Below are 54220 nucleotides of genomic sequence, written 5' to 3'. Positions count from 1 at the left end.
GGGCAGCTGGAGCTCGCCAAGGTCGCCGCGGATCTCGGCGCCGAACTCTTCGTCGTCGACGACGGCTGGTTCACCGGACGTCCCGACGACACCGGCGGCCTCGGCGACTGGGACCCGGACCCGGCCGAGTTCCCCGGCGGGTTCGACCGGTTCGTCGAGGACGTGCGGGCGCTGGGCATGGACTTCGGCCTGTGGGTCGAGCCCGAGGGCATCAGCCCCCGTTCGAAGCTGTACGCGGAGCACCCCGAGTGGGTCTACCGCGTCGACGGCCGGCCCGCGACGCTCGTGCGCAACCAACTGCTGCTCGACCTCGGCCGCGAGGACGTCCAGGAGTTCGTCATCGGCACCCTGGACCGGCTGCTGGGCTCCCACGCCATCAGCTACCTCAAGTGGGACATGAACCGGCCGCCCACCGAGCGCGGCCGCCCCGGCCACCCGGCGGGAGCCGATCCGGAGCTCCAGGACCTCGACGCCGCCCACATCGCCGGCTACCTGCGGGTCCTGGACCACCTGCGCACCGCCCACCCGCACGTCACCGTCGAGGGCTGCGCGGGCGGCGGCGGACGCGTCGAGCACGCCACCATCGCCCGCACCGACGTGGTGTGGCTCAGCGACAACACCGCGCCCATGGACCGGCTGCGCATCCAGTACGGATACCTCCACGCGCACGCCCCGCACACCATGAGCTCCTGGGTCACCGACGCCCCCGGCGTCTTCGACCCGCGGCCCCGCTCGCTCGCCTTCCGGTTCGTCAACTCCGCGGCCGGCGTGCTCGGCATCGGCGCCGACATCCGGCACTGGACGCCCGGGCAGCGCGCCGAGGCAGCGCGGTGGATCGCCCGCTACAAGGAGGTCCGCGACGTCGTCCACCACGGCGAGGTCCGCCTGCTGGGCAGCCCCGCCGACCCGACCTGCGGCATCCAGTACGAGGAAGCGTCCGGCGAGCGCGTGGTCGTGACGGCGTGGAACACCGGGCCGCTCGACGGCGCGCCCCTGGTGCCCGGCCGGGCCGCCCGGCTGCGCCTGCGCGGGCTCGCCCCGGAGGCCGTCTACACCGACACCGCCACCGGCACCCGTTACAGCGGAGCCCATCTGGCGCACTCCGGCCTGCCGTTCGCGTGGACGGCGCACCACGACGCGGAGCTCGTCGTACTGTCCCGGCAGTGACGACACGGCGAGAATCTGCACACCAGCGATGAAACAGGAGACGACCAGCCCCATGAACCAAGCGGCCCGCTTCACCAACCGCGTCGCCGTCGTCACCGGCGCCGCTCAGGGCATCGGCGCCGCCGCGGCGGCGCGCCTGGCCGCCGAGGGCGCTGCCGTTGTCCTCGTCGACATCGCCGCCGACCGCGGTGAGGAGACCGCGGCGCGGCTGCGCAAGGACGGCGCGCGCGCCGCCTTCGTCGCCGCCGACGTCGCGAGCGAGGACGACTGGCGGCGGGTCACCGACGCCGCCCACGGCTTCGGGCCCGTGGGCGTCCTGGTCAGCAACGCGTACACGGTGCAGGTCGCCCCCGCCCACGAGACGAGCCTCGCCTCCTGGGAGCGTCAGTTGTCCGTCAACCTCACCGGCGCCTTCCTCGGCTTCAAGGCGATGCTGCCCGACCTGCGCGAGCAGCGCGGCGCCGTGGTGCTCACCTCCTCCGTCCACGCCCACCGGGGCATCCCCGGGCACCCGGCCTACGCGGCCAGCAAGGGCGCGCTGCTGTCGCTGTGCGGCCAGCTCGCCGTCGAGTACGGACCGGAGGTCCGCGTCAACGCCGTGGTCCCCGGGCCGATCCTGACCGCCGCCTGGGACCGGGTGCCGCAGGCCGAACGTGATCAGAGCGTCGCCGAGACAGCGGCCGGCCGCTTCGGCACGCCCGAGGAGGTCGCCGCCGCCGTCGCCTTCCTCGCCGCCGACGAGTCCTCGTACATCACCGGAACGAGCCTGCTCGTCGACGGCGGCTGGAGCGTCGTCAAGTCCTCCGCCTGACGGAGACGACCGAGACGACGGTCCCGCCCTGAACGACTTGCAAGAAAGGCATACACATGACGCCATACGCGCGCCGCGGAGTGCACGGCCAGACCGTGGAGACCCTCGCACGCCGAGTGCTCAGCGGCGAGATCCCCGAGGGAGCGACGCTCGACATGGCGGCCCTGCAGAGCGAACTGGACGTCAGCCTGACGGCCCTGCGTGAATCGCTGAAGGTGCTCGCGGCCAAGGGCATGGTCGACGCACGGCAGAAGCGCGGCACCTTCGTGCGACCGCGTGCCGACTGGAACCTGCTCGACGCCGACGTCCTGCGCTGGCAGTTCTCCGAGAGCAACGGCAACGGCGCCGACCTCGCGCTGCTGCGCAACCTCGGCGAGGTCCGCGGCATCATCGAACCCGCCGCCGTGCGGCTGGCCGCGGCCCGCCGCACCGACGAGGACCTCCGGGAACTGGAGGCGGCACTGACCGCCATGGGCGAGGGGGGCGGCGCGAGCCACGCCGTCGAGGCCGACCTCGCCTTCCACCGCGCGCTGCTGGTGGCCACGCACAACGAACTGCTCGAACGCATGGAGATGGTCATCGAGTCCGGCCTCGCCCAGCGCGACCAGATCGTGCACAGCGCCCCCCACAGCGAGGACCCCGTGCCGAGCCACCGCGCCGTCCTGGACGCCGTGCGCGACCGGGACGCGGACGCGGCGGAGCACGCCATGCGCGCTCTGCTCGACCAGGCGATGCGCGACCTCGACAAGGTCAGCGGCCCGCACGGCTCCGAGCATCCCCCCACCGAAGAGAAGGACGACCCGGCAAAGTGAAGATCGCGCGCATCGAGACGTTCCTCGTGCCGCCCCGCTGGCTGTTCTGCCGCATCGAGACCGACGACGGCGTCGTCGGCTGGGGCGAACCCGTAGTGGAAGGCCGCGCCGAGGTGGTGCGGGCCGCCGTCGAGGTGCTGGCCGAACAGCTCATCGGCAAGGACCCGTCGCGCATCCAGGACCACTGGCAGGTGCTGACCAAGGGCGGCTTCTACCGCGGCGGGCCCGTGCTCTCCAGCGCCGTCGCCGGCATCGACCAGGCCCTGTGGGACATCGCGGGCCGCACCCTCGGCGTGCCCGTGCACACCCTGCTCGGCGGGCCGGTGCGCGACACCGTCCGCGTCTACGCCTGGGTCGGCGGCGACGAACCGGCCCGGCTGAAGGACGAGATCACCGCCCAGGTCGAGGCCGGTTTCACCGCCGTCAAGATGAACGCCGCGGGCGCCACCCCGCCGCTCACCAGCCCCGCCGAGACGGCGGCCGTCGTCGAGCGCGTCGCCGTCGCCCGCGAGGTGCTGGGCGCGCACCGCGACGTCGCCGTCGACTTCCACGGCCGGTTCAGCGCGGCCAACGCCCGGCGCGTGCTGCACGAGATAGCCCCGCTGCACCCGCTCTTCGTGGAGGAGCCCGTGCTGCCGGACCAGGCGCACCTGCTCCCCGGCCTGGTCGCCGCCTCCTCCGTCCCGCTCGCCACCGGCGAACGGCTCTACGGCCGCGCCGACTTCCTCACCGTGCTCAACGCGGGCGTCGCCGTGGCGCAGCCGGATCTCTCCCACGCGGGCGGCATCTCCGAGGTCACCCGGATCGCCGCCCTCGCGGAGACCTTCGGCGCGCACCTCGCGCCGCACTGCCCGCTCGGGCCCATCGCGCTCGCGGCGAGCCTCCAGGTCGCCTTCGCCACGCCCAACTTCCTCATCCAGGAGCAGAGCCGGGGCATCCACTACAACAAGGACGCCGACCTGCTGTCGTACATGGTCGACACCGAGCCGTTCCGCTTCGTGGACGGTCAGGCCCGTCGCACCGAGGCGCCCGGTCTCGGCATCGACGTCGACGAGGAGGCCGTGCGCGCCGCCGACCGCGCCGGGCACGCCTGGCGCAATCCCGTCTGGCGGCACGCCGACGGCTCCTTCGCCGAATGGTGACCGAGACCCGGCCGGTGCCGCTCACCGTCGCCACCGACCCGGCGCACGGCGGCCGGTGGACCTCGCTCGCCGGCGGCGGGCGCGAATGGCTCTGGCACCGCGACGAGCCCCGCCGCGCGGGCGTCGCCCCCGGCGACGCCTTCGCCGACGCCGGGGGCCTCGAGGAGTGCGTGCCCACCGTGCGCGGGCTCCCCGACCACGGGGACGCCTGGTCGCGGCCGTGGCGGGCGGAGGGCGACGGGTACGCCGTGGAGTGCCCCGGCTTCCGGCTGACCCGGCGCGTCACCGCCGAGGCGGGCGCCGTCGTCGCCGCCTACACGCTCCGCGCCGAACCCGGCTACCGCTTCGTGTGGGCCGCCCACGCCCTGCTGGACCTGTCGCCCGCCGCCAGGCTCAGCGTCGACGGGGTCGACGGGGCCGTCGCCGCCCGGCTCTACCCGGACGAGGGCGCGACCCAAGTCCCCGGCACCTGGCCCTCGGTGGGCGGCGTCCCGCTCGACGCGCTCGGGCCCGACGACGGTACCGCCGTCGGCGCCGTCGTCGACACCGCGCGGGTGACGGTGACCGACGGGCCCGACACGCTGCACATGGCGGTCGAGGCGGAGGGACAACCGGTCGCCGTCGCACTGTGGCGCAACCTCGGCGGTTTCCCGGCCGGCGCGCCGTACCGCTCGACCGGTGTCGAGCCGATGCTCGGCCGGGGCTTCGACCGCGCGGACGGGGACGAGGGCGACACCGCCGTCGTGCCCGCCTCCGGCGAGGTCTCGTGGCGGCTGACCGTCACCGCGACCCGCCGCACCTGAACCACCCACCAGCAGAAGGGATGTCGGATGGACCTGCTCGCCGCGCTGCGTGCCCACCGGCTGCTCGCCATCGTCCGGGGCAACGACCCGGACGCCGCACTCAAGACCGTTCTCACCCTCGCCGAAGAGGGCGTCACCCTCATCGAGGTCTCCCTCTCCGGACACGGCGCGCTCGACGTGATCGCACAGGCCCGCGCCGCGCTCGGGCCCGAGGCCACCCTCGGCGCGGGCACCGTGCTCAGCGCCGACGACGCGCACGCCGCCCACCGGGCCGGCGCCGCCTTCCTGGTCACCCCCGCCGTCGGCGAGGGCGTCGCCACCGGCCGCGAACTCGGACTGCCCGTCCTGGCGGGTGTGATGACCCCGACCGACATCCTGCAGGCGCTGCGGCTGGGCGCCCAGGCGCTCAAGCTGTTCCCCGCCGGCAGCGCGGGCGGCCCCGGCTACCTGCGGGACCTCCGCGGACCCTTCCCCGACCTGCCCTTCGTGCCGGTCGGCGGCGTGGACGCGCCGGCCGCCGCCGCGTACCTGGCCGGCGGCGCCGTCGCGGTCGGCGTCGGCTCGCCGCTGGTGGCGGACGCGGCCGCCGGCGGCAGCCTCGCCGCGCTGCGGGAGCGGGCCCGGGAGTTCCTGGACGTCGTCCGCGAGGAGCCCGCGCCGTGACGGCCGCCGGCACCGCTTACGAAGTCGTCGGCGGCGAACGGCTCGAACTGGGCGAGGGCATCCGCTGGAGCGACGGCCGGGCCGTACTCACCGACATCCTGACGGGCCGTCTGCTGACCGCTCCCGCCTTCGGCACCGTCGCCCAACTGGCCGTCCCCCTGGGCGCGGTGGCTCCCGTCGAGGGACGCCCCGGCCACTGGATCGCGGCGGCCGGCACGGGCATCTGCCGCATCGACCCCGCCGGGCGGACCCGCTGGCTCGCCCGCCCCGAGGACGGCGCGCCCGAGCCCATGCGCATGAACGACGGCGTCGCCGACCCGTACGGCCGCTTCTGGGCGGGCAGCATGGCCTACGCGGCGACCAAGGACGCGGGCTCCCTGTACCGCGTGGACCGCGACGGCACGGTCACCCGCGCCCTGAGCGGCGTCACGATCCCGAACGGGCCCGCCTTCACCGCCGACGGCCGCACGATGTACCTCGCCGACAGCGCCCGCGGCGTCGTCCGCCGCTACCCCGTGGACGTGGCCACCGGTGAACTCGGCGCGCCGGAGACCTTCGTGACCCTGGACTCCGGCAGCCCGGACGGCATGACCGTCGACACCGAGGGCGCCCTGTGGACCGCGGTCTGGGGAACCGGCCAGGTCCGCCGATACCTCCCGGACGGGGCTCTCGACCGCGTCCTGGAGCTCCCCGCCGTCCAGCCCGCCGGCCTCTGCCTCGGCGGCTCCGACGGCCGGACCCTCCATGTCACCAGCGCCACCATCGGGCTCGCCGTTCCGGGCCCGCTCGACGGCGCCGTCTTCGCCGTCCGCGTCGACGTCCCCGGAGCCCCCGCCGCGCCCTACCGCCCGGCCGGTCCCGAACCGGAGAACGCGCCGTGAACACCGCTGTGCCGGCGCTCGGTCCGGGCCCCGTGGTCTGCGTCGGGGAGACCATGGCCGCGCTCGTGCCGGACCCCCTCGGGCCGCTGGAGAGCGCGGACCGGCTCGGGGTGGCGGTCGCGGGCGCCGAGTCGAACGTCGCCCTCTACCTCGCCGACCACGACGTGCCGGCGCGCTGGGTGTCCGCCGTCGGCGACGACCCCTTCGGCCGCCGCGTCCGCGAGCGGATCGCCGCGGGCGGGGTGGACGTCAGCGGCGTGCGCGTCGACCCGGACCGCCCCACCGGGCTGCTGTTCAAGGACCCGGGGGAGCACGCCACCCGCGTGCACTACCGCCGCCGCGACTCGGCGGCGTCGGCGCTCACCGAGGCCCTGCTCGACGACCCGGCCCTGCACGGCGCCGCGTTGCTCCACCTCAGCGGGATCACGCCGGCGCTGTCGAACAGTTGCCGCGCCCTCGTCGAGCGCGCGCTCCGCCCCGAACGGCCGTACCCCGTCAGCTTCGACGTGAACTACCGCCCCGCCCTGTGGAGCGACCGCGCCACCGCCGCGGACGTGCTGCGCACCCTCGCCGACCGCGCCGACATCGTGCTCGTCGGGCTGGACGAGGCGCAGGCGCTGTGGGGGGACGCCGTCACCGACGCGCGCTCGGTCCGCGCGCTGCTGGCCGGGCCGCGGGTCCTCGTCGTGAAGGACGGCGCGCGCGCCGCCACCGCGTTCGTCGGCCCCGACGCGCACACGGTGCCCGCGCTGACCGTCCGGGTGGCCGAACCCGTGGGCGCCGGGGACGCGTTCGCCGCCGGCTTCCTCGCCGGCCTCCACCGCGGCCTCCCCGTCGCCCCCGCACTCCGCCTCGGCCACCTCACGGCTGCCTCGGCCCTGCGCGTCCCCGCCGACCACGGCCCCCTGCCGCCGCCCGGCGTCCTCGCGGCGTTGCTGGGCGCGGACGAGGCGACCTGGCGCGCGGCTTCCGTGGGGTTCGACGAGCCCGCCGCACAGGGGGAGTCGGTGCCCTGACCCGGTCCTTGCCGGGCCGAGGGTGATGGTGAACGGCCCGATGCCCTGCCCTGGCCGCCCCGGCCACCCCGGGGCGCGCCTGAACATCGTCGGCGCCGGTGCCCGCAGAGGAATTGGGGCGGCGTGTCGGTCTCCGGGGGCGGGGGACGAAAGGCGCGGTCGTGCGCTTGTCTCCGCGGCCATGCTGCGGCCGCCGCAGCCCGTTGCTCGTCGCCGGACATCTGTGGGGGTGCGTACGAGCCCTCCGGGCCGCGCCGGCCCGGCTCTCCGGGTGACCGCTGATGGTCAAGGAGCCGGGCACGGAGTCCGACCAGCGCGCGCCGGCCGGTCCGCCGCCTGTCCTCGGCTTCGGGAGGCCGGGGACACGTAGGGCCCTCTCATCACGGCCGGGGGGACCGCGTGCCCTGCGACTGCACGGTCCGCGGTGATGCGCACCGCAGGGGCGCCGACGGCTTCGGCGCGGCGGGTGCGACACGCTCGCGTCGTCGCCGAAGCCCTGGCCCTACGGGTCAGTCGTCACCCAGCGCCCGCTTGAGTTCGGCCTTGTTCATGTGCGAGCGGCCGTCGATGTTGCGCCGCCGCGCCTCCGCGTACAGCTGATCGTAGGTGGGGCCCTGCGGGCCGTGGCCCGAGCGCAGGCCGCCGCGTCGCCCCGAGGAGATGTCGTCCAGGGAACTGCGACTGGCGGTGCGGGACTCGCCCGCGCGGGCGCGTTCCTTGTTGACGGTGCGGGCGGCGATCTCCTCCGCGCGCTTCTCGCTCTCGCCGCGCTCCTTGGCGCTCTCCTTGATGTGCTCGTACTGGCGCTCGCGCTTGGGACTGGAACCTGCCGGCATGACCGTCACCTCACCTTTCGTCTCGTGTCCGCCCTCAGGGCCGGGAGCCGACGCCCGTCGCGACTTCGTGGAGCCGCCCCACGGCCCCGCTCGGCGCCAGTACCGCGGTCGACGCGCCACTGCCCTCGCGCAGACCTTCCAGGAACTCCTCGACCGCGTCGGTCGCGCTGTGCAGCGGCCGCCAGTCGAGTTCCCGCCGGGCCCGGCCGGTGTCGAGCAGCGGCAGCCGCAGCACCGCGTCGAAGAGCCCGGGGGAGGACGGCACGAGGTGCAGCCGCCAGGCGCCCGCCAGGGCGGCACGCACCGCGGGGCGCGGCATCCGTACCACCTGGGCGCCGAATATCGAGGCCAGTTCGCCCGCGTCCAGCGGTGGTTCCGCGGCCAGGTTGAAGGCGCCGCGCACCGGGCGCAGGACCGCCTTGCGGTAGGCCTCGGCGGCGTCGTCGGTGTGCAGGGCCTGGAAGCGCAGACCCCGCATGTCGGGCACGACCGGCACGAGCCGCGGCCGGACCAGCCGCCCGGGCAGGAACGGACCTGCGAAGAGGCGGCGTTGCTGCGCGGCGGCCTCCTTCTTGAAGATGAAGGCGGGCCGCATGCGCACCACCCGTACCCCAGGATGGTCCGGCTCGTACCCGTCGAGGTACCGCTCGATGTACGCCTTCTCGCGGCAGTACGCGGCCCCCGGCCAGCCGTGCGTGGGCCAGGACTCGTCGACGGGACGGTCCTTCGGCCCGGGGGAGTACGCGGCCACCGACGAGGCGTGCACCAACGCGGGGACGCCTGCCGCCGCCACGGCGTCGAAGACCCGGATGCTGCCGAGGACGTTGGTGCGCCAGGTGATCGCCGGGTCGTGGCTGGGCTGCAGCAGCCAGGCGAGGTGGACGACGGCGTCGGCGCCCCGGAAGAGGTCCGCCAGCCGCGTGTCGTCGTCCGCGATGTCGGCACCGACCCACGTGGTTCTCGCGGGCCGCCAGTCCGAGGGCACTCGGCGGGCGATCCCGGTGATCCGGGCGACCGCCGGGTCCTCGCCGAGCGCCCGCACCAGGCTGGTGCCGACGTTGCCCGTCGCGCCCACGACCACGACGTGCAGCCCGTCGCGGGGCCCGTGTGCCGGAGTGCTGGTCACGGCGCTCGCCTCCTCGCTGCTCCTTGACGCTCCTCGGTTCGCGCTCTTGGGGCGGCTACCCGTGTGCGCCGGGTTCAGACGGCCCGGCCGGCCGCGGCGGACGCCATGCGCCGTACCGCCTCCGTGATCACCTCGGGGCTGGTCGCCAGGTTGAGCCGGACGTGGCCGTCGCCGCCCGTGCCGAAGTCGGGGCCGGGGCTGAAGGCGACGCGGCCGCGCTCCAGGAACACCTCCGACGGGTTCGCGCCCAGGCCCAGCGCCCGGCAGTCCAGCCAGGCCAGATACGTCCCCGGAGCGGGGCGGTAGCCGACGGCGGGCAGGTGCTCGGCCAGCAGGGACCGCAGCAGCCGGCGGTTGTGGTCCAGGTCCGCCAGGACCGCGTCCAGCCAGTCGCCGCCCTCCCGCAGCGCCGCGGTGTGCGCGATGACGCCCAGGTGGCTCGGGCCGTGGCCGACCTCCTCCGGCATCCGCGCCAGGTCCTCGGCCGCGGCGGGCCCGGCGAGCGCCAGCGCCGCCTTCAGCCCGGCCAGGTTCCACGCCTTCGACGCGGACATCAGCGACAGCCCGCTCTCCGCCCCCGGCACGCTCAGGTACGGCACGAAGGCGGTGCCCCGGTCCACCACGGGGGCGTGGATCTCGTCGGCCACGACCCGCACCCCGTGGGCGCCCGCGAGTGCCGCCACGGCGGCCAGCTCCCCGGCGGTGTGTACCGTGCCGGCCGGGTTGTGCGGGCTGCACAGCAGGTACGCGGCCCGGCCGCCGCCCGTGGCGCAGCGGGCGAAGGCCGTCTCCAGGGCGGCGAGGTCCAGCCGCAGGTCCGGGCCGAGCGGTGCCTCCACCACCCGCCGGTCCATGTGGGTCACGAACTGGTAGAACGGCGGGTACACCGGGCAGTTGACGATCACCGGGTCGCCGGGCGCGGTCACCAGTTTCAGCATCTCGACCACGCCGAGCATCACGTCGGGCACGATCGCCGCGCGCTCGCTCGTGACACCGTCCCAGCCCCAGCGTTCACGGGCGAAGCCCGCCAGCGCCTCGGTGTACCCGGTCCCCGCCGGATAGCCGGTGTCCCCGAGCGCGATCGCGTCGGTGAGCGCCCGCGCCACCGACTCGGCGAGCGGGACGTCCATCTCGGCCACCCACAGCGGCAGGACGTCGGCCGGATAGGACCGCCACTTCATGCTCGTACGGCGCCGGAGTTGGTCGAGGGTGAGCCGGCGCAGCGGGCCGGGCGCGGGCGCGGGCGCGGATGCAGATGCAGATGCGGATGAGGCTGACGTCGTGGCCATGACATCAACATAGGGCGGAACCGCGTCCGCGCGGCCCCTCCTGACGCTCACGTGCGGCCGTAACGGACGCTGTGCTCCGCGAACTCCAGCGCCATGTCGCTGGTGACCGTGGGGCGAGTGGTACGGATGGTGCGCAGGTAGTCGTCCGTGGTGGCCCGCGTCCTGTTCCCGGTGTCCAAGGTGCGTTCGAACGTGGTCTGCGCGACGGCACGCGCCGCCTGTTTGATGTCGGCGGGCGTGAAGCCCTCGCTGGCGTCGGCGAGTGCCGTGGTGTCGGCGTCGGCCCCCGCCTTGGCGAGATAGCTCCCCCACAGCGCGCGGCGGGCCTCGTGGTCGGGCGGGCCGACCGGCAGCACGTAGTCGAAGCGGCCGTGCCGCAGGAACGCCGGATCGAGGGCTGCCACCGTGTTGGTGGCGCAGATCAGCAGCCGGCCGTCGCGGTCGCGGAACCGCACGATGGACTTGAGGAGTTCGTTCACCACGCCCACGGAGGCGGGGTCGGCGAGATTGCGGCGGCCCGCCACCTCCTCCACCTCGTCGATGAAGACCAGCACATGGTCGAGCTGCGCGATCTCCTCGAAGCGCCGGCCGAGCCCCGTCGCGATGCCGCCCTCCAAGGCCAGCCGGGACGGGAACAACTCCACGAAGGGCCAGCCCAGCCGGCCGGCCACGGCCTGGGCGAAGGTGCTCTTGCCCGTGCCCGGCGGCCCGAACAGCACCACGGCCTGCGGCGGTTCCACCCCGTGCTCGTCGGCGAGCTCCGCATTGGCCAGCGGGAGCACGATCCGGCGCTCGATCAGGGCCTTTTCCCGGCCCATCCCGGCGAGCCTCTCCCACAGCCCGGTGGGCGGGACGAGCGCCCCGAGCGAGGCCAGTACCGCCGGGTCCTGGGCCGTCACCACCTCGGTCTTCTCGAAGTACGTCAGGCCCTGGCGCCGCGTGAACCCGGAATTGCACAGCGCGGCGGTGCCCGTCTCCTCCTCGGGCAGCACGGCGGCCAGCGTCCGCGCCCCGGCCGCCTGCAGCCGGTGCTCCACCGCGGACAGCAGCGCGGTGCCCAGGCCCAGGTTGCGCCACGACGGATGCAGGCTGATCCGCAGCACCCACGCCCGGTCCCCGTCGACACGGCCGATCGCGGCCCCGATGAGGTGGCCGCCGGCGACCGCCACCACACTGGGGTGCTGCGCCTGCAGGGCCGCGACCGCCTCGGAGAGGCGGAAGACGGCGGGCTGGTCGGTCGTGCCGCTCTCGGCGTCCAGGCGCACCACGGCCTCGAGATCGTCCGGGGTGAAATCACGTACGTGCCACACGGCCATGGCGAGCCTCCACGCGCGACGTCCTGCCGTCCCCCCATCATCGGCCGCGCGGCACGCGGGCGCGCCCCGGGCCCCGCCTCCTCCCGGCGTTGTTGCCGAACCGGCAAGGAATCTTGCCCGTCCGCATCCGCCGGGCGCATCGTCGGCACCGAGCGGCGCCCGCGACGGCGCCGCGACACCGCAGACCGAAGGGACCCGATCCACCGATGACCGACGACATCGCCTCGCAGGAGGACTACTGGGACGACCGCTACGCCTCGACCGAGCGCGTGTGGAGCGGCAACCCCAATGACGTCCTGGTCCGCGAGACCTCCGACCTGAAGCCGGGCACCGCCCTCGACCTGGGCTGCGGTGAGGGCGGCGACGCGATCTGGCTGGCCCGGCGCGGCTGGCGCGTCACCGCCGTGGACATCTCCGGGGTCGCGCTGCGGCGCGCGGCGGGGCACGCGGCCGACGCCGGCGTCGGCGAGCTGATCACCTGGGAGCGCCACGACCTCGGCGAGTCCTTCCCCGAGGGCGCCTTCGACCTGGTCTCGGCCCACTTCCTGCACACCATCGGCCACATGCCCCGCGAGCGCATCCTGCGCTCCGCGGCGGCCGCCGTCGCCCCCGGCGGCATCCTGCTCGTCACCGGTCACGGCGGCTTCCCGTCCTGGGAGCACAACCACCACCCGGAGGTGCACTTCCCGACCCCGGACGAGGTCGTGCGCGACCTCGAACTCGCCGAGGGGGAGTGGGAGGTGCTGCTGAGCGAGGAGCACGAGCGCGTGCAGGACGACCCGGAGGGCCGTCCCACGGCGCGCCAGGACAACGTCGTCAAGGTGCGGCGCCTGCTCGGCGCCGGCTGACGGCCGCTGGGCGACCGGTCACGCGGCCGGTCAGGTGGCCGGTCACGCGGTCGCGGACCGGCCGCCGTCGAGCAGGGACAGGTCGTCGGCGTCGAGGACGATCGCGGCGGCGGCCATGTTCTCCTCCAGGTGGGAGAGGGAGGCCGTGCCGGGGATCTGGACGATCGAGGGGGAACGGGCCAGGCCCCAGGCCACGGCGATCTGGAACGGCGTCGCACCCTGCCGTTCCGCCACCTTGGCGAGTGCGTCGCCGTCGAGCGGGGAGTAGCCACCGCCGAGCGCGAAGAACGGCATGTAGGCGATGTCCACGGTCGCGCAGAAGTCGACCAGGGCGCTGTCCCGCTGGTCCGCGACGCCGAACTGGTTCTGCACCGCCGCGACCGGCGCGATGGCGCGCGCCTCGTCCAGCTGACCGCGCGTCACATTGCTGACGCCCAGGTGCCGGATGAGACCTTCCTGCCGCAAGTCCGCCAGCACGGCGAAGCGTTCACCGAGGGAGTCGGCCGTGTCGGTGCCGCGGCGGCCGACCCGCAGATACACCAGGTCCAGGACGTCGACGCCGAGCTCCCTCAGGTTCTCCTCGACCAGGCCGCGCAACTGCCCCGGCTCCGCCTCCCCGTACATCTGGCCCTTCGCGTCGCGCAGCGGGCCCACCTTGGTGGCGATCGTGACGCCGGCGGGATACGGGTGAAGGGCTTCGCGCAGGATCGCGTTGGCCCGGTTGCCGCCGGAGAAGTAGAAGGCGGCGGTGTCGATGTGGTGCCCGCCGAGCTCGACGGCCCGGCGCGCGACCGCCACCGACGTGGCCCGGTCGGCGGCGGGCCCGTTCCACCGGCCGGGCAGCTGCATCGCGCCGAAGCCCAGGCGCGGGACGGTGGTCGTCCCGTCGAGGGCGTGGGTTGAGGCGGGGGAGGGGGGATCGTTCGGTGCGGTCGTCATGGATGAAGCATGACTCACGGCGCGATGTCGAGTCGCTCGATCAGGCCGTCCCTGAGCGCGAAACGGTAGCGCAGGTCGACCACGCCGCCCGGGAAGTCGCCCTCCAGGTGGTTGGTCACGATGTAGTGCTCCGCGTCGGCGCGCTCGGCGGCGATCTGTTCGGTCGTGTACGTGTACTCGCTCGCCGCCCGGTCCAGCCACCGCTCGATCGCGGCGCGGCCCTCGTACGTCCGGCCGTCGTCGGTCACGGTGGCGTCGGGGGTGAAGGCGCTGATCGCCGTCGCGGTGTCGCGGACGAGGTGGGCCTGAAGGTAGCGGGTGACGGTGCCGGGCAGGTCGGCGGGGGTGATGGGCTGCGCGGTCATGGCGTCTTCCTCAGGGAGTGGGGAGGGGGAGTGGGGTGTGCGTGAGTGGCTGCTGAATCAGAAGCAAGTCACTTTGATGTTAGCAGCAACCCGGCCTCGGCCGGACACCTCCGCTGTGCGGCGCCGACGCCACCGGCGACGACGAATCGAGCCGAAAGGCAAAGCCCGCCTTTCATCGAAGGCAAATCATCCAAAAATTCGGAATTCCCGGCGGTGGACCTGCCGTGCGGATTCCGCTCCGGGGAATGCGGCCCGGCGGCCTGAGCGGCCGTCGAGGGGGTTGGGAGGCGTGGATCGGGCACCTTGACCCGCAACAGCCCAGGAATGAGAGTGAAGGGGACCGCGATAAAGGAGTCGCATTCCACGGGTTGACCGGTGCGGGAGAGGTGGTGCGGCATGACTCGTGATGGCGCGGGGACGGCGAACGGCTCCGTTCACGTGATTCAGAAGTCGGCTCGCATCCTGGACTGCTTCTCCGTGGCCACTCCCCGCCTCCAGGCGTCGGAGATCGTCCGCCGGACCGGAATGCCGGCCTCGACGGTCGCCCGCATCCTGCGCACGCTGGTGCGGGAGGACCTGCTGCAGCGCCAGGGGACCGTCTACAGCATCGGGCTCCGGTCGGTCGTCTGGTCCTCGGCCGCGATGGCCGCCTCCGCTCTCATCGCCGCGGCCCGGCCGCTGGTGGCGGCGCTGCGCGATCAGCACGGCGAGTGCAGCGCTCTCGAGGTCCGGCAGGGCGGCCGCCGCGTCACGGTGCTGTGGGAGCAGTCGAAGCACTCGATCGTCGACTGGGGCTATGTGGGCCAGGTGAACCCCCTGCAGGGCAGTGCCGCGGGCAAGGTGTTCATGGCGTACGAGCCGCAGGTTCTCCACCTGGTGATCGAGGAGGGGCTGGTCGCCCGGACCCCGAAGACCGTGGTCGACCCGGTGGTGTTGCGGGATCAGTTGCGGCTCGTCCGGGAAAGGGGCTGGGCGTTCGCCGAGGAGGAGCGCGAGCTGGGTCTCAGCTGCCTGGCCGTCCCCGTCCTGGGGTGCGACGACTCCGTGACGGCGGCCGTGAGCGTCGGGGGGCCGGCGCATCGCCTGACCGGTGCCCGGCTGGAGGAGATCGTCCACGAGACGAAGGAGTGCGCGCTGGCCATATCCCATGGGCAGGCCTGGCGGGTGAGTGCCCGCCCCGTTCCGGCCGTCGCGGCACGCGAGAAGTCGTCGTCGCCGGCCGGGGAATCGCAACAAAGCCTGCCCCTGTGAGCCGGGTTCCGGGTTTTCCGAGGGCGGATTCCGGATTTCCCATGCCGCATGTCATATCCGATCACTCGGTTCCACGCGGTCGAGAGAGTGGTTTCCGGATTCCTGATCACGGGTTCCGGAAGATGCGCGGGATGAATTGTTCCGATCGCTTGACGCGCCGAACTCCGAGTCGCACAGTGGAACCCGGAAACCGCATGGTGGCAACTGGCTTCCACGACACGGAAACAGTGAGGACGGTGGGGCCATGATCCGGACGAACGTGACATCGCGAGCGGACCGAGGAGGCTGTCGCGCCGCCCGCGACCGTTGTGTCCGAAGTATCCGATTCCCGTCCCATCGGTGATCTCGGCAGGATCCCGGCGCCCAGGCGCCCACGCACCCGAGTTCCGAACCACCCGCAGGATCGACGATGCCCTTCTTCTCGCCCACCGACTCCCCGCCACGTTCTCCCGGGCTCGCCGCCGGCGACCTCGGCGCGCCCCTCCGGCTCGGCCCTCAGGTCGCCCGCCGGTCCTCGCCCATCGGATCGCGCGCGCAAGTGGCCCTGCCCGTCGTCCTGATCGCGGCGATCACTCTGGGCGCGTTGTTCGCCCCGATGGCCATTCATCTGTCCCCGTTGCTGGTGGCCGCGCCGACCTGCACGGCGGCGTTCGCGCGGACCCGGTTCACGGTGGCGGTGGCGGTGGCGGCCGGAGCGGCGGTGCTCGTCGTGGACCGGCGTGACGGTCTGCTGCACTCGCCGCTGATGCCCATCCACATCGGAGCGGTGCTGGTGGTCTCCGCCTTCGTCGTCGCGGCACGCGCCCTGCACGACCGGGACCTGCGGGAACTCGGACAGGTACGGGCGGTGTCCGAGGCGGCCCAACGGGTGCTGTTGCGCCCCATCCCCCGGCAGTTGGGCCCGCTGCGGGTCGCCTCGGTGTACCGCGCGGCGACGAAACACGCGCTGGTGGGCGGCGACCTGTACGCCGCCGCCCGCACCGGCAGCACGACCCGCGTGCTCATCGGCGACGTGCGGGGCAAGGGGCTGCCGGCCATCGCGGACGCCTCCGCCGTCCTGGGCGCCTTCCGTGAGGCGGCCCATCAGTACCGCACGCTCCCTGAGCTGGCGGCCGCGCTGGAACGCAGCCTGCGCAGGCATCTCGCCGAACTGGCCGCGAGCCAAGGCGAAGGCGAAGGGGAAGACGGCCATGGCAGCGACAGTGACCTGGACTACGCCGAACGCTTCGTCACCGCCCTGCTGATCGAACTCCCGGACGCGGAAGGGCTGGTGCGGGTGGTCAGCTGCGGGCACCCCGCGCCGTTGCTGCGGCGGCACGGGCGGGTGACGCTGCTGGACGTGGCGCAGCCGGCCCCGCCGCTGGGGCTGGCGGGGGACACCCCGGACGCCTTCCCCCTGGACACCTTCGCCTTCGGCCCCGGCGACACACTGCTGCTCTACACCGACGGCCTCGCCGAGGCCCGTGACGCCGGCGGCGGCTTCTACCCCGTCCTCGACCGGGCCGCCGGCTGGCCCTGGGACTCCCCCGGCGGCCTCGTGGGGCACGTCAGCCGGGACGTGGACGGTCACGTCGGCCCGCACCTCGACGACGACCTCGCCCTGGTGGCCGTCCAGCGCGCGGCCCGCCCACCCCGCCCCCGGGAGGCGTGGTCGTGAGGATCCGGAACGCGGCGAGCCCTGTCCGGACGACGCGAACGGGCAACCCGCACACGCGGCACAGCGCGCTCATCACGAAAGGACTGTGACGAGGATGGTCACCCTTCGACTCCTGTCGTGGCGGCTGCCGTGGCGGCCGGGTTCCCTGCTCGCGGTCTACCTCGGCGCGATCTGCGCGGTGCAACTGGGCGCCTCCGAGGGCGGCCTGGTCCGCTGGTCGGACTACTCGGTGCTGGCCCCCCTCGTGGCCGCCGCCCTGCTTCCGGTCAGGCGCACGCTGCTGATCGGGGTCTCGACGCTGGTGGCCAGCGTGGGCGTCTACGGCTTCGCGATCAGGGGGGTGTCGGACGGCGGCCGCACGGTCGTGATCGCCGCCGCCGCGCTCTCGGCCGGCCTCGCTCTCGTCGTCTGCCGGACCCGGCTGCGCCTGCAGCGCATGGCCTGCGGCAACGCGAACGGCCAGGTCGCCGAGGGCCGGACGGCACGCGCCGTCGAGCGGGTGCGGCAGGCGGAGTGGGACACCTGTGACGCCTGCGACCTGCCGCTCTCCTCGGCGGGCGGGATGCCGGCGGGTCCGCTGCCGCAGTCCCCGGCTGCGGATCTCGCCGTCTGCAGCTCTGCCGCCGCCGGCCCGCAGGCCCACTGGCTGGACGCGATCCCGCTCCCCGGCGCCCGGGTGGCCCTGGTCGCCGGCAGCGTCGTCGAGGACGGCGTCCCGGCGCCCGACATCGCCGCCGAACTCCGGGCGGCCGTGCGGACGCTGGCCGACATCGACCTGCAACCCGACGAACTCCTGACCCACCTGGGGGACGTCCTCCTCCGGCTGCGACCGGACTGCGAGGCCGGCGAGGGCGCGGCCCGGGTCGGCGCGAGCTGCCTGTACGCGGTCTACGACGCCGCCTCCGGCCGCTGCGCCCTCGCCTGTGCCGGGCATCCCGCGCCCACCGTCGTCGGCCCCGACGGCACGGCCACGGCCGTCCCCCTGCACACCGGCCGGGCGCTCGGACAGGCACGACCCCGGATCGAGACGGCCGAGGTCGAACTGCCCGCAGGCAGCGTGCTCCTGCTGCACACCCACACCCCGGGCGCCGCGGCGGCCGGGCCCGGCGGGACGCCCGCGAGGGGCATGCCGACGGCCCTCGCGCGGCCGGGCACCTCCCTGGACGACATCTGCCGCTCCGACCTCGACGCCCTGCTGTCCGAGCGCGACGGCGTGGGCGCGGCCGTGCTCGCCGCCCGCACCCGCACGCTGGACGGGCACGCCGTCGCGACCTGGGACCTGCCCGCCGCGCCCACGGCCGTCTCCGCCGCCCGCAGGTACGTCACCGGGAAACTGGAGACCTGGGGCCTGCGGGACGCGGCTCCCGTCGCCGAGCTCATCGTCAGCGAACTCGTCACCAATGCCATCCGCCACGCCCAGCCCCCGGTGCGGCTGCGCCTGATCCGCCGGGACTCCGGGCTGACCTGCGAGGTCTCCGACGGGAGCAGCACGTCCCCGCATCTGCGGCGGGCCCGCACCTTCGACGAGAGCGGCCGGGGACTGTTCATCGTGGCCCAGCTCACCCGGCGCTGGGGCACGCGACACCATCCGGAGGGCAAGACCATCTGGGCCGAACAGCCCCACCCCTGCGGAGAGTAGGGCGCGGAATGAGGCGGAACCCGGGCCCGCGACCTCAGGGGGTCGGGATACCGGCGGGACGGGAGGGGCGTCCGAAGCGGACGGGGACGCCGGGCGAGTACAGGACGCTGACCGGGGGGCCCGCGGGCGCCGCCAGTCCGGCGGCGGCGATGAGGTTCTCCTCGCAGGCCAGGAGTTCGGCGCGGTGCAGCGGCCAGCGCGGATGGGTGTTCGGCAGGTAGAGGGAGCGCTCGAAGAACGTGTTGTGCAGGCCCCAGCGTGCCGTGAGGAAGTGCTCCAGCTCACTGGGCTCGGCGACGGGCTCGCCCACCCGCACGGTGATCCGCGCGTGCGCCCCGCCCGCCCCGGGCCCGCGCCGCCGGCTGGTGTACGTGAGGGTGTCGCCGTCGCGGCGGATGTCCATGCGCGCCCACTGGTACGGCAGCCGGAACGCGGCCCGCGCCACCGCGACGGGGATCAGCCGGGACGCGTCGAGCGACCGGAAGACCACGCCGCGCCGCCCGTGCTGGTCGAGTGAGTAGAGCCGGACGTTGGTCTCGGGGAAGGTGCCCAGGTACGGGACGCCGGGGAGCCGGAACCAGCCGACACGGTGCATGCGGAAGGCGACGAGGCCGACGTAGGTGACCCCGTCGAGGGTGTCGGGCACCGTGCCGGCCGGCAGGAGCGGGGCCACGTCCGCGGGGTCGGCGGCCCAGTGCAGGAAGGCGAGGTCGAGCCACGACTGCGTCAGCAGCGGGTTCGCCGTGGCGCCGGGCGGGTCGGCCGTTATGGGTTCCGGGGCGAGCACACTGCAAGCATCGCAGAGCCGGGCGGCGCGCCGGGGCCCGATACGGGCGATGGAGGTGGCCGCCGCCGCGCGGATGTGTGTTGTGCGGGTCGGCCACAGGTGGAAAGATCACGCTGCGCAGCCGGCGCCGCATGATCGGCACGAAATTCGGGGGAATGCATGTTCGGCAGACTTGGTCCGGTGGAACTGATTCTCATCCTTGTGGTGCTCGTCGGGGTCGCCGTCGTCTTCGGCGTCGTCCTTCTCGCCCGCGGGAAGCAGCGGCCCGGCGCGGCGGCGCAGCGTCACAACCCGGCGGCGTGGCAGGAACGCCAGGACTGATCGGGCCCAGCCGCCCCGGAACGCGCACGAGCCCCCCGGGTGACCCCGGGATCCACCAGGGTCACGGTGACCACCGCGGCTTCGCCGCCGTCGCCGTCGAGGATCGCCGGGGGGCCGCTCAGCCCAGGACGCGCAGGGCCCGTTCCACCGCCGCCGCCATGTCCGTGCGGGCGGGCGCGAGATAGCGGCGTGGATCGACCGTGCTGCCGTCCGACGCGAGGAAGCCGCGGACCGCGCCGGTGAAGGCGATGTTGAGGGCGGTGCCGATGTTGATCTTGGCCATGCCGCCGGCGACCGCACGCCGCAGCTCGTCCTCGGGGACCCCGGTCGAGCCGTGCAGCACGAGCGGGACGGCGACTGCCGCGCGCAGGCGGGCGATCAGTTCGTGGTCGAGCCGGGCGGTCCGGGTGGTCATCGCGTGCGAGCTGCCGACGGCGACGGCGAGGGCGTCGACCCCGGTCGCGGCGACGTAGGCGCGGGCCCCTTCGGGGTCGGTGCGGGCGCCGGGGGCGTGGACGCCGTCCTTGCCGCCGATCTCGCCGAGTTCGGCCTCCAGCCACAGCCCCGCGTCGTGCGCCCACTTCGCCGCGGCGCGGGTGGCGGCCACGTTCCGCTCGTGCGGCAGCGCGGAGGCGTCGTACATGACCGAGCCGAAACCGCAGTCGGCGGCCTGCCGCAGCAGCGTGTCGTCGGTGACGTGGTCGAGGTGCAGGGCGACGGGGACGCGCGCGGACTCGGCCACCGCCGCGGTCGCCCGGGCTATGGGCGCGAGGGCGCCGCCGTGGAAGCGCACGGCGTTCTCGCTGATCTGGCAGATCACCGGACGCCCCGCCGCCTCGGCCCCGGCGACGATCGCCTCCGCGTGCTCCAGGGTGATGACATTGAAGGCGCCCGCCCCGCGGCCGTCGGCGCGGGCGGAGCGGACGAGTGCGGCGGTCCCGATCAGCGGCATCAGGTCGTTCTTCCTCTCGGCGGGGCCCCGTCGGCGGACTGTGGTTTCATGGCCGCCAGGTCCGGCGACAAGGGGCGAGACGATGGCGGCACCGCAGGCCCGATGGAGCGCGCTGCTGGAGATGCTGACCCGCGACGGACGGATCGAGGTCGAGGCCGCGGCGGCCGAACTCGCGGTCTCCGCGGCCACCATCCGCCGCGACCTGGACGAGCTGGCCCGCCAGAACATGGTCACCCGCACCCATGGCGGCGCCACGATCAACGCCATCGCCTACGACCTGCCGTTGCGCTACAAGTCCGCCCGCCGTGCCGCCGAGAAGGAGCGCATCGCGCGCGCCGCCGCGGCCCTGGTGAAGCCAGGTGCCGTCGTTGGCCTGAACGGCGGGACCACGACGACGGCGGTCGCCCGCGCGCTGGCCGAGCGGGGCGACCTGGCCGAGGACGGCGGCGAGCCGACGCTGACCGTGGTCACCAACGCGCTGAACATCGCTGCCGAGTTGGCCGTGCGCCGGCACGTGAAGCTCGTCGTCACCGGCGGGGTGGCCCGTCCCGCCTCGTACGAGCTGATCGGCCCGCTGGCGGCCGACCTGCTCGCGCAGATCACGCTCGACCAGGTCTTCCTCGGCGTCGACGCCCTCGATGTCGCGCACGGCGCCACGGCCCGCCACGAGGGCGAGGCGGGGGTCAACCGCGAACTCGCCCGGCGCGCCGAGCGCGTCGTGGTCGTCGCCGACGCGTCGAAACTCGGGCAGCGGGCGTTCGCGCGGATCTGCCCGGTCGAGGACGTGCACGTCCTGGTGACGGACGAGGACGCGCCCGCCGAGCTCACCGAGCCCCTCGCGGCGGCCGGCGTGGAGATCGTCCGGGCCTGATCGCGGGCTGTGTCCGCCGTCGTCCACGAGAACCGCCGGCTCCTTCCGTTGTGCGCGTTCATGCGCGAACATTGCAAGAGTCGAGCAACTTCGCTCATCATGCTGGATCGAGCGTGCGGCGTGTCAAGAGGCCCGGCACCGGCATCGGCACGGGCGGCGCGGACAGCACAGGCAGTACGGACAGCGCGGGCAGTACCGGACCGAGCGGACGGAGTCCCATGAGCCAGACCGAGATCGAGATCGCGACCCAGCCCGACTGCTGGCGCCGGGCCGTCGCCCTGGCCGCCGACGCGGACGCTCCCTGGCGGGCCGCGATGCCCCGCCCCGGCGAGCGCGTGGCGGTCGTCGGCTGCGGCACCTCCTGGTTCATGGCCCACGCCTACGCCGTGCTGCGCGAGTCCGCGGGCCTGGGCGAGACGGACGCCTTCGCGGCCTCCGAGATGCCCGCCGGACGCGCCTACGACCGCGTGCTCGCCCTGACCCGGTCCGGCACCACGACCGAAGTGCTCGATGTGCTCCGCCGCCTGCGCGGTGTGACGCCCACCGTCGCCGTCACCGCCGACCCGGCCACCCCTGTCATGGAACTCGCCGGTGCCGCCGTGGTCCTGGACTTCGCCGACGAGACGTCGGTCGTGCAGACACGCTTCGCCACCACCGAACTCGTGCTGCTGCGGGCGCTGCTCGGCGAGGACGTGACCGGACTGGCCGCGCAGGGCGAATCGGCCCTCGCCGACCCGCTGCCCGGCGAGCTGCTGGAGACCGGGCAGTTCACCTTCCTCGGCAAGGGCTGGGCCTACGGGGTGGCCCAGGAGGCGGCCCTGAAGATGCGTGAGGCGGCGGGCGCCTGGACCGAGGCCTATCCCGTCATGGAGTACCGCCACGGTCCGATCAGCATCACCGGGCCGGGCCGTGTCGCCTGGTGGTTCGGCGACCCGGCCGGCCTGCCGCCGGGCCTGCCGGAGGAGATCGCCAGGACCGGCGGCCGCCTGGTGGCGGCCGGCCGCGACCCGCTCGCCGACCTCGTCCTCGTCCAGCGCCTCGCGGCCGCTCTGGGAGCCGCCCGCGGCCTGGACCCGGACTCCCCGCGGCACCTCACGCGCTCCGTGATCCTGGCCTCGGCGGAGGCGAATTGACGAACTGATGAACCGTCAGGCATGAGACCAGGCTCCGCCGGAGTCAAAGATTCTTGACATGGGGTCGAGTGTGCTTGACACTCGTCGATGTCGGGTTTTCTTTACATCGGGGGCTGTGATGGCGGTCGAGGAAAAACGCGCCTGGATCATGGTCGTGGTCACGATCGCCTCGTACGCGGCGTATCTGACCGTCGTCCTCGACCGGGCGGGAGGCGCGTCGCCGGCCGGCGCGCCCTACGTCTCCGCACTGGTGTGGTCGGTGGGGGCCGCGATCGCGGCATCGATCCTGCTGCACATAGCGGTGTCGGTGACATCGCCCCAGGAGGCGAACGTCAAGGACCAACGCGACCGGGAGATCCACCGCTTCGGCGAGTACGTCGGCCACGCGTTCGTCGTCATCGGCGCGGTGGCCGCTCTCGTCCTGGCGATGGCCGGCTCCGACCGGTTCTGGATCGCCAACGCGATCTACCTCGCCTTCGTCCTGTCGGCGGTTGCCGGCTCCGCGGCGAAGATCGTCTCCTACCGGCTGGGCTTCCACCCGTGGTGAGGCCGACCCGGGTCACCAACGAGATCCGGGCGCTGCGCTTCGCCCACGACGAGATGACGCAGGCCGAACTCGCCCGCCGCATCGGCGTGACCCGGCAGACCGTCATCGCCATCGAGCAGGGCCGCTACTCGCCGTCCCTGGAGATGGCCTTCCAGATCGCCCACGTCTTCGGAGTGCCGCTCGACGACGTGTTCCAGTACCCCGAGTCCGCGCCCGCAGCCCCTGAGGAGCCCCGGTGAAGGCCGTCGTCCAGGACACCTACGGAGCGCCGTCGGTCCTGCGTGTGGAGGAGACCGCCCGGCCCGTGCCGGGCCCGGGGGAGGTACTCGTACGCGTCCACGCCGCCGGCGTCGACCAGGGCGTCTGGCACCTCATGGCGGGCATGCCCTACCTCCTGCGCGCCCTCGGCTTCGGCCTGCGGGCCCCCAGGAACCGGGTGCGGGGCACGGACCTCGCGGGCCGCGTCGAGTCCGTCGGCCCCGGGGTCACGCGCTTCGCCCCCGGCGACGCGGTGTACGGCAGCGGCGTGGGCACGTACGCCGAGTACGCCCGTGCCAAGGAGGCCCACCTCGCGCCGAAGCCGGGCCGCCTCGGGTTCGAGGAGGCTGCCGCCGTCCCCGTCTCCGCGTGCACGGCGCTCCAGGCCCTGCGCGACGGGGGGCGCCTGCGGGCCGGGCAGCACGTTCTCGTCATCGGCGCGTCCGGCGGCGTCGGCATGTACGCGGTGCAACTGGCCAAGGCCCTGGGCGCCGCCCATGTCACCGGCGTGTGCGGCACCGCCAAGGCCGGGTTCGTCCGCTCCCTCGGCGCCGACGAGGTCGTCGACCACACCCGCGAGGACCCCGCCGACGGCACCCGCCGCTACGACCTCGTACTCGACATCGCCGGCAACCGCCCGCTCTCCCGGCTCCGCCGCGTCCTGACCCCGCGCGGCACCCTCGTCATCGTCGGGGGCGAGCACGGCGGCCGCTTCACCGGGGGCATCGGCCGGCAACTGCGCGGACTGCTGCTGTCGGGTCTCGTCCGGCACCGGATACGCACCCTCGTCGGGACGCAGCCCGCGGCCGACCTGGACCGCCTCGCCGAACTCATCGACGCGGGCGCGGTCACCCCCGCCGTGGACCGTGTGTACGGCGCGCTCGCCGACGCCCCCGAGGCGATCCGCCGGCTGCGCGGCGGTGACGTGCGGGGCAAGCTCGTCATCCGCGTCTGAGGTCGTCCCCTCGGGGCGTGCCGCTGGGGCTCGGAGCCGGGCCGTAGGGTGGGGAACGCTCGTCAGGGCAGGAAGGGATACGGCTCCGTGGCCGTTGCACCCAGTGGCCCGCGCAACCCCACGGATCGGAGAACCGCCCCGCCATGTCGACCAGCGTCCACCCCGCCCACCCGTCCGACTCCGGTGCGGAGCCGCTCGCGGCCGCCGCGCCGCACCCGCTGGACAACCCCGCGTGGTTCGCCCTGACCGGCGCGCACGCGCGATTCGCCGAGCGGCACGGCCGGGCCGTGCGCTACCCCGGCGACATGTCGCCGTTCGCGTCGCTGGAGGACCAGGCCGACCCCGCGGCCTGGGCGGACCTGGCCGAACTGCTCGGCCCCGGTGGGACCGCCCTGGTGACGGGCTCGCCGGAGGTGCCGGGGGACTGGCAGGTCCTGGAGGGCGGCGAGGGCGTGCAGCTCGTCGGCACGGATCTGCGTGTCGCGCACGATCCGCACGCCGTGCTGCTGGGCGCCGACGACGTCCCCGAGATCATGGACCTGATCGCCCGCACGAAGCCCGGCCCCTTCGCGCCGCGCACCATCGAACTCGGCACCTACCTCGGCGTGCGGGAGAACGGGCGTCTCATCGCCATGGCCGGCGAGCGCATGCGCCCGCAGGGCGGCACGGAGATCAGCGCCGTGTGCACCGACCCCGACCACCGCGGCCGCGGCCTGGCGAGCCGGCTGATCCGCGCGGTCGCCGCGGGCATCGCCGACCGCGGGGAGACGCCGTTCCTGCACGCCGACCCCAGGAACACCAACGCGATCCGGCTCTACGAGTCCATGGGCTTCGCACTCCGCCGCCGCCCGCTCTTCCTCCTGGTCAGGGCGCCGGGCGACGCGACGGTGTGACGCCGGCCGGGGGAGCGCCGCTCAGGCACGCTCCAGCAGCGTCCGCAGCATCAGCCGGCGCGGCGACTCCCGCGGCAGGGCGCTGATCGCCGCCTGCAGCATCTCGGCGTCGACGTGGTTCTCCGGGCGCTCCAGCCAGGAGAGCAGCAGCCCCGCGTCGCCGCGCTGCAGCAGCGCCCGGCGCATCTCGCAGTCGAGTTCGTCGCGTGCCTCGGCGACGGCGGGGGCGGCGGAAGCGGGCAGCAGCGCCCCCGGATAGGCGGCCAGCGCCCGGCGGTACGCGCCGCGCGCCAGCAGGGCGCGGACCTCCGCGGCGTCGCTGGAGGCGGGCAGCAGCAGCCGGTACGGGCGGGAGCCGAGGACGTGCGGGCCCAGCAGGCGCCGCAGCCGGGAGATCTCGGCGCGCATGGTGACGCGCGCCGCCTCGTGCTCGTGCAGCCGCACGGCGAGCGCGTCGGCGCCCAGCCCGCGCGGGTGCAGGGCGAGCACGAACACGATCTCCGAGTGGCGGGGGCTCAGTTCGAGGCTTCCGTAGGGCGAGGTGAACCGGGCCCGGTCGCGTGCCAGCACCGCCAGCCGGCACGTGGCCGCGCCGGTCGGCTCCGCCCCCGGCACGGGTCCCGGGACGGCTCCGGGGAGAGCCCCCGGAACGGCCGCCGGGATCTCCCCGCGGAGCCGCAGCACCCTCAGCTCCGCCTCCGCCGCCGCGACCGTGGCCCGTACCAGCGCCAGCGCGTGCGGCGCCGCGATGTGGTCGCCCCCGGTCAGATCGAGCACGCCGATGACGCGGCCGGTGTCCGGGTCCCGCAGCGGCGCGGCCGAACAGCTCCAGGGATGCACCGGGCGCACGAAGTGCTCGCCCGCGTAGATCTGCAGCGGCCGGCCGAGGGCGAGCGCCGTGCCCGGCGCGTTCGTGCCGGCGGCCTCCTCGGCCCACACCGCACCCTCCACGAAACCGATCCGCTCCGCGCGCGCCGCCAGGCCCGGCGCGCCCTCGACCCACAGCAGCCGGCCGTGCTCGTCGCCGATGGCCACCAACTCGTTGCTCTCCTGCGCCGATTCGACCAGCAGCCGGCGGACGACGGGCAGCACGGCCGCCAGCGGATGGCTCTCGCGGTAGGCGCGCAACTCCGGCCCGGCGAGGGCGGGGAGGCGGGACCCCGCGACCTCCGGGTCGACACCTCGGCTGCGGGAGCGCTGCCACGAGTCCCGCACCACGTCGCGCACCGGCCGCGGCGCCCGCCCGGTGCTGAGGAACTCCTCGTGGGCACGCGCCACGTCCCGTCGCAACAGCTTGGGATCGGTCCCGGGTGGCCAGGCCGTGTAGGAGGCCGCGTACGAGGCAGTCATGGTCGCCCCTGGGTCGGGGGTGGGCGGCGCCCGGCGGCACCGGCCGGCTGCAGCCGAGTGTAGTTCCGCGGGTACGCCGCGTCGCAACCCTCCTGCAACCTTCTCCGTTCTACGGTCGCACCACCGCCGTCCGCAACGGAGCGGGCGGCCCATCCATGGGAGGCCGCCCCATGACCCGTTACGCCAACCCCGGTTCCGAGGGCTCGATCGTCCGCTACCAGGCCCGCTACGACCACTGGATCGGCGGCGAGTACGTCCCTCCCGCGCGCGGCGAGTACTTCGAGAATCCGACCCCCGTCACCGGGCAGCCCTTCACCGAGATCGCCCGCGGCACCGCCGAGGACGTCGAGCGGGCCCTGGACGCCGCGCACGCCGCGGCCCCCGCGTGGGCCAGGACCTCGGCCGGCGAGCGCGCGAACATCCTCAACCGGATCGCCGACCGCATGGAGCAGCACCTGGAGGAACTGGCCGTCGCCGAGAGCTGGGAGAACGGCAAGCCGGTCCGCGAGACGCTGGCCGCCGACATCCCGCTGGCCATCGACCACTTCCGCTACTTCGCGGGCGCCGTCCGGGCCCAGGAGGGCAGCCTCGCCGAGATCGACGACGACACGGTCGCGTACCACTTCCACGAGCCGCTGGGCGTCGTCGCCCAGATCATCCCGTGGAACTTCCCGATCCTGATGGCGACCTGGAAGCTCGCCCCGGCCCTGGCAGCCGGCAACGCCGTGGTCATCAAGCCCGCCGAGCAGACCCCGGCCTCCATCCACTTCTGGATGAGCCTGATCGCCGACATCCTGCCGCCCGGCGTCGTCAACATCGTCAACGGCTTCGGCGTCGAGGCCGGCAAGCCGCTCGCGTCGAGCCCGCGCGTCGCCAAGGTCGCCTTCACCGGCGAGACCACCACGGGCCGGCTCATCATGCAGTACGCCTCGCAGAACCTGAAGCCCGTCACGCTCGAACTCGGCGGCAAGAGCCCCAACATCTTCTTCGAGGACGTCTCGGTCGCCGACGACGACTTCTACGACAAGGCGCTCGAGGGCTTCACGATGTTCGCCCTCAACCAGGGCGAGGTCTGCACCTGCCCGTCCCGAGCGCTGATCCAGCGCGGCCACTACAGCGCCTTCCTGGAGGCGGGCGTCACCCGCACCGAGAAGATCGTCCAGGGCCACCCGCTGGACACGTCCACCATGATCGGCGCGCAGGCGTCCAACGACCAGCTGGAGAAGATCCTCTCGTACTTCGACATCGGCCAGCAGGAGGGCGCCAAGGTCCTCACCGGTGGCGAGCGCGCCCAGCTCGGCGGCGAACTGGCGGGCGGCTACTACGTCCAGCCCACCATCCTGGAGGGCGACAACCGCATGCGGGTCTTCCAGGAGGAGATCTTCGGCCCGGTCGTCGCCGTCACGTCGTTCAACGACTTCGCGGACGCCATCTCCATCGCCAACGACACCCTCTACGGCCTCGGCGCCGGCGTCTGGACCCGCGACGGCAGCACCGCCTACCGCGCGGGCCGCGCGATCCAGGCCGGCCGGGTGTGGACCAACTGCTACCACGCCTACCCGGCGCACGCCGCCTTCGGCGGATACAAGCAGTCCGGCATCGGGCGCGAGAACCACAAGATGATGCTCGACCACTACCAGCAGACCAAGAACCTCCTGGTCAGCTACTCGCCGAAGAAGCTCGGCTTCTTCTAGGAGCGGGCGATCAGGCGCCCGATCCGGTCTGCCGCCCGCCGGCCGGTCGGGCGCCTCTCGGCGGCCACCGCGGAGCTGACGTCCGGCAGTCTTCTGCACAGACGGCCGCCACGCGCCCGTTACCCGGACGCGTGAGGCTGGAGGGATGGAACGACGCAATGTGTTGAAGCTTTCCGCGCTCGCGGGCGCCACCGGCGTGCTGACGCTGGCGCCCGTGAGTTTCGCGGCCGCATCCGACTCCGGCTCGGCCGCTCACCACGGCGGCTCCGGCGGCCTCCCGCCCGAGGGGAGCGTGCAGAGCCGGGTGGTCACCGGGCATCTGCCGACCGGTGCGGCCGACTTCGTCTACCTGCCCGTGGAAGTGCCGAGCGGGGTCCGGCAGATCGCCGTGTCGTACAGCTACAACAGGCCGACCGTGCCCCCCGGGACGCAGGGGAACGCCTGCGACATCGGCATCTTCGACCAGCACGGCACGGCCGTCGGCGGGCGCGGCTTCCGCGGCTGGTCGGGCGGCGCGCGGACGGAGTTCGCGATCAGCGCCGACACGGCGACCCCCGGCTACCTGGCCGGACCGGTCAAGGCGGGCACCTGGTACGTCGTCCTCGGGCCCTACACGGTGGCTCCGCAGGGACTGGACTACTCCGTCACCGTCACGCTCACCTTCGGCACTCCGGCCGAGACGCAGGTCCCGGACTACCCGGCGGACCACGCGCCCGGCCGCGGCAGGGCCTGGTACCGGGGCGACTGCCACCTGCACACCGTGCACTCCGACGGCAAGCGCACCGTGGAGCAACTGGCAGCGCTGGCCCGCGCCGCCGGCCTGGACTTCATCAACTCCAGCGACCACAACACCACTTCGGCGCACGCCCAGCTGGGCCCCGTGTCCGGCGACGACCTGCTGATCCTCACGGGCGAGGAGGTCACCACCCGCAACGGCCACTACCTGGCCATCGGCCTGGACGCCGGCGAGTGGATCGACTGGCGCTACCGGGCGCGCGACGACGCCTTCGGCCGCTTCACCCGGCAGATCCGGCGGGCCGGCGGCATCGTGGTGCCGGCCCACCCGTACGCGCCCAGCCTGGCCAGCCAGTGGAAGTTCGGCTACGACGACGTCGACGCCATCGAGGTGTGGAACGGCCCCTGGACCCTCGACGACGAGCTGACGCTCGCCACCTGGGACAACCTGCTGACCGGTGCCGCGCGCCGCGGCGACGGCCACTGGATTCCGGCGATGGGCAACTCCGACGCCCACCGCGACCCCGACGTGGTCGGCCTGCCGCAGACCGTCGTGCTGGCGGACGGCCTCAACCGGCGCGCCCTGCAGGACGGTCTGCGGGCCGGGACCTCCTGGATCGCGGAGAGCGCCGCCGTGCAGCTCTCCTTCACCGCGAGCGGGCCGCGTGGCGAGCACGCGGGCATCGGCGAGCGGCTGTCGGTGGCCCCCGACGCGTCGGTGACCGTCCGCCTGGAGGCGAGCGGGGTGCCGGCGGGCACGGTGGTGCGGCTGATGACCGACGAGGGGCAGATGGTGGGCGCGCTGCTGCCCGCGTCCGGTGTCCTGGAGTGGTCCACCACCGCGTCGATCGCCTCCTACGTACGGGCCGAGGTGCGCCGTCCGGCTGCGGACGGCGGCGCGTCGGGCATGCCGGGCCCGGCCCTGGCGATCACCAACCCGATCTGGCTGGGCAAGCAGTAACCGGGGCGCCGGGCCACCTGCCCCTGAGGCCCAACGCCGTTTCGGCGAGGCCGGGTTCCGGGCGTGACCCGAGACGGCGGACCGTCCAGGGTCACGCCCGGAACCCCGCCGTGTCCGGCAGGATGGCACCCATGACTGCCATCCCCGAGGGCTCCTCGCTCTCCCTGTGGTCGAAGGGCTCCGTCCTGTCCATCGGTTCCGTGGACTCCGTCCTGTCGATCGGCTCCGTCGGCTCCGTGCTGTCCGTGGGCTCGGTCGGCAGCGCCCTGTCCGCCGCCTCCCTCGGCTCCAGCCTCTCGCTGCTCTCCGCCGGCTCCTGGCTCAGCGTGGGCTCCCTGCTCTCCGCCCAGTCCCGCTGGTCCGTCCTGTCCTGGCGCTCCTCCCGCACCATCCTCACCGCGGCCACGGCCGCCGCCGTCACCGGCGCCGCGCTGGTCCTCCTCGACGGCGCGCGCACGAACCGGACGGCGCGCTGACGCGAGCGCGCCTCACCCCGTCGCCTGCGCCGCGCCCCGCTCCCCCCGGCGCAGTGCCAGGGTCCGGTGGCGGGCCGGGGGCTGGCCGGTGACGCGTTTGAAGGCGTTGCTGAAGGCGCTCTCGGAGGCGTAGCCCCATTCGGCGGCGACGGAGGCGACGGTGCGGTCGCCGCCGCGGAGGGCGGCGGCCGCGCGCTGGATGCGCCAGCGCATCAGGTAGTCCAGGGGCGGGCGGCCGACGAGCGACCTGAAGCGCAGGGCGAAGGCGGAGCGCGACATGCCGACGGCGGAGGCGAGTTCGCCCACCGTCCAGGGGTGGGCGGGTTGCCGGTGCATGTGCCCGAGGGCGGCGCCGATCTGGGGGTCGCTCAGGCCGCCGAGCCAGCCGGTGCCCGACTCGCCCGCCTCGGCGGCCAGTTCGAGGTAGGCGCGCAGGGCCTGGAGGAAGAGGATCTGCGTGAGGCTGGCCGCCATGACGGCCGAGCCCGGGCGGTCCCGCGCGGTCTCGTCGGCCAGCAGTTGCAGCGTGGGCCGCAGCACCTGCGCCTGCGGGTTGCCGGCCGGGATGCCCGCGGTCGGCGGCAGGCTGCTGAGCAGCAGGCCGGCCGTGACGTCGTCGAACTCGATGCTGCCGCCGACGACGACGGTACGGTCCGGCGCCTCGGGATCGCCGTAGCGGACGGTCATCGAGCTGTTCCCGGGCCGGGCCCGCGCCGCACGGTAGACGGCGTGCCCGTCGACCGGCTCGACCGGCGGGTCGCCGATGCTGCCCACCTGGTAGGGCCGGTCGCCCGTGAGCAGGTAGCAGTCGCCCGCCTCCAGCAGCAGCGGTGCGGTGCCGTCCGGGGCGAGCCGGCAGGAGCCGGTGAGGACGGCGCCGACCTTGACGTACGGGTAGGGGCGGAAGCGCATCGCCCATGGGCCGCCCACCTCGATCCGGGACGGCGAGGCGCCGCGCAGGTGCAGCAGGTTCAGGACGTCGGACAGCGGATCCATGGTCACTCCGGACGATCACGCAATTTTGAAGGACTTTCTCTTATGGATTGTCCATCGTCGCCGTCTTAGCGTGCACATACGGAGGCACCGCGGGCCTCCGGCGGACCGGCAGACGATCTTTCGCACGCACCACAAGAGGCAGTGAGACAGCAATGCAGTACGAGCAACTGGGCAGCACCGGAGTCTTCGTGTCCCGGATCGCCCTCGGCGCGATGACCTTCGGCGGCGGAACCACCCCGCCCTACGACTCGGTCGGCGGGCTGGACCTCCGGCAGACCGACGCGATCGTGGGCCTCGCCCTCGACAGCGGCATCAACCTGATCGACACCGCGAACGTCTACGCCGCGGGCGAGTCCGAGGAACTGCTCGGGCAGGTGCTCGGCAAGCGCCGCCGCGACGTGGTCCTCGCCACCAAGATGACCGCCCGCATCGGCCCCGGCCCCAACGAGGTCGGCCAGTCGCGGCTGCACATCATGCAGGCCCTGGAGGACAGCCTGCGCCGCCTGCGCACCGACCACATCGACCTCTACCAGATCCACAACATCGACCCGGTCACGCCGGTCGAGGAGACCCTCGGCGCCCTCGACGACGCCGTGCGCCAGGGCAAGATCCGCTACATCGGCGCCTCCAACCTCGCCGCCTGGCACATGATGAAGGCCCTCGGCGTCTCCGACCGGCGCGGCCTGGCCCGCTTCTGCTCGCTCCAGTCGTACTACTCCCTGGCCGGACGCGACATCGAGCGCGAGATCCTGCCGCTGGTCCGCGACCAGAAGCTGGGCATGCTCGTCTGGAGCCCGCTCGCCGGCGGCATGCTCACCGGCAAGTTCGACCGCGCCGGCGCGAGCGACGCCGCGGCCCGCCGTGCCAAGCTCGACTTCCCGCCCGTCGACCGCGAGCGCGTCTACGACGTCGTCGACGCCCTGCGCGTGGTGGCCGCCCGCCACGACACGTCCGTCGCGAGCGTCGCCCTGGCCTGGGTCCTGGGCCGGCCCGGCGTCACGAGCGCCATCGTCGGCGCCCGCCGCCCCGAGCAGCTCACCGGCAACCTGTCCGCCCTGGACCTGGTACTCACCGCGCAGGACCTGGAGGAGCTGGACGCCGCAGGCCGCCTGCCGGTGGAGTACCCGGGCTGGATCCACGGCTTCTCGGACCGGCTCCCCAACAGCGCGTGACCTTCCGCCAACTCCCCGGAACCGCCGGCGGGCCGGCGCCCTGTACGGTACGACTACGAGAGTGAACTGTACGAACTGTGGCGCGTCCGTGCTCCAGGGCCCCGGAGGGCGCTGGTCCTGCAACAACTGCGGCACATCCGGCTGAGGAGTGAGGGCAGGTCGGCATGGACTGTGAGCGCTGTCTCGAACCCGTCATCGAAGGCCCCGAGGGCGGTTACGTCTGCGGCCTGTGCCTGTTCACCGTCGAGCCCCCCGGGTACAACAAGCGCCGCGAGGAGGGGCTGAGGGCGGCGGCCGAGGAACGCCGGCGCCGCACCCTGGAACGGCGTGCCCGCAAGGAGCACAGCGCCGGCCGCGCCTGAGTCGCGGCCGGCCGCCGCTCACGCGCGGCGGGCGAGCGCAACCGCCGCCGCCCTCCGTGAGTCTGGAGGGACATGCGTGTGACGATGATCCTCCCGGCCCTGACCGAGGCGACCAGCCCGCTGTTCCGACCGATCAAGTACTCGCTCTTCCCGCCGCTCGGCCTGGCGACCCTCGCCGGGTACCTGGACCCCGACGACGAGGTGACGCTGCACGACGAACACGTCGAGCGCGTCGACCTCGCGTCGCTCCCGACGCCCGACCTCCTGGTCGTCCAGCCCTACATCACCTCCGCGCGGCGCAGTTACGAGATCGCCGACCACTTCCGGGCCCGCGGTGTCCACGTGGCCATGGGCGGGCTGCACGTGACGTCGCTGCCCGACGAGGCCGCCGCGCACGCCGACACGGTGTTCACCGGGCCCGGCGAGGACACCTGGCCGCTGTTCCTGAAGGACTTCCGCGACGGTGTGCCGGCCCGGCGCTACGACTCCACCCGGCGGACGCTGGCCGGACTGCCTCCGGTACGCCGGGACCTGATCAAACGTCACCTGTACCTGGTCCCCAACTCCCTGGTGGTGTCCCGCGGCTGCCCGCACCACTGCGACTTCTGCTACAAGGACGCCTTCTTCGAGGGCGGGAAGTCCTTCTACACCCAGACGGTCGACGACGCGCTGGCGGAGATCGACCGCCTGCCCGGCCGTCATCTGTACTTCCTGGACGACCATCTGCTGGGCAACCGGCGCTTCGCGGAAGCCCTGTTCGACGGGATGGCGGGGATGGGGCGGCTGTGGCAGGCCGCCGGCACGGTGAAGTCGGTGCTGGAGCCCGGCCTCCTGGAGCGGGCGGCGGAGGCGGGACTGCGCAGCCTCTTCGTGGGCTTCGAGACGGTCAACGGCGCCAATCTCGTGGAGCGCCGCAAGGACCAGAACATCGGCAGGGACTACGGGGCCGCGGTGCGGCGCCTGCACGACCTCGGCGTGATGGTGAACGCCAGTTTCGTCTTCGGGCTGGACCAGGACGGCCCCGACGTCTTCGACCGGACCGTGGAATGGGCCGTCGAGCAGGGCATCGAGACCGCCACGTTCCACATCATGACGCCCTATCCGTCGACCGGTCTGTGGCGCCAGATGGAAGCGGAGGACCGCATCGTCCATCGCGACTGGGACCTCTACGACACCCGCCATGTGGTCTACCGACCCAAGAACATGACGGCACGTCAGCTGGAGGACGGCTACTGGCGCGCCTACCGGGACTTCTACCGCTGGCCGAACATCTGGCGTGGCTCGGCGGCACAGCCGGGGCCGCGGGAACGCATGCGGCACCTCGCCTACGCGGGCGGCTGGAAGAAGTTCGAGCCCGCCTGGGACGCGCTGATCCGCTCCCGGCGTGTGGTGGGCGCACTGCCTCTGCTGGAACGGACGCTCGCGGCCTTCGGCGGCCGTCGGCCGGCGCACGGCCCGCACGGCCCGCACGCCTGAGGGGGCGGCCGCGTCCACCGCGCCGATGTCACTCGCTTCGCCGGAGCGGACCGTCGTGCGCGGCCGGACGGGGCGCGGGAGCCGATGGCCCCGGCACGTCACCCGCCGGCCCGGCCGGCTCGCGGACCATGAAGACGTCGACCGGATCCTCGGTGTCGAGTGTGAACCCGTGCCGCTCGTACAGCCGCCGGGCCGGGCTGCCCCGGAGCACGTTCAGCCGTACCGGGATGCCGTCGCGGTCGCACTGTTCCAGCAGGCCACGCAGCACTCCCGCGCCGATGCCGCGGCCCTGGAGGTGTGGGGCCAGGTAGAAGTGTTCCAGCCAGAGCGCGCCGGCGGACGGCCGCAGCGCCACGCAGCCGGCGAACGCGCCGCCCACCTCGATCACCCGGCTGTGCGCCGCCGTGAAGCCGTCGCGCAGCCGCTGCCGTACCCGCTGCTCGTCGTACCGCCCGAGCCGCTCCAGATCGGCCCGCAGCACCACGGCCCGCAACTCGGCAATCGGCTCGACGTCTTCCTCCGAGGCCGGCCGAAGCTCCCAATCCGCCATGATCGCCAGGTTAGCGAGCCGGTTCCGCGCTCGTGGCCCCCGGGCGCCCGGTCTGATACCCACCGGGCATCACAGAGGCCGCAACAGGTCTTGGACCGCCGCGGTGCCTCAGGACAAGACTCGACGGCGTCACATCATTCAGATGTCGTCGAGAGAGGCGAGCAGCATGAAGGTCTTCGTCACCGGAGGTTCCGGGTACATCGGGCAGGCCACGATCAAGGCCCTGGTGCGTCGGGACATCCAGGTCAGCGCGCTGGTCCGCAGCGAGGAGTCGGCGGCGGTCGTGAACGGGCTCGGGGCGGCCGCCGTCCACGGCACGCTGACCGACACCGCCCTGCTCACCGAGGCGGCCCGCGCCGCGGACGGGATCATCCACCTGGGCCAGCACGCCGGCCCGGACAGCGCCGATGTCGACCGGGCGGCCGCCGAGGCGCTCCAGGACGGGGCCGGTCCCGGTCCGTACGTGCACACCGGCGGGGTCTGGGTCTACGGCGACACCGACGGCGTCGTCGACGAGGACGCGCCGCTGTCCCCGCCGCGGCTCACCGCCTGGCGGCTGGAGAACGAGAAGCGGGTCCTGGCCCGCGCCGCGACCGGCGAGCGGCCCGTGGTGGTGATGCCGGGCGTCGTGTTCGGCCACTCGGCCGGACTGGTCGAGACCTTCTACGCGGAGCCGGGTCGGTCCGACGGCGCCGTGCCGTGCATCGGCGACGGTGCCAACCACTGGTCCGTCGTGCACGTCGACGACGTCGCCGAGCTCTACGCGCTCGCCCTGGCCGCCCCGGCGGGCTCCGTGTACGCGGGCACCATCGACGTGTACCCCACGGCGGCCGAGGTCGGCGATGCGGTCAGCCGGGCGATCGGGCGGCCCGGCGCCGTCCGCCGCCTGTCGCTCGCCGAGGCCGAGGAGCGGATGGGCCCGATCGCCCGGGCATTCGCGCTCGACCAGCGGATCACCGGCGCCCGCGCCCGCCGCGAACTGGGTTGGGCCCCCGCCCACCTGGACCCCCTCGCCGCCCTCGCCGACGGCTCCTGAACCGGAGTCCCGAACCGGAGTCCCGAACCGGAGTTCGGAACCGCCGTCCGTCCGCGTCGTCCGTCCGCGCGAACGCGCATAGGCTCGGTCGCAAGGAGTCCGGCCGTGAGGGAGGAGCCCGTGGACCTCGATCTGCGCAAGCTGCGGTACTTCGTGGCGGTGGCCGAGGAACTGCACTTCGGGCGGGCGGCCGAGCGGCTGCACATCGCGCAGCCGGTGCTGTCCCGGCAGATCCGGTCGCTGGAGAACGACCTCAAGGCACAGCTGTTCTCCCGCGACCGGCGCGGCGCAGGGCTGACCGCGGCGGGGCAGCAGCTCCTCGCCGACGCCCGGCCCCTGCTGGCGGCGGCGGAGGCGGCTCGGCGCCGGGTGGCCCGCGCCGCACGGGGAGGTCCCGCGACGTTCACGGTCGGCTTCATGCCGGGCCTGATCGTCACCGGCGCGGTCCGGGAGTTCTCCGGGCGCCGCCCGGAACTGTCCGTCGAGGTCGTCAGGACCGGCTGGGACGACCAGGCCGAGGGCATCCGTGACGGCCGGGTCGACGTCGGTTACGTCAGGATGCCGCTGGACGCCCGGGGCCTCGGCATGTGCGAGCTGATGACCGAGGCACGCGTCGCGGTCCTGCCCGCCGACCACCGCTACGCGGGCAAACCCTCCCTCGCCATCGCCGACCTCGCCGACGAGCACCTGCTGCAGGACCCCGACGCGGTCCCCGAGTGGCGAGACATCGCCCGGGAGCTGCGTACCGGCGCCCCGGCCCCGGTCCCGGCGTTCCACACGGTCGAGGAGAAGCTGGAGAACGTGGCGGCCGGGCGCGGTGTGGTCGTCCTGCCGCTGTCCACCGCCTCCTACTACACCCGCCCCGACGTCACCCACGTGGAGCTCTCCGACATCGGCCCGAATCGCGTGTGCCTCGCCTGGGACGGCAGCCGCCACGACCCGCTCGTCGAGGAGTTCGTCTCCGTGGCCCTCGCGCACCGCCACCCGGTCCCGTAGCGCTCCGGCCTGTGCCCCCCGTCCTGCCGGACGGGGGGCACAGGCATGTGACGGGGATCACGGCCCCCGGCCGCATAGCGGCGCGGGGGCCGGCGTCTTTCAACAGGTGCAAGGGAACGCGGAGTGCGGGGGCGGTGCTGATGGGGTCGGATCGGACCGATGAGTTCGATGAGTTCGTGACAGCCCGTTGGTCCGCTTTGTTCCACCTTGCGCGCTTGCTGACCGGGGGCGACCGGCATCGGGCCGAGGACCTGCTCCAGGAAGCGCTGGTCAAGCTGTGGTTCGCGTGGCCGAGGGTCGGCTCGCAGGCGCCCGAGGCGTATGTGCGCCGGGTGCTGGCCCGGGCGGCGGCGCGTTCCGCGCGCCGGCGCTGGTGGGGGGAGCGGCCGGTGGGGGAGGTGCCGGAACGGGCCGCGGCCGGGGACGTGTCGGCCGCCGTCGCCGAACGCACGCGCCTGGAGGCGGCCTTGGCGCTCCTGCCGTCGCCGCAGCGCGCGGCGGTGGTGCTGCGGTACTACCAGGACCTGTCGGAGACGCAGGTCGCGGAGGTGCTGGGCTGCCCGCTGGGCACCGCCCGGTCGCACGCCTCGCGCGGCGTCGCGCGGCTGCGGAAGATCCTGGCCGACGTCATCGAGCCGGTGGGCTGAGGGAAAGGCGAGGGAAAGGGGATGGACTCCATGGACGACTTCGAGCGGCAACTGGCGCGGATGATGCACGCCTCCGAGCAGCACACCCCCTTCGAGCCCCGGCACCGGTCGCGGCTGCGCGACGGTGTCGTCGTCCGCCGCCGGGTGCGTACCGCCTGGCAGGCGGGGAGTTCCGCGGTCGCGGTCACCGTGATCGCCTGCGCCCTCGTCCTGTTGCCCGGTTCCTCGTCCGGCCAGGTGGTGCCGGCCGGCCCCGTCGGTCCTGCGACCTCCGGCACCGCGTACCCGAGCACCTCCGCAACCGAGGGCCCGAGCCCCAGCGGCAGCGCGAGCTCCACCCCCACCTTCTCGCCGGCCGGTCCGGCCAGGGGCCAGACCTCGACCGCGCCCGCCGGCAACACGGACCCGTCCACCGCCACCGCGACCGTCAGCGACACCGGCACCGGCACCGGCACCGGCACCGCCACGACCGGTTCCACCGCCACCGCCACCGAAACCGCGGGTGACGGGCCCCACTCCACGACCTCACCACCGGTGAGCCCGTACGGGAACCCGACCGGCACGGGATAGCGGGCGCTCGCCCCGTCACTCCACCGCACCCCACCGCACCACCACCCCGCCGAACCCCCGTAGTGCCGTCGGCATGCCCCGGCACGCCCCGCCCCAGCGAACAGATGCGGACAGACCATGAGCAATCCACCCCTCGGTGTTCTGAGGGAACGCGTCCCGCCACCGGCCCGGCACCAGGAGCCGGTCCTGGCCGTGGTCGTCCCCGTCCCCGTCCCCGTCCCCGCCCCCGTCCCCGTCCACAACGAGGAGGCAGACCTGGAGCGATCGGTGCGGCGGCTCCACGGCCTGCCCTCCCAGTTGCTGCGCTTCGCCGCCGTCGGCGTCGTCAGCACCCTCGGCTACCTGCTGCTGTACGCGGCCCTGCGCCCCGCCGCCGGCCCGCAGGCCGCCAACGCGCTCGCCCTGCCGGCCTGCGCGATCGCCAACACCGCGGCCAACCGCAGGCTCACCTTCGGCGTGCGCGGCCGCGCGGGCGCCGCCCGCCACCACGTCCGCGGGCTCGTGGCGTTCCTGATCGGGCTGGCGCTCACCAGCGGCGCCCTGGCCGCGCTGCACCACGTGGCACCGGGCGCCGGGCACCGTGCCGAGACCGGCGCGCTGGTGGCCGCCAACCTCGCCGCGACCCTCCTGCGCTTCCTGCTCCTGCGGTCCTGGGTCTTCCCCGGCCGGCACGCCTCCCGCACGGAGGCCGGCTCCCGATGACCCTCCTGCCCGGCACCCTCGACGCGCCCGCGGACACCTGCGCCGCGGCCGACGGTCGCGGTCCGCGCCCCGAACCCGTCCGCGCCGCCCGCTGGGGCCGCGTCCTCGCCACGTACGGGACCCTGAAGCTCACCGGGTTCGCCGCCTTCCTCCTGCTGTTGTGGTATGCGGGCGACTACCGCACGAAGAACCCCCGCTTCGGGGGCGGCGCGCGGCCCTGGGACGTCCTCGCCAGCTGGGACGGCTGGTGGTATCAGCAGATAGCCGCCCACGGCTACCACCCCGCCCTGGTGCCCGTGCCGGGGGCCACCGGCCTCATCACCCTCGAAGGCAACTCCGCGGCCTTCTTCCCGCTCTACCCGGCGGTGATGCGGCTGGTCGCGGAGTGCACCGGCCTCGGCCTGTACGGGGCCGGGATGCTCGTCTCCGTCGTCTGCTCGTTCGTCGCCGCACTCGGCGTGTACGCCGTCACCGCGCGCTTCGGCGGGCACCGGGCGGGCCTCGCCGCGGCGGGGCTGTGGGCCGTGTGGCCGGGCTCCGGCATGGAGTGGTCGGGGTACTCGGAATCGCTCTACGTCGCCCTCGCGGTCTGGGCCTGCCACGCCGTCATGAACCGCCGCTGGATCACGGCGGGACTGCTGACCTTCAGCGCCGGACTCGCCCGGCCCACCGCCACCGCGCTGATCGCCGCCCTCACCGTCGCCGCCCTGCTCGCCCTGGTGCGCGACCGGCGGCGCTCCGGCGTGCTGCGTCCACTGGCCGCGATCGCCGTCGCGCCCCTCGGCCTGCTCGGCTACCTCGGCTGGGTGGGGTACCGCATGGGCGACTACGGCGGCTACTTCAAGCTTCAGGAAGGCGCCTGGGCGCACACCTTCGACTGGGGGCGGTACACGGTGGACGTGTTCACCTCCGTGCCGGTGGGCCGCTTCGACTACCTCTCCGCGTTCCCGTTCGCCGACCTGATCGGCGTCGCCGTGGTCCTGCTGGACATCGCGCTGATCTGGCTGCTGATCCGGCTGCGGCCGCCCGTGGAACTGGTCGTCTACACGGTGCTCACCGTCGTCACGGTGCTGGGCACCCAGCAGATCTTCTGCAACGTCTCCCGCTACCTGCTGCCGGCCTTCCCGCTGTTCGTCCCGCTCGCCCTCGCCCTCGGCCGGCTGGGGGCCGCGCACCGGGCCGTGCTGCTCGGGATGGCCGCCCTGGCCTCGGGCTCGTACGCGGGGTACGTGCTCTTCGAGCTCGGCGTCCCGTAACCGCACCGCCGCGCGGCACGTTGGACCTCGGCGCCGGACCCCGTCCCCCACCGGGCCTTACCTCTGGAGCCGCCATGTCCTCGAACGCCAGCACATCGCCGCATCCCGCAGGGGCGGCGCCACCGCCCGGGGGCGAGCGCGCCAGGCGCCGCTTGGCCCTGGTCGGCGGATCGCTGGGCAATCTCGTCGAGTGGTACGACTGGTTCGTCTACGCGAGCTTCGCCGTCTACTTCGCCGAGTCGTTCTTCCCCGGCGGCAACCCGACCACCCGGCTGATGAACACCGCCGGGATCTTCGCGGTCGGCTTCCTCATGCGCCCGGTGGGCGGCTGGGTGCTCGGCAGGGCCGCCGACCGGCACGGCCGCAAGAGCGCGCTGACCCTCACCGTCACCATGATGTCGGCCGCGGCGCTGCTGATCGCGATCGCCCCGACCCATGCGCGGGCAGGATGGCTCGGCGCGGGCGTCCTGCTGGTCGCCCGGCTGTTGCAGGGGCTGAGCATCGGCGGCGAGTACGCGGCGAGCGCCACGTATCTGACCGAGGCCTCGGCCCGCGGCCGGCGCGGGCTGGGCTCCTCCTTCCAGTACGTGTCCATGACCTGCGGTCAGTTGCTGGGCCTGGCCGTCCTGATCACCCTTCAGCACCTGCTGACCGAGCGGCAGTTGACGCAGTGGGGCTGGCGCATCCCCTTCGTGCTCGGCGCGGTCCTCGCGGTCGTGGTGCTGTGGATCCGGCGCCGGCTGGAGGAGACCGAGGCCTACGCGGAGGAGGCCGCCGCACCCGACGACGCGCGCGGCTCGCTGGCCCTGCTGTGGCAGCACCGGCGGCAGGCACTGCTGGTCATGGCGCTCACCCTCGGCGGGACGGTCGCCTACTACACGTACACCACCTACCTGACGAAGTACCTCATCGGCAGCGCCGGGATGGCCAAGACCACGGCCACACTGGTGAGTTTCACGGCCCTGGCCGTCTTCGCGCTGCTCCAGCCGCTCGCGGGCGCGCTGTCCGACCGCATCGGCCGCCGTCCCCTGCTGATCGCCTTCGCCGTCGGCTGCACGGTCTGCACATACCCGGTGATGACCGCGCTCGGCTCGGTGACGACCTACTGGCCCGCCCTCGGGCTCTCCCTGATCGCCCTCACGGTCGTCACCGGTTACACCTCCATCAACGCCGCGGTGAAGGCGGAGCTGTTCCCGACCCGGGTGCGGGCGCTGGGCGTCGCGTTGCCGTATGCGCTCGCCAACGCGCTGTTCGGCGGGACGGCCGAGTACGTGGCCCTGTGGTTCAAGGACGCGGGGCACGAGAGCGCGTTCTTCTGGTACGTGTCCGCGTGCGCGCTGGTCTCGCTCGTCGTCTACGTGCTCATGCCCGACACCCGTGCCGTCTCCTTGAGCCGCGCCGAGGCGCGCGACGACGGCGCAACCGCCCAGCGGCACGCGCCTGCTGAGGCGCCGTCGGAGCGCACCGGAGGTGGGTGAGCCGGCATGAATGTCATGGCCACGTAAAATTAACCTCGCCGCTCTACCCGCATAGATCTCAGGACGTCATTCTGATGCGCGGACCCGGTGACCTCAACGATCCACGAGAGGACGACACATGAGGACGTTGACGAAGGCGCTGGCCGCGACGGCCGCCGCCGCGGCCTTCACGGTCGTGGCCCAGCCCGCACACGCGGTGGTGCCGCCCGAGCACGCGATCATCGTGTGCCAGAGCGCCAGTTTCTACGCCAACTACGACAGCTCCTCCGGACCCAGCGGACTGATCCGCGTCCTGGGCTACGGCAACAAGGTCGGCCACACCCGGGGCGCCCACCCCGTCTACAACGGCTGGGCCGCCACCTTCGACTTCGGCAAGGGCGACTGGGGCTACGTCCGCAACGAGTGCCTCGGCGGCTACGGCTCCTGGTGAACTGCCCCGCCCTCCTCGACACCCCCACCGCTCCCCGACGCAGGAAGGAACCACCATGCCCGTACTCCGCCGCACCCTCCGGGTCGCCCAGGCCGTCGCTGTCGCCGGCGCCCTGGCCGCGGGCCTGCTGATGACCGCGGGGCCCGCCCAGGCGGCCAACGGCACCATCGGCCGGCGCGAGACCGTCTGCGCCCAGGACCTGTACGTCCGCACCGCCCCCGTCGGCGCCTGGATGGGGACCCTCTACCAGGGCCAGACCTTCACCGTGGAGAGCAAGCAGAGCGGCTGGGCCTACGGGTTCGCCTACGGCAACATCAACCGCCACGGCTGGGTCCAGGACGGCTGGTTCTGCTGATCCCCTGATCCCTGCCCGAGCCCCCGCCTGAGCCCCGGCTCACCGTCCCACGGCGGCCGGTCCCGCCTCGCTCGTCCCGCCGGGCGACACGGCGCGCGGGCCCGGCGCCGTGCCGGACTGCGCCGGCGTCGGGACCGGTTGGCCGCGCCGCTGCTCCGGCGCCGTGGGGGAGTGGGTGGGACGGGCCGGAGGCACGGGAGTGCCCTCCCGCTGCCCGGCGTTCAGGACGAGCAGCACGCACGCCACGGCCGCCGCCGCCGCGAGGCCGAGCACGGCCACCGCGGCGGCACGGACCCGCACCCGCGGGCGGGGCAGCGCGGACGGCGGGGCCGCGAGGCGCAGGCTGTCCGGGCCCACGGTGCGGGCCTTCGCGTCCAGGGCGGCGCGCAGCAGTTCCTCGGTCCCGGCCCGGCCGGGCCGGTGGACGGCGGCGGTCATGACGGCACCTCCAAGTGGCGGGCCAGGGCGTCCAGCGCCCGGCTCGCGGTGGACTTCACCGCGCCGCGCGACAGCCGCAGCGTGTCCGCGATCTGCGCCTCGGTGAGGTTCGACCAGTACCGCAGGACGAGCACTTCGCGCTGTCTGCGGGTCAGCCGGCCGAGCGCGGTCAGCACCTCCTGGTGTTCCTCGCGCAGCAGCACGTACTCCTCCGGGGGCGGCGCGTGCCCCTCGCGCTCCGGGACGTGGGCCCGCATCGTCCTGCGGCGGCGCAGGACGGACCGGGCACCGTTGACCACGCTGGTGCGTACGTACGCCTCCGGGTCGTCCACGCCCGCCAGCCGTTCGCCGTGCCGGCGGTAGAGCGCGGCGAACGCGTCCTGCACGACGTCCTCCGCGGTGGGCAGATCGTCGACCAGGAACAGCGCCAGCCGTACCAGGTCCAGACGGCGGTGGTGGTACAGCTCGTCGATCTCCGGCCGCGAGATGTGACCGGGCCGCCCGGTACGCGCCCCGGACGACGGGGGGACCGCCGGCGTCGCGGGCCGCCGGGCGTCTCCGGACACGACGCTCCGCAGCCGTGCCCAGACGTGCCGGAGCGGGGCCGTCGGGAGGTCGGGGCGCGACCCCACAGCCGCTGTGCTCATGGATCTCCTGTGTGGCGGTTCGGGAGTCGGCCGCCGGGCCGGGGTGCCCGGCCCGGCAGCCGGCTTGGATCAGCGCGCCGGTACGGGCGCAGGCACCGCGCCGGTCCCGGCCTGGGACGGGACGGGCGTCGGGACGCCGCCCTTCGCGGGCGCGGGGGCCGGCGTTGCTCCGTGGGACTGAGCAGGGGCCGCGGCCGGGGACGGCACCGCGCTAGGGGCCTGGGCCGGAGCCGGGGCGGCATGCCCCCTGCCCTTCGCCGGGGCCGGAGCCGCGGCAAGCGCAGGGGCCTGGCCCTGGGCGTCCGTGTCGGCCTGCGCGGCGGGCGCCGGCACCGGCTTCGGCGTGTCGGCCTGCGCGGCCATGGCGGCGCCGCCCAGGGCCAGGGCCGCCGCGACCGTGGACGTACCGATCACGAGACGTGCCCGATGCCGGCGAGCCAGGCCCGCGATGGCGTGACGTGCGGTCATACCGTTCCTCGAATCATCCGGTGGAGAGCTGGGTCGAAGGCGCCTTCACTCCCACAGACGTGCGGAGCCGCCCGAGGTTGCGGATGTGGCCCGTGAGATTTTCGGACCGGCGATCCCCACACCTCCTCAGCCTGTCCCCGCCACTACCAGCCTTCGCACGGACCTGGCTGCGGCCCGTGCCCGGCCGCAGGCTCGACTTCGGCGGCGGCACCCCGCCGTCGCCTCGCACAAGGAGCCACATGACCCGCATCACCACCCCCTTCGGCTTCACCTCCACCACCGAGGACGTGATCCACGGCGTCGACCTCGCCGGACGCCGTGCCGTCGTCACCGGCGCCGCCTCGGGCATCGGCGTGGAGACCGCCCGCGCGCTGGCCGCCGCCGGCGCCGAGGTGACCCTCGCCGTGCGCAACACCGACGCGGGGCAGCAGGTGGCGGCGGACATCACCGGGTCCACCGGCAACGCCGCCGTCCGTGTGGCGCGCCTCGATGTCGCCGACCAGACCTCGGTCGAGGCGTTCACCACGGCCTGGGACGGACCGCTGCACATCCTCGTCGCCAACGCGGGCGTCATGGCACTGCCGGAACTGGAACGCACCCGTGAGGGCTGGGAGACCCAGTTCGCCACGAACCATCTCGGCCATTTCGCCCTCGCCCGGGGCCTGCACCGCGCCCTTGCCGCCGCCGGCGGCGCCCGCGTCGTCGCGGTGAGCTCCAGCGGCCACCTCATCTCGCCCGTCGTCTTCGACGACATCCACTTCCGCTACCGCCCCTACGACCCGCTGCTCGCCTACGGCCAGTCCAAGACCGCCGTGAACCTCTTCGCGGTCGCGGCCACCCGCCGCTGGGCGCGCGACGGCATCACGGCCAACGCCCTGATGCCGGGCGCCATCGCCACCAAGCTGCAACGCCACACCGGCGGGCTCAGGACCCCTGTGGAGCGGCGCAAGACCCCCGCACAGGGCGCGGCGACCACCGTCCTGGTGGCCGTCTCACCCCTGCTGGACGGCGTCGGCGGGCGCTACTTCGAGGACGGCGATGAGGCCCTGCCGGTGGCCGACGGCAACGGCTGGGTGTCCGGCGTCGCCCCCTACTCGCTCGACCCCGCGAACGCCGACCGCCTCTGGGACGCCTCCGAGCGCATGCTGGCCGACGCGCGGACCGCCTGATGTGAGAGCGCCCGCAGCGCCCGCACCGTCCGGCCGCGTGGCCGGGTGGCCGCGTGGCCGGGTGTGGACAAATCCGGCGGGGCGCACCCCCGAACCGTGCCGGGCGGCGCAGAATGTCGGCAACGGCGGGACCGTTGACCCCTCATGCGCTGGAGGCCCCTCATGCCGTACGCCACGTCCCCCTATCCGCCCGGCACCCCGTGCTGGATCGACCTGATGGTCCCCGACCAGCAGGCGGCGCTCGACTTCTACCGCGACCTCTTCGGCTGGCAGGGCGAAGTGGGACCGCCCGAGACCGGCGGCTACTCGGTCTGCACGTTCAAGGACAAGCCCGTCGCGGGCATCATGGCGACGATGGCGCCCGACGGCGCTCCCACCCCGCCCACGGCGTGGACGACCTATCTCGCGACGGCGGACGCCGACTCCACGACGGAAGCGATCACCAAGCACGGCGGCACGGTGCTCTCCCCCGGCATGGACGTCATGAGCCTCGGCCGCATGGCGATCGCCGCCGACCCCACCGGCGCGGTCTTCGGGCTGTGGCAGGCCCGTGACTTCCTGGGCGCCCAGCTCGTCAACGAGCCCGGGTCGCTGGTGTGGAGCGAGCTCGCCTCCGGCGACCTCAAGACCGCCTCGGCGTTCTACTCCGCTGCCGTGGGCCTGGAGACGGAGCCGATGGAGGGCGCCTCCGACTACTTCTCCCTCACGGTGAACGGCCGTGTCGTCGGGGGTGCGCAGGGGCTCGACAACCTGCCGCCCGAGACCCCGCCGCACTGGCTGGTGTACTTCTCCGTGGACAACACCGACAGCACCGTGGACGCCCTCGTCCGCGCCGGCGGCAATGTGCTCGCCGCGCCCTTCGACATGTCGGCGGGCCGTCTGGCGGTCGTGCAGGACCCGCAGGGCGCCGTGTTCGGGCTCATCGACGCGACCGGTCCCGAACTCCCCTGACCCGTACGCCGGCCGGGGCCGTCACCTGTCACCAGGTGGCGGCCCCGGCCGTGGCGGTCGTGCCCAGCGGCTACTTCTGGTCCGGGTGGAGGACCACCTTGGTGTAGCCCTCGACGCGCTTGTCGAACTTCTCGTACGCCGAGGGAGCGTCGGACAGCGGCAGTTCGTGGGAGACCACGAAGCTCGGCTTGGCACGGCCCTCGATGATGAGGTCGCGCAGCTGCCGGTTGTACCGCTTGACGTTGCACTGCCCGGTGCCCAGGCGCAGCCCCTTCTCGAAGAGCCGGCCGATGGCGACCAGGAGCCGGCCGCTCTTGGCCTGCTCGTCCGGGCCGCCGGGGTCCGAGGGCACGTACAGGCCCGGGATGCCGAGCGCCCCGGTCGCGCGCACGGTGTCGATGAGCGAGTTGAGGACCGCCGCGGGTTCCTCACGGTCCTGGCTCTTCGCCTGGGCCTGGTAGCCGACGGCGTCGATGCCCTTGTCGGTGCCCGCACCGTCGGTGTGTTCCTTGATCTGCTCCACCGGGTTGCCCTCGGCGAAGTTGACCGGGATCGCGCCGATCTCCTCGGCCTTCTGCAGCCGCTCGGTCACCCGGTCGACCACGAACACCTTCGACGCGCCGCGGATGAGGGCCGAGTACGCGGACATGAGCCCGACCGGTCCGCCGCCGTACACCGCGACGCTCTCGCCGGGTTTGACGTCCGCGAGTTCGTTGCCGTGGTAGCCGGTCGGGAAGATGTCGGCGAGCAGGATGAAATCCGTCTCGTGCTCGCTGCCCGCGGGCAGCTTCAGGCAATTGAAATCCGCGTAGGGCACCCGCAGATATTCCGCCTGACCGCCGGGCCAGGGGCCCATGGCGACGTATCCGTAGGCGCCGCCGGCGAAGCCCGGATTCACGGTGAGGCAGTATCCGGTGAAGCCGGCCGAGCAGTTCTTGCAGAATCCGCAGGCCACGTTGAAGGGCATGACCACGCGGTCGCCCTTCTTGAGGGACGTGACGCCCTGACCGAGATCCTCGATGATCCCCATGTTCTCGTGCCCGAAGACGATTCCCGCCTCGGCCGCGGTGCGGCCCTCGTACATGTGCAGGTCGGACCCGCAGATGGCGGTGGACGTCACGCGGACGACCACGTCGTTGGGGTGCTGTACCCGGGGCTTCTCGACTTCCTCCACTGCTACTTCGAACGGTGCTTTGTAGACGACGGCCTTCACCGGACACCTCCGTTGGTGTCGTGCTCTCGAACGTGCGGGAGGCGAACGGGGGCCGTCAGCCCAACGTGTCGCGGTGGGAACGGACGGTGAGTGCGCCGCGGTCGTTCGCCTCGCGTGACCTATTTCTCATGCTGCCCCCGTGGGAGGAATGGGACAAGCCGGTTAATCTTTACTCCGTATTGCCTGATTTCGGTTTGTTTTCCAAGGAAGGCGGGAACGGTGGCGCAGCGTTTGGGAACCCTCCTGGTCCCCGTGCCCGGGCTGTCCGGCACGACCTACCCGGTGGGCACGTCCGTGGTCATCAACGGGCGCGGGTCGTCGGTCGACGCCTTCGTGGACGGCGACTGGCTTCCGCTCGCGTGGTGGGAGTTCTCCGAGGGGCACGCCGAGGACGCGACCGACCTCTGACCGGGCCGGTGCCGGCCGGGCCGGAGCCGTCCGCTCAGCCGCGCGGGGCCACGAAGAGGCTCTGGACCCCGCGGCCGATCGGCCCCCGCTCGTCGTGGAGCGCGGCCTCGGCCATGCCGATCCCGGCGCCGTCGACAACGGTACGGGCGTCGAGGCAGACCCACTCGCCGACCGGGTGGCGGTGCAGGTGCACCGTCAGATCGGGGTTGACGAAGAGGTGGACCGAGAAGTCCAGCACATTGCTCACCCCGTTCCCGGAGTCCGCCGCCACCAGCACCCGGTCCAGCGGGGCCGTCTTCTCCCCGGCGACCAGGGGCACCCGCATCCGCAGCCAGCAGGTCGCCGGACCCGGCTCCAGATAGGAACCCGCGGCGAAACGCGACTCCATCGCCGTGTGGTAGCCGACGTCCCAGGGCACGGGGAAGAACGGCACCGTCCGCGACTCCTGCGGCCCCGGCACCGAGGGGCCGGGCGCGACCTCGGGCACCGAACCCGGCTCCGTCCGGATGCGCAGCGCCCGGGCCCGCATGATCTCCTTGCCGTCGTCCGCCGCGAGCGACGCCTCCACCAGTTCCACGCTGCGGCCCTCGCGCAGCACGCGCGTGCCGACCGTGAGGGGCAGCAGCGGCACGGGACGGTGGATCTCGAAGGTGATCCGCACCAGCCGCATGTCCTCGCGCGCTCCGGGGCGCTCGCGGACCGCGCGGCCCAGCAGCGCCGCCGGCGGGCCCGCGTGCTGGCTGTGCGCGTCCCAGGGGCCGCGGGTGTACTCGGTGGGGGCGAAGCGTTCCTCGGCCGCCCGCTCGAAGAAGGCCTCGGCACTGCTGGTCGGAACGGTCACGACGGCTTCTCCTGCTTCTCCTGTCCGGGGGACGTGAAGGCTACCGGTCAGTGGATCAGCGCTGCGGGCCGCGGGCAAGGCCCGGTCCAGGCGCATCCCGGCACGCCCCGGCGCTCAGCGGAACTCGTGGACGACCTGGATCTCCCCGACGATGTGCGCGTTGAACTCGTCGAGCTCCTCGGCCGGGACCCACAGCTCCAGAATGGTGCGCCCGCCGGCCTGCTGGACCGGATAGCGCTCCAGGAACTCCGCGTCGACCTCGAAGCGGGTGACGAAACCGGCCCCGTCGTGCTTGACGTTCCAGTCCCGCGCGATCCGGATCGCGTAGTCCTCGTTGAGCACCGGGTAGAAGATCGGCTGCTCGGGAAGCCGGGGCGGCCAGGCGCGCCAGGCGAGCTCGCGGACCAGCTCCAGTTCCACCGGGCCGGTGGGACGCCACAGCGTCGTCGTCCGGGGGGCGCTCATGGCGTGCTCCAGTCCAGTCGCAGAACGGCCAGGTCGTCGGTGTGGCGGTCGGCGTCGAGGTCGCGGATCCGGGTGATCAGCCGGTCGAGCTGGGCGCCCGGGTCGGCCGGGGAGACCTGGCCGATCAGGGTCAACAGCCCGTCCGGGCCGAGGCGTTCGCCGTCGCCGCCGGCATGGCCCTCGACGAGGCCGTCGGTGTAGAGGGTGAGCGACCCGCCCGCGGGCAGGGCGAACGTGGTGGGCGGCCAGTGGGCCAGGTCCGGCATGATGCCCAGCGCGATGCCGTGCTCGGCCTCGAGCGGGCCGGTGACTCCGTCGGCGGTGAGCAGCGGTTCGTGGTGCCCGGCGAGGTGCAGCGTCGCCGTCCGTGCGGACAGGTCGAGCGTGAGCAGGGTGCAGGTGGCGAAGAGGTCGGGTTGCGCGCGCTCGGCGACCAGGATCCGTTCCAGCAGACGCAGCAGGTCGGGCCCCCGGTGGCCGCCGAGGGTGAGCGCCCGCCAGGCGACGCGCAGGCACACGCCCAGGGCGGCGGCGTCGGGGCCGTGGCCGCTGGCGTCCCCGATGACGGCGTGCACGAGTCCGTCGCCGGTCTGCACGACGTCGAGGAAGTCGCCGCCGAGCAGGGCGCGTTCGCGGCCCGGGATGTAGCGGCTGGTGGCCGTGACCGCCTCGGTGGCCAGCAGGGGCCGGGGGAGCAGCCCGCGTTCCAGTCGGGAGTTCTCCTCGGCCCGCAGGGCGCCGGCCTGCAGGGCCGCCGCCGCGCGCTCGGCCTGCTTGCGCTGGACCGCGTAGCGCACGGCACGCTGCAGCAGTTCGGGCTCGACCTTGCCCTTGACCAGGTAATCCTGGGCGCCCGCCGCCATGGCCCCGGCGCCGGCCTGGGACTCGGCGAGGCCGGTCAGGACGATGACCGCGGTGTCCGGTGCCGCGTCCTGCACCGCCGAGACCCCCGCGGGCCCGCTCGCGTCGGGCAGGTGCAGGTCGAGCAGTACGCAGTCGAAGGCCTGCGCGGCCAGTTCGGAACGTGCCTCGCCCAGCGTCTTGTGCCAGGTCAGCGTGGACCGCAGGCCGGTGTCGGCGAGGAGTTCGGTGACCAGCAGCGCGTCACCGGGGTCGTCCTCCACGAGCAGGATGCGGAGCTGCGGTTCCGGCGCGGGGCCAGGGGCGGCGGTCATCAGGGTCTGGGCTCCCCGGGGGTGTCTTCACCGGCGTCCGCGGCGGCGGCCGTGGCGGGCACCGGAGCGGGCATCGAAGCGGGGAGGGTGAACGTGATGCGGGTGCCGGGCGTGTGCGCCGGGTCCACACCGATCGTCCCGCCGTGGAACTCCACGATCTTCTTGCACATCGCCAGGCCGATGCCGGTGCCCGGATAGGCGTCCTTGGTGTGCAGCCGCTGGAAGATCACGAAGACCCGGTCGGCGAACTCCGGGTCGATGCCGATCCCGTTGTCGGCCACGGCGAAGTGCCACAGGTCGCCCTCGCGGACGGCCTCCAGATGGATCCTCGGCGGCACGTCGGGGCGGCGGAACTTGACGGCGTTGGAGACCAGGTTCTGCCAGAGCATGCCGAGTTGGGTGGCGTCCCCGACGACGGTGGGCAGCGGGTCCCGGGTGACCTCGGCGCCGGACTCCTCGATCGCGACGCTGAGCGAGTCCAGGGTGCGGTCGGCGACGGCGTCCAGGTCGACGGTGCTGTGCTCGTTGTGGATCCGCCCGACCCGGGAGAAGGCCAGCAGGTCGTTGATCAGGGTCTGCATGCGGTTCGCGCCGTCGACGGCGAAGTCGATGTACTGGTCGGCACGGTCGTCCAGCTGCCCGCCGTAGCGGCGCTGCAGCAGCTGCGTGAAGCTGGACACCTTGCGCAGCGGCTCCTGAAGGTCGTGCGAGGCCACGTACGCGAACTGCTCCAGCTCGGCGTTGGAGCGCTTGAGGTCGGCGGACTGCTCGTCCAGCAACTGGCGGGCCCGCTCGGCGAACGCGAGCTCGTCCGCGAGCCGCCGCCGCATGGCCTCCACGTCGCCGGCCAGCTGCCGGAGGTCGGCCGGCCCCGTCCGGCTGATGGGGTGGTCGAAATCACCGCGTGCGACCTTGCGGGCGTCGCCGCTCAGCCGGGCCAGCGGTGTGGTGATGCCGCGCCGCAGGCCCTCGAAGACGAGCGCGGCGAGTACCACGATGAGGACGGCGGCCGCGGTGAACACCCAGTTCCGCAGCACGATCGACCGGTCGAGCTTGTTTCCGGCCTCCACACGGGCGTCCCGCAGATGGTCCTGCTGGCGGGTCGTGGCCTTCCGTACCGCGTCGAAGCTCGCCTTGCCCGCGTCCGCGCGCTGCGTGGCCAGCCCGACGGCCTCGTCGGCGGGGGCGCCGGCGATGGGGCGGGCGATGGTCCGCTGCCAGGCCTCCGCGGCGTTCTCCACCTCTGCCAGGTCCGCGCTCGCCGTGGCGTCGCCGCGGACCAGGGGCCGGAGCCGTTCCAGCGCGGTCTTCTCGTTCGCCAGGCCCTCGGTGTACGGGGTGAGGAAGTCCTTCTGCCCGGTGAGGCCGTAGCCGCGGATGCCGGTCTCCTGGTTGAGCAGCGCGGCCTCCAGCCGGACCGCGTTGACCAGGGCGGGGGAGCGCACGTCGACCAGCTGGCGGGTGAGGGACGTGCTCCGGTCCAGCGACCATATGCCCACCGCCCCGAGGACGGCGAGCACCGCCAGGGCCGCGCTCACCCCCACCCGGAGCCAGCGGCGGGTCGTCCACCGCGCAAGCCGGCCCGTTTCCTCCACCACGTCGCCGCCCCTTCTCCTGCCGAATCCGTGTCCCTGCCCGCCGCCACGGCCGCTCCGGACTCCGTGCGGCAGGCACTCACTGTAGCCGTCCGTCCGACAACGATTGTTGTCACTGCTGATCGCGACCCCCTAGGGTGGGGGTCATGGCCGGCATCCGCTTCTCCCCGCGCCTCACCGGGCAGGCGATCGTGGCGCCGGCGGCCGGCAGCCTCGCCCCACATCCGGGCTGCCGCGCCTTCAGCGCCTCGTCCGGCCCCGGGTTCCAGACCGGCCGGGCCCGCACCATCGGCCGCGAGGCGCCCGCCGGCGCCGGCCCGGCCTCGTGACCACCGAATCCCCCCACTGCCTCCTGCGAGGCACCGAAACCGGACCCGGAGCCGATGATGATGATCGCCTCACCCCGCCCCTACGACGTGCTGCTGGTCGAGGACGACCTCGCCGACGCCATGCTCATCGGGGACGCCCTGTCCGAGCGCGGCGCCCGCAACCTCACCCAGGTCGAGGACGGCGTCGCCGCCCTGGACTACCTGCGCGACGAGACCAACCCGCGCCCCGACCTCATCGTGCTCGACCTCAACATGCCCCGCATGAACGGCCGCGAGCTGCTCGCCATCCTCAAGGCCGACGACGACCTGCGCGCCATCCCGGTCGTCGTCCTGACGACGTCTGCCGCGCCCGACGATGTCACGGGTGCCTACCAGCGGCACGCCAACGCCTACGTGACCAAGCCGGTCAACCTCGACGACTTCAACCGCGCGGTGCAGAGCATCGACGCCTTCTACCTCGACACCGCCACCAAGCTGCCGCGCGAATAGCCGCAGCGGGGCGGCACCACGGTTCAGGCCCGGGTACGCCGGACGCAGGCGGCGACCACGGCGCGCAGGTCGCCGCCCCGGTCCAGCAGCTCCCGCTGGAAACGGGCGCCGTTGCCGGCCTTCAGCAGGCCGGCGAGGGCGTCCTGGGCGGGGACGAGGTCGCCGTTGTCCTCCAGGGCGTCGCGTACGTGCTCGAACAGGGCGCGCACCGCCGCCTCGGCCGGAACGGGCTGCAGCCCGAGCGGGTGGAGGAGCCGTCCGCCCAGCCCCTCGCGGGCCGCCCGCCACGCCGCCAGCCGCAGCAGTGCGACGCCATGGCGGCCCGGCGCCTCACCGTCGTTCCACTGCCGGGCCGCCGTCTCCACCAGGGCCCGTACGAGGGTGGCGATCAGGGCCGTGTGCCACGCCTCCAGGCACACGTCGGCCACTCTGATCTCCACGGTCGGATAGGCGCGGGACAGCCGGGCGTCGAAGTAGACCATGCTCTCGTCGCGCAGCGCGCCCGTGCCCACCATCGACGCGACCAGTTCGTGGTAGCGGTCGGCGGAACCGAAGACCTCGACCGGGCCGGCCGAGGGCCAGCGGCCCCACACCCGGTTGCGATAGCTGGCGTAGCCGCTGTCCTGGCCCTGCCAGAACGGGGAGTTGGTGCTCAGCGCGAGCAGGACGGGCAGCCATGGGCGGATCCGGTCCAGGACCGCGACGCCCTCCTCGTCCGACTCCACCGACACATGGACATGGCAGCCGCAGGTGAGCTGCTCCTGCGTGGTCAGCCCGTACTGCTCACTCAGCCACCGGTAGCGCTCTCCGGTGCTGAGCGCCGGGTCCACCGGCAGCGGCGAGGTGGCGAGCGCGGCGACGGAGGCCCCCAGGTCCTCGGCGTGCCGGGCCGCCTCGCCCCGCCAGCGGGTGATCTCGGCGCCCAGGTCCTCCATCCGGACCTGCGGCCGGGTGCCGAACTCCAGTTGCTGCCGCTGCAGTTCGGGCTCGAACACCTCGTCCGTGGCCGCCGGGTCACGGCGCGCCGAGGCCAGCACGGCGGTCGACAGCGCCCGGGGTTCGCCGGACTCCGCGTCCAGCAGGAGGAGTTCCTCCTCGACGCCGACGGTGCGTACGCCTGTCACGCGACGGCCGAATCGTCCAGCGGCCGCGCGCCCGGCAGGCGCAGCCGCGCGGCGATGAGGGCGGCGTCCACGTCGCTGGTGCCGGTCGCCACGCACAGCGTGTAGGAGACGTCCTCCAGGCGGCGCCGGACCGCCGGGTCCGCGGGGTCGAGCAGGCACAGCGTCTCGTAGCGGTCGACGAGGTCGTTCAGCACCGCGGGGTGGGCCATGAGCATGGGTCTCTCCTCGATAGTCCGCGGCACTGGGCCGAACGGTGTTTCTGATCGCCGCTTACCCCCGCTTCGGGGTGTCACTCGGGGCGAACGTACGCCGGTTGTGCCGTGGGAGCACGCATGCGGACGGCCGCGGCGCGAGGGGCCCCCACCGCCGCAAGCGGGTACGAATGATG

The 54220-nt window shown here is 73.7% G+C and carries 59 protein-coding genes and 1 pseudogene (1 of these 60 cut by a window edge); 39 read left to right on the top strand and 21 right to left on the bottom strand.

From position 1 onward, the window contains the following. The 8 genes in view from ACFWVC_RS19430 to ACFWVC_RS19395 are tightly spaced (at most 56 nt apart) and all read left to right on the top strand, a layout consistent with a single transcriptional unit that may run on beyond the window. Positions 1 to 1167 carry the 3' portion of an alpha-galactosidase gene (locus ACFWVC_RS19430; protein ID WP_384286952.1) on the top strand. It extends 945 nt beyond the left edge of the window, so 1167 of the gene's 2112 nt are visible here — the last part of the coding sequence; its start codon lies beyond the left edge, outside the window; its stop codon occupies positions 1165 to 1167. Between the two features lie 52 nt (positions 1168 to 1219). Continuing rightward, complete coding sequence (locus tag ACFWVC_RS19425) at positions 1220 to 1978, top strand: SDR family NAD(P)-dependent oxidoreductase (protein ID WP_384286950.1); 759 nt, start codon at positions 1220 to 1222, stop codon at positions 1976 to 1978. Positions 1979 to 2034: 56 nt separating this feature from the next. After that, positions 2035 to 2790: a FadR/GntR family transcriptional regulator gene (locus ACFWVC_RS19420; RefSeq protein ID WP_384286948.1), complete on the top strand. Its 756-nt coding sequence runs from the start codon at positions 2035 to 2037 to the stop codon at positions 2788 to 2790. Further along, entirely contained in the window at positions 2787 to 3932 is a 1146-nt protein-coding gene (gene dgoD, locus ACFWVC_RS19415; RefSeq protein WP_384286946.1) for a galactonate dehydratase, read from the top strand. The genes ACFWVC_RS19420 and dgoD overlap by 4 nt, the downstream gene beginning before the upstream one ends. Further along, the gene (locus ACFWVC_RS19410; RefSeq protein ID WP_384286944.1) at positions 3926 to 4735 is read left to right on the top strand and encodes a hypothetical protein; all 810 of its coding nucleotides are present in this window, start codon (positions 3926 to 3928) and stop codon (positions 4733 to 4735) included. The genes dgoD and ACFWVC_RS19410 overlap by 7 nt, the downstream gene beginning before the upstream one ends. Before the next feature lie 27 nt (positions 4736 to 4762). Further along, positions 4763 to 5398, top strand: coding sequence for a bifunctional 4-hydroxy-2-oxoglutarate aldolase/2-dehydro-3-deoxy-phosphogluconate aldolase (locus tag ACFWVC_RS19405; protein WP_384286942.1), 636 nt, complete (start codon positions 4763 to 4765; stop codon positions 5396 to 5398). After that, positions 5395 to 6279, top strand: a complete 885-nt coding sequence (locus ACFWVC_RS19400) for an SMP-30/gluconolactonase/LRE family protein (RefSeq protein ID WP_384286940.1) — start codon at positions 5395 to 5397, stop codon at positions 6277 to 6279. The genes ACFWVC_RS19405 and ACFWVC_RS19400 overlap by 4 nt, the downstream gene beginning before the upstream one ends. After that, positions 6276 to 7295 carry a sugar kinase gene (locus tag ACFWVC_RS19395; protein ID WP_384286938.1) on the top strand — a complete coding sequence of 340 codons (1020 nt, stop codon included), beginning with the start codon at positions 6276 to 6278 and terminating at the stop codon, positions 7293 to 7295. Before ACFWVC_RS19400 ends, ACFWVC_RS19395 begins: the two co-directional genes overlap by 4 nt. A gap of 509 nt (positions 7296 to 7804) precedes the next feature. Here ACFWVC_RS19395 and ACFWVC_RS19390 read toward each other — a convergent pair. The 4 genes from ACFWVC_RS19390 to ACFWVC_RS19375 form a co-directional block, all read right to left on the bottom strand. Further along, positions 7805 to 8131, bottom strand: a complete 327-nt coding sequence (locus tag ACFWVC_RS19390; RefSeq protein ID WP_384286936.1) for a plasmid stabilization protein — start codon at positions 8129 to 8131, stop codon at positions 7805 to 7807. Between the two features lie 34 nt (positions 8132 to 8165). Next, a complete protein-coding gene (locus ACFWVC_RS19385) occupies positions 8166 to 9257 on the bottom strand; it encodes an NAD-dependent epimerase/dehydratase family protein (RefSeq protein ID WP_384286933.1) in 1092 nt (363 codons plus the stop codon). Positions 9258 to 9331: 74 nt separating this feature from the next. After that, a complete protein-coding gene (locus ACFWVC_RS19380) occupies positions 9332 to 10546 on the bottom strand; it encodes a MalY/PatB family protein (RefSeq protein ID WP_384286931.1) in 1215 nt (404 codons plus the stop codon). A gap of 47 nt (positions 10547 to 10593) precedes the next feature. Next, positions 10594 to 11862, bottom strand: coding sequence for an ATP-binding protein (locus tag ACFWVC_RS19375; RefSeq protein WP_384286929.1), 1269 nt, complete (start codon positions 11860 to 11862; stop codon positions 10594 to 10596). Positions 11863 to 12068: 206 nt separating this feature from the next. On the opposite strand from ACFWVC_RS19375, the gene ACFWVC_RS19370 reads away from it, so the two are divergent. Continuing rightward, entirely contained in the window at positions 12069 to 12710 is a 642-nt protein-coding gene (locus ACFWVC_RS19370; RefSeq protein ID WP_384286927.1) for a class I SAM-dependent methyltransferase, read from the top strand. 42 nt (positions 12711 to 12752) lie between these two features. Here ACFWVC_RS19370 and ACFWVC_RS19365 read toward each other — a convergent pair whose 3' ends face one another. Next, positions 12753 to 13649 carry an oxidoreductase gene (locus tag ACFWVC_RS19365; protein WP_384286924.1) on the bottom strand — a complete coding sequence of 299 codons (897 nt, stop codon included), beginning with the start codon at positions 13647 to 13649 and terminating at the stop codon, positions 12753 to 12755. A 14-nt stretch (positions 13650 to 13663) separates the two neighbouring features. Then, positions 13664 to 14014 (bottom strand): nuclear transport factor 2 family protein, encoded by a 351-nt coding sequence (locus ACFWVC_RS19360; RefSeq protein ID WP_384286922.1) that lies wholly within the window; start codon positions 14012 to 14014, stop codon positions 13664 to 13666. Between the two features lie 396 nt (positions 14015 to 14410). Between ACFWVC_RS19360 and ACFWVC_RS19355 the strand changes: the two genes are divergently transcribed. The 3 genes from ACFWVC_RS19355 to ACFWVC_RS19345 all read left to right on the top strand — a co-directional run bounded on the left by ACFWVC_RS19355 (position 14411) and on the right by ACFWVC_RS19345 (position 18561). Continuing rightward, entirely contained in the window at positions 14411 to 15265 is an 855-nt protein-coding gene (locus ACFWVC_RS19355) for an IclR family transcriptional regulator (RefSeq protein ID WP_384286920.1), read from the top strand. Positions 15266 to 15887: 622 nt separating this feature from the next. Further along, on the top strand, positions 15888 to 16922 hold the full coding sequence (locus ACFWVC_RS19350) for a PP2C family protein-serine/threonine phosphatase (protein ID WP_384287146.1): 1035 nt from the start codon (positions 15888 to 15890) through the stop codon (positions 16920 to 16922). Positions 16923 to 17016: 94 nt separating this feature from the next. Beyond that, entirely contained in the window at positions 17017 to 18561 is a 1545-nt protein-coding gene (locus ACFWVC_RS19345) for a SpoIIE family protein phosphatase (protein WP_384286918.1), read from the top strand. 34 nt (positions 18562 to 18595) lie between these two features. Here ACFWVC_RS19345 and ACFWVC_RS19340 read toward each other — a convergent pair whose 3' ends face one another. After that, positions 18596 to 19348 (bottom strand): YqjF family protein, encoded by a 753-nt coding sequence (locus ACFWVC_RS19340; RefSeq protein ID WP_384286916.1) that lies wholly within the window; start codon positions 19346 to 19348, stop codon positions 18596 to 18598. A gap of 180 nt (positions 19349 to 19528) precedes the next feature. On the opposite strand from ACFWVC_RS19340, the gene ACFWVC_RS19335 reads away from it, so the two are divergent. Further along, a complete protein-coding gene (locus tag ACFWVC_RS19335) occupies positions 19529 to 19669 on the top strand; it encodes a hypothetical protein (protein WP_384286915.1) in 141 nt (46 codons plus the stop codon). Between the two features lie 118 nt (positions 19670 to 19787). Here the strand turns inward: ACFWVC_RS19335 and ACFWVC_RS19330 are convergent, their stop codons facing one another. Next, complete coding sequence (locus ACFWVC_RS19330; protein ID WP_384286913.1) at positions 19788 to 20621, bottom strand: ketose-bisphosphate aldolase; 834 nt, start codon at positions 20619 to 20621, stop codon at positions 19788 to 19790. 82 nt (positions 20622 to 20703) lie between these two features. Between ACFWVC_RS19330 and ACFWVC_RS19325 the strand changes: the two genes are divergently transcribed. The 6 genes from ACFWVC_RS19325 to ACFWVC_RS19300 all read left to right on the top strand — a co-directional run bounded on the left by ACFWVC_RS19325 (position 20704) and on the right by ACFWVC_RS19300 (position 25278). Continuing rightward, a complete protein-coding gene (locus ACFWVC_RS19325; RefSeq protein WP_384286911.1) occupies positions 20704 to 21492 on the top strand; it encodes a DeoR/GlpR family DNA-binding transcription regulator in 789 nt (262 codons plus the stop codon). 218 nt (positions 21493 to 21710) lie between these two features. Continuing rightward, positions 21711 to 22625, top strand: a complete 915-nt coding sequence (locus ACFWVC_RS19320) for an SIS domain-containing protein (protein ID WP_384286909.1) — start codon at positions 21711 to 21713, stop codon at positions 22623 to 22625. A gap of 118 nt (positions 22626 to 22743) precedes the next feature. Beyond that, a complete protein-coding gene (locus ACFWVC_RS19315; RefSeq protein WP_384286906.1) occupies positions 22744 to 23172 on the top strand; it encodes a hypothetical protein in 429 nt (142 codons plus the stop codon). After that, a complete protein-coding gene (locus ACFWVC_RS19310) occupies positions 23169 to 23411 on the top strand; it encodes a helix-turn-helix transcriptional regulator (RefSeq protein ID WP_384287144.1) in 243 nt (80 codons plus the stop codon). The genes ACFWVC_RS19315 and ACFWVC_RS19310 overlap by 4 nt, the downstream gene beginning before the upstream one ends. Then, the gene (locus tag ACFWVC_RS19305; RefSeq protein WP_384286904.1) at positions 23408 to 24385 is read left to right on the top strand and encodes an NAD(P)-dependent alcohol dehydrogenase; all 978 of its coding nucleotides are present in this window, start codon (positions 23408 to 23410) and stop codon (positions 24383 to 24385) included. Before ACFWVC_RS19310 ends, ACFWVC_RS19305 begins: the two co-directional genes overlap by 4 nt. Positions 24386 to 24528: 143 nt before the next feature. After that, positions 24529 to 25278, top strand: coding sequence for a GNAT family N-acetyltransferase (locus ACFWVC_RS19300; RefSeq protein ID WP_384286902.1), 750 nt, complete (start codon positions 24529 to 24531; stop codon positions 25276 to 25278). A gap of 21 nt (positions 25279 to 25299) precedes the next feature. Here ACFWVC_RS19300 and ACFWVC_RS19295 read toward each other — a convergent pair whose 3' ends face one another. After that, complete coding sequence (locus ACFWVC_RS19295; RefSeq protein WP_384286900.1) at positions 25300 to 26628, bottom strand: GAF domain-containing protein; 1329 nt, start codon at positions 26626 to 26628, stop codon at positions 25300 to 25302. Positions 26629 to 26798: 170 nt separating this feature from the next. On the opposite strand from ACFWVC_RS19295, the gene ACFWVC_RS19290 reads away from it, so the two are divergent. The 3 genes from ACFWVC_RS19290 to ACFWVC_RS19280 all read left to right on the top strand — a co-directional run bounded on the left by ACFWVC_RS19290 (position 26799) and on the right by ACFWVC_RS19280 (position 30494). Continuing rightward, complete coding sequence (locus ACFWVC_RS19290; RefSeq protein ID WP_384286897.1) at positions 26799 to 28322, top strand: aldehyde dehydrogenase family protein; 1524 nt, start codon at positions 26799 to 26801, stop codon at positions 28320 to 28322. Positions 28323 to 28467: 145 nt separating this feature from the next. Next, positions 28468 to 30018, top strand: coding sequence for a CehA/McbA family metallohydrolase (locus tag ACFWVC_RS19285; RefSeq protein WP_384286894.1), 1551 nt, complete (start codon positions 28468 to 28470; stop codon positions 30016 to 30018). A 131-nt stretch (positions 30019 to 30149) separates the two neighbouring features. Then, positions 30150 to 30494, top strand: a complete 345-nt coding sequence (locus tag ACFWVC_RS19280) for a hypothetical protein (RefSeq protein WP_384286892.1) — start codon at positions 30150 to 30152, stop codon at positions 30492 to 30494. Positions 30495 to 30506: 12 nt separating this feature from the next. Here the strand turns inward: ACFWVC_RS19280 and ACFWVC_RS19275 are convergent, their stop codons facing one another. Beyond that, on the bottom strand, positions 30507 to 31490 hold the full coding sequence (locus ACFWVC_RS19275; protein ID WP_384286890.1) for an AraC family transcriptional regulator: 984 nt from the start codon (positions 31488 to 31490) through the stop codon (positions 30507 to 30509). A gap of 152 nt (positions 31491 to 31642) precedes the next feature. Here ACFWVC_RS19275 and ACFWVC_RS19270 point away from each other — a divergent pair, with 152 nt between their 5' ends. The 3 genes from ACFWVC_RS19270 to ACFWVC_RS19260 all read left to right on the top strand — a co-directional run bounded on the left by ACFWVC_RS19270 (position 31643) and on the right by ACFWVC_RS19260 (position 34500). Next, complete coding sequence (locus tag ACFWVC_RS19270; RefSeq protein ID WP_384286888.1) at positions 31643 to 32662, top strand: aldo/keto reductase; 1020 nt, start codon at positions 31643 to 31645, stop codon at positions 32660 to 32662. Positions 32663 to 32826: 164 nt separating this feature from the next. Next, positions 32827 to 33024: a hypothetical protein gene (locus tag ACFWVC_RS19265; protein WP_384286885.1), complete on the top strand. Its 198-nt coding sequence runs from the start codon at positions 32827 to 32829 to the stop codon at positions 33022 to 33024. Between the two features lie 72 nt (positions 33025 to 33096). Then, positions 33097 to 34500: a B12-binding domain-containing radical SAM protein gene (locus tag ACFWVC_RS19260; protein WP_384286882.1), complete on the top strand. Its 1404-nt coding sequence runs from the start codon at positions 33097 to 33099 to the stop codon at positions 34498 to 34500. 28 nt (positions 34501 to 34528) lie between these two features. Here the strand turns inward: ACFWVC_RS19260 and ACFWVC_RS19255 are convergent, their stop codons facing one another. After that, positions 34529 to 35050 (bottom strand): GNAT family N-acetyltransferase, encoded by a 522-nt coding sequence (locus ACFWVC_RS19255; RefSeq protein ID WP_384286879.1) that lies wholly within the window; start codon positions 35048 to 35050, stop codon positions 34529 to 34531. Positions 35051 to 35192: 142 nt separating this feature from the next. Between ACFWVC_RS19255 and ACFWVC_RS19250 the strand changes: the two genes are divergently transcribed. The 9 genes and pseudogenes from ACFWVC_RS19250 (at position 35193) to ACFWVC_RS19210 (ending at position 42520) form a co-directional block, all read left to right on the top strand. Continuing rightward, entirely contained in the window at positions 35193 to 36086 is an 894-nt protein-coding gene (locus ACFWVC_RS19250) for an NAD-dependent epimerase/dehydratase family protein (protein WP_384286877.1), read from the top strand. Between the two features lie 120 nt (positions 36087 to 36206). Then, positions 36207 to 37082: a LysR family transcriptional regulator gene (locus ACFWVC_RS19245; protein ID WP_384287139.1), complete on the top strand. Its 876-nt coding sequence runs from the start codon at positions 36207 to 36209 to the stop codon at positions 37080 to 37082. 140 nt (positions 37083 to 37222) lie between these two features. Next, on the top strand, positions 37223 to 37729 hold the full coding sequence (locus tag ACFWVC_RS19240) for a SigE family RNA polymerase sigma factor (RefSeq protein WP_384286874.1): 507 nt from the start codon (positions 37223 to 37225) through the stop codon (positions 37727 to 37729). 21 nt (positions 37730 to 37750) lie between these two features. Next, positions 37751 to 38299, top strand: coding sequence for a cellulase (locus ACFWVC_RS19235; protein WP_384286871.1), 549 nt, complete (start codon positions 37751 to 37753; stop codon positions 38297 to 38299). A gap of 282 nt (positions 38300 to 38581) precedes the next feature. After that, positions 38582 to 39001 (top strand): annotated as a pseudogene (locus tag ACFWVC_RS19230) (GtrA family protein); the annotation flags it as partial. Then, the gene (locus ACFWVC_RS19225) at positions 38998 to 40257 is read left to right on the top strand and encodes a hypothetical protein (protein ID WP_384286868.1); all 1260 of its coding nucleotides are present in this window, start codon (positions 38998 to 39000) and stop codon (positions 40255 to 40257) included. The pseudogene ACFWVC_RS19230 and the gene ACFWVC_RS19225, both read left to right, overlap by 4 nt. Before the next feature lie 74 nt (positions 40258 to 40331). Then, positions 40332 to 41735: an MFS transporter gene (locus ACFWVC_RS19220; RefSeq protein ID WP_384286863.1), complete on the top strand. Its 1404-nt coding sequence runs from the start codon at positions 40332 to 40334 to the stop codon at positions 41733 to 41735. Positions 41736 to 41853: 118 nt separating this feature from the next. Continuing rightward, the gene (locus ACFWVC_RS19215; RefSeq protein WP_384286861.1) at positions 41854 to 42165 is read left to right on the top strand and encodes a hypothetical protein; all 312 of its coding nucleotides are present in this window, start codon (positions 41854 to 41856) and stop codon (positions 42163 to 42165) included. 55 nt (positions 42166 to 42220) lie between these two features. Continuing rightward, positions 42221 to 42520, top strand: a complete 300-nt coding sequence (locus ACFWVC_RS19210) for a hypothetical protein (RefSeq protein ID WP_384286858.1) — start codon at positions 42221 to 42223, stop codon at positions 42518 to 42520. Between the two features lie 39 nt (positions 42521 to 42559). Here the strand turns inward: ACFWVC_RS19210 and ACFWVC_RS19205 are convergent, their stop codons facing one another. From ACFWVC_RS19205 to ACFWVC_RS19195, 3 genes are all read right to left on the bottom strand, one after another. Further along, positions 42560 to 42958 carry a hypothetical protein gene (locus ACFWVC_RS19205; RefSeq protein WP_384286857.1) on the bottom strand — a complete coding sequence of 133 codons (399 nt, stop codon included), beginning with the start codon at positions 42956 to 42958 and terminating at the stop codon, positions 42560 to 42562. After that, entirely contained in the window at positions 42955 to 43605 is a 651-nt protein-coding gene (locus ACFWVC_RS19200) for an RNA polymerase sigma factor (protein WP_384286854.1), read from the bottom strand. Before ACFWVC_RS19200 ends, ACFWVC_RS19205 begins: the two co-directional genes overlap by 4 nt. Before the next feature lie 69 nt (positions 43606 to 43674). Further along, the gene (locus tag ACFWVC_RS19195) at positions 43675 to 44073 is read right to left on the bottom strand and encodes a hypothetical protein (protein WP_384286850.1); all 399 of its coding nucleotides are present in this window, start codon (positions 44071 to 44073) and stop codon (positions 43675 to 43677) included. A gap of 239 nt (positions 44074 to 44312) precedes the next feature. Here ACFWVC_RS19195 and ACFWVC_RS19190 point away from each other — a divergent pair, with 239 nt between their 5' ends. After that, positions 44313 to 45242 carry an SDR family NAD(P)-dependent oxidoreductase gene (locus ACFWVC_RS19190; RefSeq protein WP_384286848.1) on the top strand — a complete coding sequence of 310 codons (930 nt, stop codon included), beginning with the start codon at positions 44313 to 44315 and terminating at the stop codon, positions 45240 to 45242. 162 nt (positions 45243 to 45404) lie between these two features. Next, positions 45405 to 46193: a VOC family protein gene (locus tag ACFWVC_RS19185; protein WP_384286845.1), complete on the top strand. Its 789-nt coding sequence runs from the start codon at positions 45405 to 45407 to the stop codon at positions 46191 to 46193. A gap of 70 nt (positions 46194 to 46263) precedes the next feature. Here ACFWVC_RS19185 and ACFWVC_RS19180 read toward each other — a convergent pair whose 3' ends face one another. Beyond that, positions 46264 to 47406 (bottom strand): glutathione-independent formaldehyde dehydrogenase, encoded by a 1143-nt coding sequence (locus ACFWVC_RS19180; RefSeq protein WP_384286843.1) that lies wholly within the window; start codon positions 47404 to 47406, stop codon positions 46264 to 46266. 219 nt (positions 47407 to 47625) lie between these two features. Here ACFWVC_RS19180 and ACFWVC_RS19175 point away from each other — a divergent pair, with 219 nt between their 5' ends. Continuing rightward, on the top strand, positions 47626 to 47814 hold the full coding sequence (locus tag ACFWVC_RS19175; RefSeq protein WP_360903017.1) for a hypothetical protein: 189 nt from the start codon (positions 47626 to 47628) through the stop codon (positions 47812 to 47814). Positions 47815 to 47848: 34 nt separating this feature from the next. Here the strand turns inward: ACFWVC_RS19175 and ACFWVC_RS19170 are convergent, their stop codons facing one another. The 4 genes from ACFWVC_RS19170 to ACFWVC_RS19155 form a co-directional block, all read right to left on the bottom strand. Continuing rightward, positions 47849 to 48655 (bottom strand): thioesterase family protein, encoded by an 807-nt coding sequence (locus tag ACFWVC_RS19170; RefSeq protein WP_384286841.1) that lies wholly within the window; start codon positions 48653 to 48655, stop codon positions 47849 to 47851. 114 nt (positions 48656 to 48769) lie between these two features. Then, the gene (locus ACFWVC_RS19165) at positions 48770 to 49120 is read right to left on the bottom strand and encodes a hypothetical protein (protein ID WP_384286839.1); all 351 of its coding nucleotides are present in this window, start codon (positions 49118 to 49120) and stop codon (positions 48770 to 48772) included. After that, positions 49117 to 50295 carry a PP2C family protein-serine/threonine phosphatase gene (locus ACFWVC_RS19160; protein ID WP_384286838.1) on the bottom strand — a complete coding sequence of 393 codons (1179 nt, stop codon included), beginning with the start codon at positions 50293 to 50295 and terminating at the stop codon, positions 49117 to 49119. The genes ACFWVC_RS19165 and ACFWVC_RS19160 overlap by 4 nt, the downstream gene beginning before the upstream one ends. After that, complete coding sequence (locus tag ACFWVC_RS19155; protein WP_384286836.1) at positions 50295 to 51893, bottom strand: ATP-binding protein; 1599 nt, start codon at positions 51891 to 51893, stop codon at positions 50295 to 50297. Before ACFWVC_RS19155 ends, ACFWVC_RS19160 begins: the two co-directional genes overlap by 1 nt. A 143-nt stretch (positions 51894 to 52036) precedes the next feature. Here ACFWVC_RS19155 and ACFWVC_RS19150 point away from each other — a divergent pair, with 143 nt between their 5' ends. Beyond that, entirely contained in the window at positions 52037 to 52219 is a 183-nt protein-coding gene (locus ACFWVC_RS19150; protein ID WP_384286832.1) for a hypothetical protein, read from the top strand. A 57-nt stretch (positions 52220 to 52276) separates the two neighbouring features. After that, entirely contained in the window at positions 52277 to 52708 is a 432-nt protein-coding gene (locus ACFWVC_RS19145) for a response regulator (RefSeq protein ID WP_384287137.1), read from the top strand. A gap of 23 nt (positions 52709 to 52731) precedes the next feature. Here ACFWVC_RS19145 and ACFWVC_RS19140 read toward each other — a convergent pair whose 3' ends face one another. Then, on the bottom strand, positions 52732 to 53832 hold the full coding sequence (locus ACFWVC_RS19140) for a glutamate--cysteine ligase (RefSeq protein WP_384286830.1): 1101 nt from the start codon (positions 53830 to 53832) through the stop codon (positions 52732 to 52734). Beyond that, positions 53829 to 54047 carry a DUF5133 domain-containing protein gene (locus ACFWVC_RS19135; RefSeq protein ID WP_384286828.1) on the bottom strand — a complete coding sequence of 73 codons (219 nt, stop codon included), beginning with the start codon at positions 54045 to 54047 and terminating at the stop codon, positions 53829 to 53831. Before ACFWVC_RS19135 ends, ACFWVC_RS19140 begins: the two co-directional genes overlap by 4 nt. Positions 54048 to 54220: the final 173 nt, after the last annotated feature.

It is taken from the genome of Streptomyces sp. NPDC058691, from assembly GCF_042714775.1.
GTDB lineage: Bacteria > Actinomycetota > Actinomycetes > Streptomycetales > Streptomycetaceae > Actinacidiphila.
The sequence above is the reverse complement of the archived record's forward strand: the minus strand, read 5'-3'. Positions and strand labels throughout refer to the sequence as shown.

Coding starts and splice junctions, on each gene's coding strand:
- ACFWVC_RS19260 (WP_384286882.1), top strand. CDS start 33,097: ATGCGTGTGACGATGATCCTCCCGGCCCTGACCGAGGCGACCAGCCCG.
- ACFWVC_RS19195 (WP_384286850.1), bottom strand. CDS start 44,073: ATGACCGCACGTCACGCCATCGCGGGCCTGGCTCGCCGGCATCGGGCA.
- ACFWVC_RS19295 (WP_384286900.1), bottom strand. CDS start 26,628: ATGACTGCCTCGTACGCGGCCTCCTACACGGCCTGGCCACCCGGGACC.
- ACFWVC_RS19165 (WP_384286839.1), bottom strand. CDS start 49,120: ATGAGCGCCCCCCGGACGACGACGCTGTGGCGTCCCACCGGCCCGGTG.
- ACFWVC_RS19290 (WP_384286897.1), top strand. CDS start 26,799: ATGACCCGTTACGCCAACCCCGGTTCCGAGGGCTCGATCGTCCGCTAC.
- ACFWVC_RS19200 (WP_384286854.1), bottom strand. CDS start 43,605: ATGAGCACAGCGGCTGTGGGGTCGCGCCCCGACCTCCCGACGGCCCCG.
- ACFWVC_RS19405 (WP_384286942.1), top strand. CDS start 4,763: ATGGACCTGCTCGCCGCGCTGCGTGCCCACCGGCTGCTCGCCATCGTC.
- ACFWVC_RS19235 (WP_384286871.1), top strand. CDS start 37,751: ATGGACTCCATGGACGACTTCGAGCGGCAACTGGCGCGGATGATGCAC.
- ACFWVC_RS19135 (WP_384286828.1), bottom strand. CDS start 54,047: ATGCTCATGGCCCACCCCGCGGTGCTGAACGACCTCGTCGACCGCTAC.
- ACFWVC_RS19145 (WP_384287137.1), top strand. CDS start 52,277: ATGATGATCGCCTCACCCCGCCCCTACGACGTGCTGCTGGTCGAGGAC.
- ACFWVC_RS19225 (WP_384286868.1), top strand. CDS start 38,998: ATGACCCTCCTGCCCGGCACCCTCGACGCGCCCGCGGACACCTGCGCC.
- ACFWVC_RS19265 (WP_384286885.1), top strand. CDS start 32,827: ATGGACTGTGAGCGCTGTCTCGAACCCGTCATCGAAGGCCCCGAGGGC.
- ACFWVC_RS19270 (WP_384286888.1), top strand. CDS start 31,643: ATGCAGTACGAGCAACTGGGCAGCACCGGAGTCTTCGTGTCCCGGATC.
- ACFWVC_RS19375 (WP_384286929.1), bottom strand. CDS start 11,862: ATGGCCGTGTGGCACGTACGTGATTTCACCCCGGACGATCTCGAGGCC.
- ACFWVC_RS19355 (WP_384286920.1), top strand. CDS start 14,411: ATGACTCGTGATGGCGCGGGGACGGCGAACGGCTCCGTTCACGTGATT.
- ACFWVC_RS19410 (WP_384286944.1), top strand. CDS start 3,926: ATGGTGACCGAGACCCGGCCGGTGCCGCTCACCGTCGCCACCGACCCG.
- ACFWVC_RS19210 (WP_384286858.1), top strand. CDS start 42,221: ATGCCCGTACTCCGCCGCACCCTCCGGGTCGCCCAGGCCGTCGCTGTC.
- ACFWVC_RS19205 (WP_384286857.1), bottom strand. CDS start 42,958: ATGACCGCCGCCGTCCACCGGCCCGGCCGGGCCGGGACCGAGGAACTG.
- ACFWVC_RS19320 (WP_384286909.1), top strand. CDS start 21,711: ATGAGCCAGACCGAGATCGAGATCGCGACCCAGCCCGACTGCTGGCGC.
- ACFWVC_RS19250 (WP_384286877.1), top strand. CDS start 35,193: ATGTCGTCGAGAGAGGCGAGCAGCATGAAGGTCTTCGTCACCGGAGGT.
- ACFWVC_RS19240 (WP_384286874.1), top strand. CDS start 37,223: ATGGGGTCGGATCGGACCGATGAGTTCGATGAGTTCGTGACAGCCCGT.
- ACFWVC_RS19255 (WP_384286879.1), bottom strand. CDS start 35,050: ATGGCGGATTGGGAGCTTCGGCCGGCCTCGGAGGAAGACGTCGAGCCG.
- ACFWVC_RS19365 (WP_384286924.1), bottom strand. CDS start 13,649: ATGACGACCGCACCGAACGATCCCCCCTCCCCCGCCTCAACCCACGCC.
- ACFWVC_RS19370 (WP_384286927.1), top strand. CDS start 12,069: ATGACCGACGACATCGCCTCGCAGGAGGACTACTGGGACGACCGCTAC.
- ACFWVC_RS19215 (WP_384286861.1), top strand. CDS start 41,854: ATGAGGACGTTGACGAAGGCGCTGGCCGCGACGGCCGCCGCCGCGGCC.
- ACFWVC_RS19275 (WP_384286890.1), bottom strand. CDS start 31,490: ATGGATCCGCTGTCCGACGTCCTGAACCTGCTGCACCTGCGCGGCGCC.
- ACFWVC_RS19420 (WP_384286948.1), top strand. CDS start 2,035: ATGACGCCATACGCGCGCCGCGGAGTGCACGGCCAGACCGTGGAGACC.
- ACFWVC_RS19315 (WP_384286906.1), top strand. CDS start 22,744: ATGGCGGTCGAGGAAAAACGCGCCTGGATCATGGTCGTGGTCACGATC.
- ACFWVC_RS19380 (WP_384286931.1), bottom strand. CDS start 10,546: ATGGCCACGACGTCAGCCTCATCCGCATCTGCATCTGCATCCGCGCCC.
- ACFWVC_RS19425 (WP_384286950.1), top strand. CDS start 1,220: ATGAACCAAGCGGCCCGCTTCACCAACCGCGTCGCCGTCGTCACCGGC.
- ACFWVC_RS19160 (WP_384286838.1), bottom strand. CDS start 50,295: ATGACCGCCGCCCCTGGCCCCGCGCCGGAACCGCAGCTCCGCATCCTG.
- ACFWVC_RS19390 (WP_384286936.1), bottom strand. CDS start 8,131: ATGCCGGCAGGTTCCAGTCCCAAGCGCGAGCGCCAGTACGAGCACATC.
- ACFWVC_RS19345 (WP_384286918.1), top strand. CDS start 17,017: ATGGTCACCCTTCGACTCCTGTCGTGGCGGCTGCCGTGGCGGCCGGGT.
- ACFWVC_RS19280 (WP_384286892.1), top strand. CDS start 30,150: ATGACTGCCATCCCCGAGGGCTCCTCGCTCTCCCTGTGGTCGAAGGGC.
- ACFWVC_RS19285 (WP_384286894.1), top strand. CDS start 28,468: ATGGAACGACGCAATGTGTTGAAGCTTTCCGCGCTCGCGGGCGCCACC.
- ACFWVC_RS19330 (WP_384286913.1), bottom strand. CDS start 20,621: ATGCCGCTGATCGGGACCGCCGCACTCGTCCGCTCCGCCCGCGCCGAC.
- ACFWVC_RS19220 (WP_384286863.1), top strand. CDS start 40,332: ATGTCCTCGAACGCCAGCACATCGCCGCATCCCGCAGGGGCGGCGCCA.
- ACFWVC_RS19325 (WP_384286911.1), top strand. CDS start 20,704: ATGGCGGCACCGCAGGCCCGATGGAGCGCGCTGCTGGAGATGCTGACC.
- ACFWVC_RS19300 (WP_384286902.1), top strand. CDS start 24,529: ATGTCGACCAGCGTCCACCCCGCCCACCCGTCCGACTCCGGTGCGGAG.
- ACFWVC_RS19190 (WP_384286848.1), top strand. CDS start 44,313: ATGACCCGCATCACCACCCCCTTCGGCTTCACCTCCACCACCGAGGAC.
- ACFWVC_RS19360 (WP_384286922.1), bottom strand. CDS start 14,014: ATGACCGCGCAGCCCATCACCCCCGCCGACCTGCCCGGCACCGTCACC.
- ACFWVC_RS19185 (WP_384286845.1), top strand. CDS start 45,405: ATGCCGTACGCCACGTCCCCCTATCCGCCCGGCACCCCGTGCTGGATC.
- ACFWVC_RS19150 (WP_384286832.1), top strand. CDS start 52,037: ATGGCCGGCATCCGCTTCTCCCCGCGCCTCACCGGGCAGGCGATCGTG.